Source organism: Corynebacterium glyciniphilum AJ 3170 (assembly GCF_007673095.1).
In the GTDB taxonomy this organism is placed as follows: domain Bacteria; phylum Actinomycetota; class Actinomycetes; order Mycobacteriales; family Mycobacteriaceae; genus Corynebacterium.
This window is the reverse complement of the sequence record NZ_VDYZ01000005.1, coordinates 115199-172146: the sequence shown is the minus strand read 5'-3', so window position 1 is coordinate 172146 and position 56948 is coordinate 115199. Positions and strand designations below refer to the sequence as shown.

Here is a 56948-nt window from a genome sequence, read left to right as displayed (position 1 = left end):
GTCGAGCCGGAGGCAACTTCCGCGGTGACGCCGCACGTGAAGATCTAGGCGGCGTGTGATGTACTGACGTGCTGTGAGCACTCGGAACAACAGACTGGCCGGTGGAGCAGCCGGCGCGGCGATCATCCTCGTCGCAGGGTACTTCGGGTTCGATGCCGTCACCGGTGACGACGACCCCGGCACTACCGGGGACACCTGCTCCGTCGCGTCGCTCCCGGGGCAGGCGGACGACGTCATCGACTCCATTCTCGGTGACGGTGACTTCGACCATCCTGACCATGACGGTAAGCACTTCGGTAACTACGAAGGACGGCTTCCTGAAGAGCCCGGCAGCTACTACCGGGAATACACCGTCTCGACACCGGGGCTGGACCACCGTGGAGCGCGCCGGATCGTCGTCGGTGGCGGAACCGACACCGATCCGGATGTCTGGTACTACACCGCGGACCACTACGAATCCTTCTGCTCCATCCCCGACGCCGAGGACTGAGCGGTCGACACAGTCAGCCCCAGGCCGCGCTGATGGCCGAGGCCGAACGGTCCAGTCGTTCGAGACGTGCCTCCGTCAGGGACGCCACCTGGTCAATCACCACCCGCATCCTCCCGGAGTCCGTCGTGGCCGCCTCCCACCACGGTCGGAACAGCAGGTCGAGGCTGCCCGGTGCACCCTGGGCAAGATAGTTCGTGACGCGGAAGATCCGGTCCCGCTGACGTTCCTGGCCCGCGAGGTGGCGGTGCTCGTCCATCACGTAGAGCACGGCCAGTGACTTCAGCAGTACCACCTCTGCCTTCACCTCTGCGGGAATGACCAGGTCAGCGGCATAACGTCCCAGGGGGACCCGTCGGTCGCCCTCACTGGACGGGTTGAGATGCGATTCGCGGGTGGCGGTGACTGACGCGGTGACGAAACGACTGACCAGTTCGCTGGTCAACCCTTTCAGCGCGGCAAGGTCCTGGAGAGTGCCGTGGAAGTCTGCTGCGCGGGCGACCGGAGGCATCCGTCGGAGCCGGTCCGCGGCGTCGAGCAGTTCCTCCGGGTCGCCGCCGAAAGCGCGGGCGCCCTTCTCCGCCAGTGTCGCGAGCTCCACGAGGTCCCACAGCACGTTCATGCTGATCCGCCCGGAGACGATGCCGTCCTCGACGTCGTGGACCGAGTAGGCGACGTCATCCGACCAGTCCATGATCTGCGCCTCGAGGCATTTACGCCCGTCCGGTGCACCGTCCCGTATCCACGAGAGGATGTCCAGGTCGTCGGCGTAACAGGAGTACTTCGTACGGGCCGTACCGTCGGGTGCCGTCGGCCCCCACGGGTACTTGCAGGCCGCGTCGAGGGATGCCCGGGTCAGGTTGAGTCCGTAACTCTGGCCGTCCGGGCCGACAGTCTTCGGTTCGAGCCGCACCAGGATCCGAAGCGTCTGCGCATTCCCTTCGAAACCTCCGCACGACGCTGCTGCTTCGTTCAAGGCGCGCTCGCCGTTGTGCCCGTACGGCGGGTGCCCGATGTCGTGGGTCAGACCGGCGAGATCGGCCAGGTCCGGGTCCACGCCGAGCGTCTTGCCGATGCCTCGGGAGATCTGTCCGACCTCGAGGGAGTGGGTCAGGCGGGTACGTGGGGTGTCGCCCGAACCAGGTCCGACAACCTGGGTCTTGTCGGCGAGACGGCGCAGTGCCGCACTGTGGAGCACCCGGGCGCGGTCCCGGTCGAAGTCGTCGCGGGCGTCGGGCACCGCACCGTCGACGCCGAGTGCTTTCCCGGGCACGCCGACGACGCGCTCCAGGTCGTGGGCGGTGTAGCCGTACCGTTGCACCGTGATCTGTCTCCTCTAGCTCTCGTCGACGGTGTAGTCACCGCCGCCTTCCTCGGTCGCACGGTAGTACAGCAGGCCGCCGGTTTCATGGATGATGGCGTCCAGTTGTTCCTTCCGGCTCGACACCGCCGGCCCCTGTCTCGTCGGCGAGGCGTGTGCATCCACGCCCTGGTCACCGACCATATTCGTCGCACGTAGAGAATGGTTGGGATCCGTGACGACGAGAACCCGGTCCCAACCGTTGTCTTGAGCCACCGGCGCAAACGCCTCAGCCGAGCCGAGCGTGTCCATCCCCTCGTTGACCTCGGTGATCGCCTCATCGGGAACCCCTTTGTCCCGCAGGTAGGTCGCACCTGCCTCGGCCTCGGTGTAGGTGTCCCCCTCGAGTTTTCCGCCGATGGTGGTGATGTGTGAGGACACACCCTCTTCGTAGAGCTCCGCCGCATGATCAAGGCGCGCGGCGAACCACTGTGACGGCGTGCCGTTGTACTGGGCAGCGCCCAGCACCAGGATGGTGTCTGCGCCGGCGCGGTCGTCCTGGCGGGCGTAGGCCCAGACGTGCGCTGCGGTGGCGAGAGTGATGACGAGGCCGATGACGACGGTGCCGATGATCATGTAGATCAGTCCACGAATACCCGCACCGACCGTTCGTCCCGCGGTGCTGCCGATGGTTCTGCCGTTCATGCGACTAAGACTACGCACCCGAGTTCGGGGATTTCGTTATTGTGGGATGCATGTATGCTGCGAATCACCCCAGGCCCGCCTCCAGTATCCGACTCCGACGGTTCGCCGCCTCCGTCGCCGTCGCCGGGGTGGCTGGTCTCGGCGTCGGGGCCGGCGCCGCTCTGGGGTTCGGGACGGCAGCCGCGGATCCCTCACCCGCTGCCGCTGATGCCACCGTCCTCGCACAGGGGGCGGCGACAGACACCGGTTCCGCCACCGACATCACCCTGGATTCCCAGGTTGTCGACCAGGCAGGCGTGCTGTCGGACTCCGAGCGCAGCTCCATCGAGGAGACGCTGGCCGAGGGGCCGTCGGAGACAGGGGTGAAGGCGTACCTGGTGTATACGGACAATGCTCCGACAGAGCTAGACGCGTATGCGGCAGAACTGCGTGAACAACAACCAGCCAATGACACGCTCGTTGTCGTTATCGACACGGCTGAAAGCAGCTTCGCTACGTCACCGGGGAACAGAGTCCCCGATAACATCACCGAAGATGTCAACACAGCAATCCGCGACAATATGGGGGACGGATGGGCACCAGGCGGTCAGGCGATCGCCGATGTCGTAGCCGACGTCACCCCGGCTTCCACATATGCCTGGGGTGGTGCCGCAGCAATCGTCGTCGTCGGCGGCGCAGGTGGCGCGATCTGGTACACACGGAAGAAGAAGCGGGAGAACGAGGCAGAGCAGCTCGAGTCCGCCCGCACCATTACACCGGAAAACACTGAGGACCTCTCCCAACAGCCCACCCATGTGCTGCGCACACTGGCTAGCGAGGAGCTGCACAGCACGGACGAATCGATTCGCAAGGGCCACCAGGAACTCGATACCGCCGAGGCAGAATTCGGGGAAGAACGGACCCGGGACCTCCGCAAGGCCCTTGACGTGTCAAAGAAGGCGTTGGCGAAGGCTTATGACACCCACCAGCGTCTGCAGAATGGTCTGGTCAGCGGCGAGCACGAGGAACGCGCACAGTTGATCGACATGATCTCCTCCTGCGGGACGGCGGAACAGAATCTGCGGGATCAGGCCGAACGGTTCGCCACTCTGCGCGAAAAGCTGATCGACGCTCCTGAAATCGTCGACAAGTTCTTCCAGCAGACGGTGGAGCTGCGCTCCCGTATCCCGCGGTCCCGCGAGATCCTGGAGAATCTGGCCAGCAAGGTGGAACCCGAGCTCCTGGAATCCGTCTCTGACAACCCGGACATTGCTGAAGCCGAAATCACTGAAGCAGAGCAGGCTATCTCCCGCGCCCGTGAACTGCTGAACCTGCCTGCTGGCCAGCAAGGTGAACTCATTGACGCCGCCAGTGCCGCGCACCTGGCCATCAGTCAGGCCGACAGCCAGTTGTCAGCGGTCGAACATGCTGAATCACAGCTCCAGGAAGCACAGAAGAACCTCGATTCGCTGATCCAGGAGGTCGACGAGGAGATCACGGAAGCCACCCACCTCGCCGCCAGCAATGCTGACATCGACCGTGATGAACTCGGTAAGGCAGTGGAACGGGCCAAGAACGCACTCGACGCGGCCAGGGAGAATGGTGACCGGGACCCCCTGGGAACCTACTCGGAGCTCCTTGACGCCGACGGTGAGCTCGATATCCAACTGGATGAAGCCCGCGGCGCCGAGAACAACTACCAACGTACGTTGGGAATGGTGGACCGCACCATTGCAGAAGCGACGAACCACCTGCGGGCGGTCGAGGACACGATCCACACCCGCGGCCGCATGATCGGAGTTGAGGCCAGGTCCTCCGCCCAATCCGCGGCTCAGGCCCTCGACGCAGCACACAAGCAACGGGACACTAAACCGCGTGCGGCATTCACGGCTGCACAGCAGGCCAACGCTCTCGCGCGCCAGGCATCGCAGATGGCTCGCCGGGACATCGACGACTACAACCGGCGCAACAACTACTACGGCGGAGGCGGAGGCGGCGGAAACCTCGTCGCCGGCATGCTCCTCGGTTCGCTTCTCAGCGGAAACGGCGGTTTCGGTGGAGGCGGATTCGGCGGAGGCTTCGGCGGCGGTGGCGGAGGCGGGGGTGGCTTCGGTGGTGGAGGCGACTTCGGCAGCTTCTAGGCTCCCGATTCCTGTCACGGATTACGCCGTCCCTCTCCGGCGACCTGGGGTTATTCTGGACCACCACCGCACTTGGGCGTAATCGGCGCCATGAGGTGATGCAGGAGCAACCTGGCTAGCGCCCCGCCGGGGTAAAAACCGCTAGCCTAACCCCATGACGACCCACTACTTCACCGCGTCCAGTCTCGACGGGTTCATCGCCACGGCCGACCACTCGCTCGGCTGGTTGACCTCCCAGGACTTCGACTGGGACGGGCCGATGTCCCCTACCAGCTTCGTCGAGGGCGTCGGTGCCATCGCGATGGGCGCCACCACCTATGAATGGATCCTGGCGAATGATGACGGGTGGAGCTACAACGTTCCCGCCTGGGTATTCACTCACCGTGACCTCCCCGCCGTCGATGGTGCAGACGTCCGCTTCACATCGGCCTCCGTCGCCGATGTGCACGCTCAGATGACGGACGTCGCCGGAGACAGAGACCTCTGGATCGTCGGCGGAGGGGATCTGGCGGGTCAGTTCGCTGACGCCGGGCTTCTCGACGAAGTTTGGGTCCAGTACGCGCCCGTCACCCTCGGGGACGGCGCACCGCTGCTCCCCCGTCCCCTCAGCATGGAGCTTCTGGAGACAGTGAGAAACCGGGCGCTGGTATGCACCCGGTTTGCGGTCATCAAGTGACCGTATCGCGTCGTACTCCCCCGGCGGGGTAACTTCCTCTCAGAGGAAACCGAGGAAGTACAGCACCAGGAACGGCACGAGGATGATCAGGAAGATCGACAGGCGCCAGGTGGCGGACAGTACCCGTGTCTCCATGGCATGACGGGCCACCCATGACAGGAACACCTGGACATCCAACGGCAGCTTCTCGCCAGCGCCTTCAAAGGAGACGTGGACGTTCTTGAGACCGCCGTTCTCTGAACTGAACTGACCGATCTTCTCCGCTTTCCTGAGATCCAACGGCTCATCCTGCTCGGAAGGGGCCTTGAAGAGGACAAAGTCCTTCTTGCTCTCCGCGTGTATCAGGACACGGTGCCGGTCGGCGGTGCAGCTGACGTTCTTGGAGGCGCCGAAAGTCTTCGCATCTCCGACGGCGGTGAACACCTGTGACCCGGTGGCTTCACCGGTGGTCGCCGTCATGGCCGGACCTTTGTCCGCGTCGAGCTTCCAGGTGTCTCCGCCGAAACGGATCGTGGCGACGTCCCGTTCCACGGAGTACTCCCCCACCCTGTCCATGTCGCTGGGAAGGCCTGCATAGATCGGGAAGGTGTGCCCGTCGGAGGGGACGGTCCACCGGATGTCAGGGTTCGGCATGTCTCAGTTCCGTTCCGGCTAGCAGCCTGCGAGCCGCTCGGCCAGGTAGCCCTGCAGCTTATCCAGGCTGACCCGCTCCTGGGACATGGTGTCGCGCTCGCGCACGGTCACCGCATTGTCCTCGAGGGTGTCGAAGTCGACGGTGACGCAGAACGGCGTACCGATCTCATCCTGACGGCGGTACCGGCGGCCGATGGCACCGGACACGTCGTAGTCGACGTTCCAGAGACCGCGGAGCTCCTCTGCCACCTTCTCCGCCGTGGGCGTGAGAGTCTCCTTCTTCGACAGCGGCAGGACGGCGACCTTCACCGGCGCGAGACGGCGGTCCAGGCGCAGGACGGTGCGCTTGTCGACCCCGCCCTTGGTGTTGGGTGCCTCGTCTTCGAAGTACGCGTCAACCAGGAAGGCCATCATCGCGCGGCCGAGACCGGCGGCCGGCTCGATGCAGTACGGGATCCACCGCTCGCCGGTCTCCTGGTCGAAGAAGCTGAGATCTTCACCGGAGTGCTCGGCGTGGGTCTTCAGGTCGTAGTCCGTACGGTTGGCGACGCCCTCAAGCTCACCCCACTTCGAACCGGCGAAGTTGAAGGCGTACTCCACGTCCACGGTGCGCTTGGAGTAGTGGGAGAGCTTCTCCTGGGGGTGCTCGTACAGCCGCAGGTTCTCCGGGTCGATCCCGAGGTTGACGTACCAGTTGAACCGGTCGTCGATCCACCTCTGGTGCCATTCCTCGTCCTCGCCCGGCTTGACGAAGAACTCCATCTCCATCTGCTCGAACTCCCGGGTGCGGAAGATGAAGTTACCCGGGGTGATCTCGTTGCGGAAGGACTTTCCCGTGTTGGCGATGCCGAAGGGCGGCTTCTGACGGGCAGAGCCCATCACGTTCTTGAAGTTGATGAAGATGCCCTGGGCAGTCTCCGGACGCAGGTAGTGCAGGCCCTCCTTGTCGTCGACAGGGCCGAGGTAGGTCTTCAGGAGACCGGAGAACTCACGCGGCTCGGTCCACTTTCCGGGCTGGCCGGTGACCGGGTCATTGATGTCGGCGAGACCGTTCGGCGCCTCGTGACCGTGCTTCTCCTCGTAAGCCTCCAGAAGGTGGTCGGCACGGTACCGCTTGTGGGTGTACAGCGACTCCACCAGCGGGTCCGTGAACACCTCGACGTGACCCGACGCCTCCCAGACCTGCGTCGGCTGGATGATCGAGGTGTCCACGCCCACGACGTCCTTGCGGGAGGTCACCATGTGACGCCACCACTGGCGTTTGATGTTCTCCTTGAGCTCGACGCCCAACGGACCGTAGTCCCAGGCGGAGCGCGTGCCGCCGTAAATCTCACCTGCAGGGAACACCAGTCCCCTGCGCTTGCAGAGGTTGACGACGGTCTCGATGTTACTTGCGGCCATGGGCTCGGGGCACTCCTCGTTGACGGTGGGGTTGACGGTCGTTCAGACAATCACGCCCATGATACCGGGACGACCAGAGCCAGGCACCCCCGGGTCACGCACTCCGACCCGGCTCCCCTGAGAGCATAAAAAAGGACCCGCGAAAGGGGGGGGGGTTATCGCGGGTCCCGGCCACGCTGTCCTCCGAAGAGGATGGGGCCTTGTTCCCCGTTTGATGGGATGGACTTAGGGGGGGACAAGCCATCCCTGGGGAACTGGCACTAATTTACGGCGGCTCCGCCACCCCTGTCAAGTCCGCCGATCCTACCTCGAATAAGCCACTCTCACCTGCGCATTCCGAGACCTGGGGCGGGCCCCGGAAAACACCTCCCCTGCGGACCCCAGAATGCTGTTCCGTTCCCTCCTTTCACATGAACGGTTAGGGTGGAGGGCACGATGAACACTCCCCGGATCGGTCAACGAAACACCCGCCAACGCGCGGCGGTGGTCGACACACTCGAAGGGATGACCACCTTCGCCAGTGCGCAGGACATCCACGCCACCCTCAGCGAGCGCGGCCACAAGGTCGGTCTGACGACGGTGTACCGCACCCTCCAACAGCTGAACACCCAGGGCATGATCGACACTCTGCAGGACGACAGCGGCGAGATGCTCTACAGGAGCTGCAGCTCCGTGCACCACCACCATCACCTGGTGTGCACGTCATGCAGAAAAGCGGTGGAGATCGACGGCGGTCCGGTCGAACGGTGGGCCACGGATGTCGCCCGGCAGCACGGCTTCGTGATGACCGGCCACACCGCCGACGTCTTCGGGCTCTGCGCCGACTGTGCCCGCACGCAACGCCACAGCTGAGCAGCGCCTGCTGCTCCTTTAGCGCCTACGTCGCGGCGACATCGAACAGGCTTCCCAGGGTGAATGTCACGGCTGCCGCGCCGAATCCGATGGCCAACTGTCGCAACGCCCGCTTCCAGGGGGACATCCCCGACAACAGTCCCACCATGGCACCGGTGACAAGGAGAGCCACTCCCACGAGCACACAGGACAGGACGATCGCCGGCAGGCCCACCAGCCCGAGGATCAACGGGATCACCGGAACAAGCGCGCCAACACCGAAGCACAGGAAGCTCGAGACGGCCGCGGACATGCCGGACCCGCCGTTCTCGGTGGCCTCGGTGCCCTCCTCACCAAGCTCAGCGATCTCATCCTCTGCGCCGGAGTCCAACCCACCGGCGAACTCCGGATCAGCGTCCGTGGCGTCCGTGGCGTCCTTGATCTCCTTGAGCCTGGACAACTCGGCGAACACGCGCCGCGCCTTCCGTCCGGCAGCCTCCGGGTCCATTCCCCTCGCCCGGTAGACCAGCTCGAGTTCGTTCCGGTCCACGTCCAGCTTGGGTACCGCCGTGCTGGTATTCGGGTCCGGGGTCGACGCTTCCAGCAGTTCCTTCTGGCTCGTCACCGACACATATTCGCCGGCAGCCATGGACAGGGCGCCCGACAGCAGGCCGGCGATCCCCGCCGTCAGCATCGTCGCCTGCCCGGCGCCGGCACCGTACATCCCCAACAGGAGGGCCAGATTCGACACCAGTCCGTCGTTGGCGCCGAAGATCGCGGCACGGAAATCCCCCGACATCTTCGCTCTACCCCGGGCAGCCAGCCCACGGACGACCTCAGCGTGGATCGCCTCATCCGCCGCCATCTGTTCGGTGGCGTCCTTGTCTGACAGGTAGTGGTTGCGCGACTCCGCGGACTGGAGCAGTGCCAGGACGAACACCGACCCGAACCTACGTGCCATCCAGGCCATCAACCTGGTGTTCAGTCCTGCCTTCCGAGGCAGTCCGACGTCATCTCCCAGACGGGCCCGCCAGTACTCCTCGTGGCGGGACTCTGCCTCGGCGATCCCCAGCAGGATCTCGCGTTCCTCACCGGTGCGTTTCCGTGCGAGCTCCCGGTAGACTGTCCCCTCCGCCCGTTCGTCGGCCAGGTAGCGTCGCCACCGGTTGAGTTGTCGGCGGGTCGGTTCGTCGTTCATTTCACACCGCCGAACCGCCGGTCCCGTTTCGCGTACTCCAACACCGCTTCCCGCAGATGCTCCGGGGTGAATTCAGGGAACAGGACGTCCTGGTACACCATCTCGGCGTACACCGACTGCCACGGCAGGAAGTTCGACGTCCGCTGTTCGCCGGACGGGCGCAGGAACAGGTCCACGTCGGGCATGCCGGGATCGTTCATGAAGGCTGAGACCGTCTTCTCGGTGATTTCGCGGGGCTTCAACCTCCCTGCAGCGACCTCGGCGGCGATCGCACGCGTGGCGTCGGTAATCTCCGCCCGCCCGCCGTAGTTCACACACATGACCAGGGTCATCCTGGTGTTGTCGCGGGTCTGGTCCTCGGCCTTCTTCAGTTCCGAGATCACCGACCGCCACAGCCGCGGGCGTCGTCCCGCCCAGATGACCCGGACCCCTTTCGCATCGAGTTCGTCGCGGCGCCGACGCAGCACGTCCCGGTTGAACCCCATGAGGAAGCGCACCTCCTCGGCGCTCCTGCGCCAGTTCTCAGTGGAGAAAGCGTACGCGGAGAGATAGTCGACCCCGAGTTCCAGACATTCGTCGATGATGTCCATGAGGACGCCTTCGCCGCGTTTGTGCCCTTCCGTGCGGGGGAGCCCCCGGTCCTGTGCCCAACGGCCGTTGCCGTCCATCACGATCGCGACGTGACGGGGAATGAACTCAGCGGGGATCTCGGGTCTACTCACGCCCAATATTGTGCCAGACGGCGGGTCACAGAGAAGAGAATGCCCGACACGGGGATTCCGTCTGGTTCTTCACATGGGCGAGAAGAAGCTCATGGGCGATACTCAGCACGCGGGCGCCGTCAGCCCCGTCGGCGACAACGTCCACCGCGGCAAGGTCGCCCGGTCGGCCCCGGGACAGCAGCCAGAGGACCCGGACGGACTGCGCCGGCGGAGTGAACGCCCCCGGCGGGCGGCAGGACGTACACACCGCGCCGCCGGCCAACGGGTGGAAGGCGGAGTGTGGGCCCGCCCGTCCGCACTGGGCACAGTCCACCAGGCTCGGCGCCCAGCCCGCCATCCCCAGGAACTGCAGGACGAACCGGTCCGCCTGGGTGCGGGGGGGAAGCCCGGACCCGGGTAGTCCGGTTCCCGTTGTCGCTGGCGAGGCCAGTACCGCGAGAGCACGGTCGAGCCCGTCAAAAACGTGGGCGGCCTCTTCTCCGGTTCCTTGGACGGTGAGTTCGGCGATCTCCAGCATCGCCACGCCGGCGTAGTACCGGTCGACGTCGGTGCTGATCTGGGGTGCGAATGTGTGAACGGTGACAGCGTCGGTGACATTGGCCAGACCACCATCCGGCTTCGAGCGGTTCCGTCCCGGGTAGATCTGGACGTTCACGCGGCAGAACCGGTCGAGACGGGCACCGAAGCGTGACTTGGACCGGCGGATCCCCTTCGCGACGGCGCGGACCAGTCCGTGTTCCCGGGTGAGCAGTACGACAATGAGGTCGGCCTCGCCGAGTTTGTGGGTACGGACGACAAAAGCCTCGTCCCGGTACTGGGGACGAGGGCTTCTGGACATGGTGACCAGTGTACGACCGGAGGCCGCGCACTGGTCGGACAAGGTGTCAGTACCGTCCGGGCTGGCCACCCTGGCGCTCAAGCAGCCGCTGGTCAATCGACTGTGCGGACTGTGCGATACGGATGTTGGAGAGGTAGAACTCCAGCATCATCCGCAGGGACATCAGCATGAAGAGCATGCCGACGGTGAGAATGATGACGCCGAACAGCCCGAGGACGAAACCACCGACGCCGAATTCACTGGTCGGCGCGATGAGGGCGAAGAGGACGTAGCCGACCCACAGCAGAGCGATGAAGGCGAAGCCCAGCGCGTAGGCGAACTTGATGATCGACGGGGTCGCGTAGCGGGTGAAGCTGAAGTCGAACAGTGCGGAGAAGAACGAGTCCTGGTTCGTTCCTCCACCGGGCGCGCCGGTGTAGGCGCCGGGCCCGGGCTGCGGTTGGGCACTGAAGGACGGGTAGCCCGACCCCGGGTTCGGAGCGCCACCGGAGGCGTTACTCCACCGGTTGGCGCGGTACTCGCCGTTGTCTCCGTTGCCGCTGTTGTCGCTGTTGTCGCCGGGGGTGGTCATGAAAGCCTCCTGGGAGCGTCTGGTTAGGTCACACCGACGTTATCACCGTGATCACCGTGGACTCAGAACCCCAGGCGCCCCAACTGCTTGGGGTCGGACTGCCAGTTCTTCGCGACCTTCATCCGCAGATCCACGTACACGTTCTGTCCCAGCAGGTCCATGAGGCTCTGCCTGGAATTGTGGATGATCCGGCCCCAGCGGCGGTTGTCCTTGCCCCGCAGGATACGCTTCTGGCCTTCACGTTCCAGGAAGATCACCGCATGGACCTCCAGGACCCCCTCCCGATCCTCTGAGGGCAGCACCTCGTCGATCTGCACGGCGACCGAGTGCGGAAGCTCGTCGTGCAGACCGGACAGGGCCGCTTCCCTGATCAGCTCCGACATCCGGGTGTCCCGGTCGTCATCGGTGACGTGGTCGTCCGGGTAGAACTTCGGCCCCTCCGGCAGCAGACCGGTGACGATGTCGAGCAGGACGTCCAGCTGCACCTCGCCGGTCGCGGAGACCGGGACGACCTCTCCTCCGTCCAGCAGGTCGTGCAGGGCCATGAGCTGTGCACCGACCTGGTCCTTGGACGCCTTGTCGAGCTTGGTGACGATGCCGACCACCGGGGTCTTCGGCGCTGCCTTACGGACCGCCTCCAGAATCCACCGGTCACCGGGGCCGATCTTCTCGTCCGCCGGGATGCACAAACCGATGACGTCCACATCCGCATAGGTCTCTTTCACGACCTCGTTGAGGCGCTCCCCCAGCAGGGTGCGCGGCCGGTGCAGTCCGGGGGTGTCGACGACGATGATCTGGGAGTCGGGACGGTGCACGATCCCGCGGATCGGATGTCTCGTGGTCTCCGGCTGGTCGGCGGTGATCGCGATCTTCTCGCCGACCAGGGCGTTGGTCAACGTCGACTTACCGGTGTTCGGTCGACCGACGAAGCTGATGAACCCGCTGCGGAAACCCTCGGGCGCGCTGAAGTCGACCGCGGGTGCGGCGACAGCGTCGGACGGCAGATCCGTCTCGTCGGGGAAGTCGGGGAAGTCCGGGGTGTCACTCATGGTCGGTCCTGTCTCTGGTGTTGTCCGGCACATCGGTGTCCGGGGTGGGTTCCGATCCTGTGTCGGGATCGTCGTGCAGTTCATCGTGCAGGTCGTCATGTCTGCGGGTAGGCCGCGTCGGTCCGGAGACCACCACGGTGCGCACCTTGATCCGACCGCGTCTGTCGCGACCGCCTTCGCAGGTCAGGTGCAGGCCCGCGACATCGAGTTCGGCGCCCGGCAACGGGACCTTACCGAGTTCGAATGCAGCCAGTCCGGCGACGGTGTCGACCTCGTCCTGGATCTCATCAGAAAACTCCAGGTCGACGTCCTCGTAGAGTTCGGCGAGGTCGTTGAGGCTCATCCACGCCTCCACGCGGTAGACCCCGTCGGTGATCTTCTCCACCGCTACGTCGTCGCCGTCGTCGTACTCGTCGCTGATCTCACCGACGATCTCCTCCAGGATGTCCTCGATACTCACGAGCCCTGCTGTTCCTCCGTACTCGTCGACCAGCACGGCGATGTGCACCTGGTCGCGTTGCATGTCTTCGAGGAGGTCATCAAGGTTGCGGGAGTCCGGGACGAAGACGGGTTCCCGCATCATGTCGCGGACGGGCACCGCCCGGTCGGCGGTGGAGGCGTCGTAGGTGGCGGAGACGAGGTCCTTGAGGTAGACCACCCCGACGATGTCGTCGACACTTTCGCCGACCACCGGTACGCGGGACAACCCGGACCGGACGCACAACCGCACCGCCTGTGCGGCGGTCTTGTCGTCCTCGATCCACAGGATCTCCGGTCGCGGCACCATGATCTCCCGGGCGGTGGTGTCCGCCAGGTCGAAGACCGACTGGATCATCCGACGCTCATCGATCTCGACCACGCCCCGCTCCTGGGCGATGTCGACCATCTCCCGTAGCTCGATCTCCGTGGCGAACGGACCTGCCCGCAGCCCACGTCCGGGGGTGACCACGCCACCGAGCCAGACAAGGACCCTGGACAACGGTCCGAGGATCTTACGCACCACCACGAGCAGCGTCGCCGAGCGCAACGAGACACTGTACGGGTTGCGGCGTCCCATGGTCCGGGAGACCACGCCGACGATGACGTAGATCAGCAGGGTGACCACGATGATCGACACGGCGATCGACCAGCTGCGCTCCCCCACCATGTCCAGTGCGACCACCGTGACCAGCACAGCCGCAGAGGCTTCACAGACAGTCCGGAGCAGGACCAGGAGGTTGATGTAGTCCGGCCTGTCACGCACCACCTGCAGCAACCGGGATGCCCCGGCCTTGTCATCCTTGACCAGGGATTCCACCCGTGCCAGCGACAGCGAACTCAACGCCGTCTCCGTCGAGGACAGCACCCCCGCCAGCGGCAGGATGACCAGCAACGCCACGACCGCGGAGAGAATGACGGAGAGATCAGGCATCGGTGGGGGGCTCACTGAACGGCGGAGGCACCGGATTCACCCAGCGGTCGGTGCCCGCGTCCGAGGCACTGGGGAAAGCCGCCGCACCGCTGGGCTTCGGCCCGTACGAGATACCCCGCTCCGCCTGGGAGTCGTACCAGTTGACCAGGATCTCATTCTGCAACGCGAACATACGCTGCTCCTCCTCCGGCACGACGTGGTCGAACCCGAGCAGGTGGAGCACGCCGTGGACGGTGAGCAGGTCAAGCTCGTGGGCCAGCCCGTGACCGGCGCGTTCTGCCTGTCCCCGCGCGAACTCCGGGCACAGCATGATGTCGCCGAGGACGCCCGGCCCCGGCGGAGGACCGTCCTTACGACCCCAACCCGGTGTCAGCTCGTCCATCGGGAAGCTCATCACGTCCGTGGGGCCGGGCAGGTCCAGCCACCGCACGTGCAGGTCGGCGATGGTCTCCAGGTCCACGATATGGATGGACAACTCGGCCGAGGAGTGCACGTCCAGGCTCCACAGGGCGAAGCGCGCGACGTCGATCAGCTCCTCCTCGTTGACCTCTCCGAAACCCGACTCGTTGAATACCTCGATACTCACCGACTCCTCCTCTCCTTGCGGTCCTGGCGCGCCAGCTCCGCTTCCGCGGCCTGCTCGGACTCGTAACGTTCGTAGGCCTGGATGATCCGTCCGACAAGGTGGTGGCGGACCACGTCGGTGGTGTCGAATTCGGTCACCGTCACCCCGTCCACACCGGAGAGGATCCGGTGCGCCACGCTGAGACCGCTGGCCTGGTGGTTCGGCAGGTCGACCTGGGTGAGGTCGCCGGTCACCACGATCTTCGTCCCGAACCCCAGTCGGGTCAGGAACATCTTCATCTGGGCGGGGGTGGTGTTCTGTGCCTCGTCGAGGATCACGAAAGCCCCGTTGAGAGTACGGCCGCGCATGTAGGCCAGCGGGGCGACCTCGATGACGCCGGACTCGATGAGCCGCGGGATGGTCTCAGGCTCCAGCATGTCCCGGAGTGCGTCGTAGAGGGGACGCAGATAGGGGTCGATCTTCTCGCCGAGTGTTCCGGGGAGGAAACCGAGCTTCTCCCCCGCCTCCACGGCGGGACGTGTCAGGATGATCCTGTTGACCTCACGCTTCTGCAGCGCCTGCACCGCCTTGGCGACGGCGAGGTAGGTCTTGCCGGTGCCGGCCGGCCCGGTGCCCACCACCACGGTCGAGGCGTCGATGGCGTCGACGTAGCTGCGTTGCCCGACCGTCTTGGGTCGGATGGTCTTGCCCCGGTGCTCGACGATGACCTCGCCGGTCACCGACGCCATGCCGGCAGAACCCGTGGCCCCGTCCGCCGGCAGCGATTCCCGCGCCTCTGCATCGGCACGACGGTCCGTCTCGTCGACGAGGTCGATGGTGCGGCGGGTGAGGTCCGGGGTCACCTCGGAACCACGGACCGCCATGGCCTCGAGTTCACGCAGCACTCGACGGGCGCGGGCAACCTGGGACGCCTCGCCACGCAGGGTGACATGGTTCCCCCTGCTGAGCAGGTCAGCGTCGATATGGTCCTCGATGATGCGGAAGTTCTCGTCGGCGAGACCCGAGACCGTCTGTGCGGTCTCCGGATCAAGTTCGACAGAGGTGGAGGCGATACGCCTTGGTGGTTGCTTCAAAATGCTTCCGGGTTCTCCTGTGAATATGTGGAACACGTGGCCACGTGCTGATACATGAAGCTTAGCGTGACCACCGTGTGGTGAGCACCCCAATGGCACCCAGTGCGACAGCGGCGGCCGTCGCGGTACGCAACACCTCCGGGCCGAGCACGACCGACTGGCCGGCTTCCCGTCCGTCGGAGGCTGACTCAGGGGCTGACGTGACAGCGGCGATCTCACGGTCGCTGACACCACCTTCCGGGCCGATGACGAGGACGACCTCGTCAACGTCGAGATCGACCCCCGCCAGCGGCGTGGTCGCGTCCTCATGGAGGACCAGGACCCGGACCGTCGGAGTGCGGTCGTCCTCCGGTGCCGCCCACGGCCGTGAGGCGAGACGCTCCCGGAGATCGTCGATGTCGGTAAGCAGCTCTCCGACATGGGCACCGGACAGCCGCCGTGACTGCTTCATGGCTGCGACCGCCGTCGAGGCCCACCGTGCGTGGGCCTTGGCTGACTTGTCTGACTTCCCGCCCCTGCCCCCGGTCCAGCGGGACACGCACCTGTCAGCCTGCCACGGGATGATCCTGTCCGCCCCGGCCTGCACCGCGAGGTCGACGGCGAGTTCCGCCCGGTCGGACTTCGGTATCGCCTGCACGACGGTGACACGCGGGCGGGGCTCGTGCCCGCCGATCCGGTGTCCACCGACGACGGTGCCGTCGCCGGCCCAGTATCCTGCCACCCCGAGACCCGAACCGTCGGTCAGCACCACGGATTCGTCCTGGCGCATCCGTTTCACCGAGGCATGCCGGGCCTCGGCGTCGGGGAGGGTGAACACGCCGGTCTCCCCCACACGCACCAGCTGACCCGCAAGGTCGGGGACGACGAAGACAGGATCGCTCACTGCGCCGCCACCGCTTACCGGCCGAACTTCTGGCGCAGTCGGGAGAACAGCCCACCGGAGTGCTCGTCCTCACTGGACTGCACCCCTGCGACGTGCTTGGAGGTACCACGGAACTGCTCGAGCAGATCCCGCTGTTTCTTGTCGAGGTCGGACGGGACGGTGACGTCGACATGGGCGATGAGGCTGCCGTACCCCTCGCGGCGCAGATGCGGCATCCCCTTGCCCTTCACCCGCACAATCGCTTCCGGCTGGGTGCCCGGCTCGACGGCGACGGTGGCCACCGAATCATCGAGCAACGGGACCTCCACGGAGGTTCCCAGGGCGGCGTCAACCATCGGCACGTTCACGGTGACGTGCAGGTCGTCAGCATCACGGAGGAAGTAGGGGTGCTCCTTGACCTGCACCTCCACATAAAGGTCACCGGCGGGGCCGCCACCGGGGCCGACCTCACCCTCACCGGACATGCGGATCCGCATGCCGTCGCGGATACCGGCCGGGATCTTCACCTCGATGTCACGGCGGGCGCGCACGCGTCCGTCGCCGGCGCATTCCTGGCACGGGTCCTCGATGATCTCACCGACACCCTGGCACCGGGGGCAGGCACGGGCCACCTGGACGCGCCCCAGGATCGACTGCTGGATCTCCATGACCTGGCCCTGACCGTGGCACGTCGGGCAGGTGACGGGATCCGACTTGGACTCGGAGCCACTCCCGTCGCACACCTCGCACACGACGGCGGTGTCCACGGTGACATCCTTGGTGACACCGGCGAAGCACTCGTCGAGGGTCATCTGAAGTCGCAGGAGGGCATCGTTGCCCGGGCGTACACGGGAGACACGGGGCCCCCCGCCTGCACCGCCTGCGCCACCGCCGAAGAACGCGTCGAAGATGTCGCCGAACCCGCCGCCGCCGAATCCCCCGGGACCCCCGCCACCGCCGGGCCCCTGCTCCTCAGGGTCCCCGCCGGCGTCGACGATCCGACGCTTCTGCGGGTCGGTCAACACTTCCTGTGCCAGGGACGCTTCACGGAACTTCTCCGCGGCCTCGTCGGACGGATTGACGTCCGGGTGGTACTTGCGGGCCAGGCGTCGGTAGGCCTTCTTGATCTCGGCGTCAGACGCATCACTGCTGACGCCGAGAATTCCGTAGTAGTCACGTGCCAAGGTGGCTGATTCCTTCTCACCGTAATTGGGGTCTGTCCTGGGGCTCAGGCGAGCCCCCTAAAATCACCCCGACAAGTGTAGTACGTCCTACTCGCCGGCGAGAATGCGGGAGACGTAGTGGCCCACCGCCTGCACCGAACTGATCGTCCCCGGGTAGTCCAGATACGTCGGGCCGAGCACCCCCATGCCACCCATCACGCCCTCGCGGGTACCGTAACCGGTCGAGACCACGGCGGCGGACTGCAGCTCAGCGGTGCCGTTCTCCTCCCCGATCGTCACGCTGACCCCGTGGTCCCGGGCTGCGGAGAGCAACCGGAGAACCACGACCTGCTCCTCCAGTGCCTCCAGCACACTCTCCAGCTCGCCCGCCCGGACCAGGTTCGGGGTGCCTGCCAGAATCAGCCGGTCCGTCGGACGCTCCAGCATGGTCTCCACCAGGACCGTCGCACAGGTCAGGGCCGGGCCACGGAGTTGCGGCGACACTCTGTCGTCGTCCCCCGCCGCCATCTCCGCGATGGCAGCGGACGCGTCGTCGAGTGTGTGCCCGACCAGCGTCTCATTGATCAACTGACGCAGCTTCGGAAGATCCTCCGCAGCCAACGGCTCGCTGAGGTCCACATTGCGCTGCTCCACCTGGCCGGCGTCCGTGATCAGCACGAGCAGTAGCCTGGCCTCCGCGAGCTGCACGATCTCGCAGTGTTTCACCCGCCCACGCCGCAGGTCGGGGATCTGCACCACGGCGACCTGGCGGGTCAGTTGGGCAAGCAGCTGCACACTGCGGCGCAGAACGTCCTCCATGTCGACCCCGTCCTCGAGGAAACCGAGGATCGCACGACGCTCGGGACGGCTCAGCGGCTTGATCTGCGCGATCCCGTCGACGAACGTCCGGTAGGCCTTCTCCGTGGGGATCCGTCCTGAACTGGTGTGCTGCTGGATGATGTAGCCCTCGGACTCCAGCACCGCCATGTCATTGCGGATCGTCGCCGATGAGACGCCCAGACTGTGGCGCTCCACCAGAGCCTTCGAACCGACCGGCTCATGGGTGGAGATGAAATCGGCGACGATGGCGCGCAGTACCTCGGAACGTCGCTGTTCCGTACCCGTCATCGCCTTGGCCGCCATCAGGTTCACTCCCTTTCCTCTGACCTCAGTATGCCACCTGACCCCGATTGTCCCACGTCCGCCGCCTCGCGTCAGGCCTCCTCCGCCAGAAGGATGTCGGTGATGATCCCGTCGGCGAGCAGACGTCCCCGGTCGGTCAACCGGGTCCGCCCGTTGACCCGCTCCAGAAGTCCCAGCCCGACATGATGGTCCACGGCGTTTCCCGCTGAGGTGAGCACCTCGTCCGGCAGCCCCTCACGAAGCCGCAGTCCCAGCATGACGCGCTCGGTGTGCAGGTCACCGGTCCCCAGGGGTTCGACGGTCGTCACCGGACTCCCACCCCCGCCGATCGCTTCCGCGTACCGCCGCGGCAGCTTGGCATTCACCAGACGTGTCACACCGCTGCCGGCCCCGACCCCGGTGTCGCCGACCGGGGTCACGCCCCGTCCGCTGACCGGATCGTCCACCAGCCGCACACACCCGTGGGCCCCGGGGCCTGCGCCCCACCACTGGCCCGAACGCCAGTAGACCATGTTGTGACGGCACTCTCCCCCGGGCCGAGACCAGTTGGACACCTCGTACCACTGCATCCCCGCTGCCCGGAGTGCCGAGTCGATCATCTCGTAGCGGTCGGCGTAGACGTCCTCGTCCGGCTGGGGCAGCAGCCCCTTCCGTACCTTCCGGGCCATGGCGGTCCCGTCCTCGACGATCAACGAGTAGGCGGAAACGTGGTCCACGCCCGTGGACAGCACCTGGTCCAGGGTGAGCCGGAGATCATCGTCGGTCTCGGTGGGGGTGCCGTAGATCAGGTCCAGGTTCACATGGTTGAATCCTGCCGCCAGCGCCTCCCGGGCTGCCTCGGTGGCGCGACCCGGCGTGTGCGTGCGGTCGAGGACCTTCAGCACGTGGCCGGCAGCCGACTGCATACCCAGGGATATCCGCGTGTAACCGGCGTCGAGAAGGGTGTCGAAGAACTCCGGTGAGGTCGACTCGGGGTTCGACTCGGTGGTGACCTCCGCCCCCGGTGCCAGGCCGAGGCTCCGCTTCACCGCGGCCAGAACCCTGGCCAGTCCGTCGGCACCCAGCAGTGACGGGGTCCCTCCCCCGAGAAAGACGGTGGACGGCGGTCCTGTCCGGTCCCAGTCCGCCGCCGCCAGGTCCAGTTCAGCCTCCAGTGAGCTCAGATAGGTCGACATCGACGACGAACCCGACTCACCCGGCGTATAGGTGTTGAAGTCACAGTAACCGCACCTGGTGCTGCAGAACGGCACATGGATGTACAGGCCGTACCGGTCTTCAGGAATAGGGGTCATTGGGTCCATGCTATCGGTCCGGTTCCACACCACCGAACCGGTCCGCGGCGGAGCTTCTACGGGGACTCAGCCTGCGGCGACGCGGCGTGACCGGATCTTGGAGAGCACCTGTTCCACCCTCGCGCGTTCCGCGAGGAAGCGTGGCGGCGCCTCCCCGCGCAGTTCCGCCACCAGTGCGGGGTGTTCGCCGATGACCGCCGTCTTCCACCGCGCGACGACCTCACGGGCGTGTTTCTCCGCACGCGCCAGGGCCTGCGGCAACAGGACGCTCTGCTCCTCCACCGCCAGTCGGGTCTGCTCGACCGTCCACTCGGCCAGGTCTTCGAGCATGTCCGTGAGTTCGGCGTTACGCCGTCGCAGGTTCACCCGCAGCGTCGCGGTACTGACCATCGGTGACGGCGCGTCCTCCACCGGTATGACTGCATGGTCACGCAGGAAAGACAGCGTGCGGCCCGGGTGATTGTCGACGACGGTCGTGGCCGACAGTGACCCGGACCGGATTCCCGAGACGAATGCCTGGCGGAGGCCGTTGAGTTCAGCCAGCGCGGCACGCACCTCGGCCCGCCCCTCGGCGACGGACTCAGCGAGTTCCAGGAGACAGTCGTCCACCAGTTCCTGGTCCCAGTCAGCCAGGGACTCGGCGAGATTCTCGATGAGTTCGGCGACCTCGTCGCCGATGTCGTAGACACCCTGGGTGAGCTCGCGCAGTCGCAGGCGGGCGGCGTCGTGCACGGATGGCTCCTCTCAGCAAGGTCAGAAGTCGTCGGCGGATCGTCAGGGGGTCGCGACTGAAGGACAGTGTAGGACATGGAGAACCCCGGCCCAGGGAGGCTGGGCCGGGGTGACGGGGTTAATTGGGAGGGTGCCGGGCACTCCCTGGTCGAGGCCTACTTCGAGGTGTAGATCCAGGCGATGTCGTCGGCGAAGTTCTTCGACACGGCGTGCCGCTTCACCTTCATCGACGGGGTGACTTCGCCGTCATCCTCGGTGAAGTCCCGGGCACAGATCCGGAACTTCTTGATGCCCTCGGAGTGCGAGACGGTGTCATTGGCCTCGTTGATCGCGTCCTGGATCTCCGTGCGCAGCACGGGGTTCTTGGCCAGCTCCTTGACCGGGGTGTCGGCGTTGATCCCGTTGCGTTTACGCCAGCCGACGAGGGCCTCCTCGTCGAGGGTGATCAGCGTGCCGATGAACTTCTCGTTGTCGCCGACCACCATGGCCTGGGAAATCAGGGGTGCTGAGCGCAGAATGTCCTCCAGCGGGCCGGGAGACACATTCTTGCCGCCGGCGGTGACGATGATCTCCTTCTTCCGTCCGGTGATCTTCAGGTGCCCGGTGGGCAGGAGTTCGCCCAGGTCACCGGAGATCACGAAGCCGTCCTCGGTGAACGACTCCTTGGTCGCCGTCTCGTTCCTCCAGTACCCGTCGAAGACGACGGTGCCCTTCATGAGGATCTCACCGTCCCCGGCGATCCTGATGGTGTTGCCGCCGACCGGCTTTCCCACGGTGCCGATGATGTTGTCCGGCTCGAAGTTCACCGCGATCGCCGCAGTCGTCTCGGTCATCCCGTAGCCCTCGTAGATGCGCACACCGATGCCCCGGAAGAAGTGCATCAGCTCCGGGTTCAGCGCGGAACCGCCCGAGATACAGTACTGCAGTTCCCCGCCCATCGCAGCCTTGACCTTGCCGTAGACCAGCTTGTCGAAGACCGCGCGCTTGATCTTCTGGCCCACGGTCGGGCCCGACGCCGTGTCGAGGGCCTTGGAGTACTCCACCGCGGTCTTCTCAGCCAGAGGGAAGATCTTGGCCCCGAGGCCACCGCCTTCGGTGGCTTTGGTCTTGACACCGGCGTGAACCTTCTCGAAGACGCGCGGCACCCCCAGGATCAGCTGCGGCTGCGAGCGCTGGAACTCCGGGACGAGGGTGGACATGTCCGCCCAGTGGGACTGGGTGGCCCCGCCGAGTGTCGCCGCCAGTGACACTGCACGGGAGAGGACGTGCGCCAACGGCAGGAATGTCAGCGTCCGGTTACCTTCCACGGCGATGCCACCGATCGGGTGGGTCAGGATGGCACGGGCCTCCCCCAGCCAGTTCGAGTGCAGCAGCCTGCAGCCCTTGGGCCGCCCGGTCGTCCCCGAGGTGTACACCAGGGACGCCAGGTCAGAGGACTTCGTGTTCGCGATGCGTTCCTCGACGGCGTCATCTGAAACGTCCTTACCCTCAGCGACCAGGGTACCGACGGCATCCTCGTTGAAGGAGAGCACGCGGTTGAGGTGGGCGGTGCCTTCGACAGGCTCGCCGTCCTTGACGAAGGTCCGGAGGCGGGTCGCGTGCCCGGACTTCTCGGCGATCCCCAACTTCGCACCGGAGTCCTGGACGATCCATTCACACTGTGACGTCGACGATGAGGGGTAGATCGGCACGGAGACCGCCCCCGCCGCCATGATCGCGAAGTCCAGCAACGACCACTCGTAGCGCGTGTCCGACATCAGTGCGACCCGGTCGCCAGGCTCCACACCGTTGGCGATCAGACCCTTGGCGACGTCGTAGACCTCCCGGAGAAACTCGTCCGCCCGCACGTCGACCCACTCGAACTTCCGGGGACGGCTGTACAGGATCGTCTGCGGACGCTTCAGGGTGTTCTCCCTGAGCACGGTCAGACAGGTCTCGTTCTCGCCGATGGTGTACAGCGCCTCCGAGGAGTACTCCTGCATGTCTCTCCAATCACAGTCTTGTCAAGGGGTAGCCCGGCTCACACCAGGGAACCCGGTGTGTTCCGGTGCATGATCCTAGCCGATTCCTGTATCGGCATAAGCAGAAACGGAATTCCAAGGGAAAACGGGGAACAGTCCACGCTGCAGTACAGATAAGGTTCAGGAAGCACTCAGAAGAGGGAGGTGATCAACCACACCACGACGAGCAGAACGATCAGCAGAATGAGCGCCTGCCTGACCCTGGAATGGTGTTTCACCTGTTCTCTCCTTCTCCACGGGACGGATCACCCACGGGTGCCAACGCCCGTTCCTCGTCCTCGGTCACGGGTAGCGCGCCGAACGCCACCTTGATCATGACCACAGCCGCCAGCGAGGCCAGCAGCACCAGAACGACCAGCGTCAACGGGGTCTGCAGCCAGAGAGGCAGGTCGAGGACCCATTGTTCAATGCCGTCAGTCACAACAGACAAGTTTACCTTCCGTGTGAGCTACAGGCCTAGTCCATTGACCCGGCCAGCCCCCGACGGCGCAGCAACGGTTCCACGCTGCGCTGTTTCCCCCGGAACATCCAGAAGGCGTCGTCGTAGTCGATGGTCGCACCCCGGGACAGGATCATCCGCCGGAACCGGTCACCGGCAAAGCGGACGTCGTCCGGGTCAATCTCGGCGACAGTGCCGGGACGGTCTGCAGCTCCATCGCCCCGGGCGGCGTCGGTGTCGACGAATCCCTCGAAACCGTCGGCGTCGAGAACCTCCGCCCAGAGGTAACTCCAGTAGTCTGCAGAATATCCCCCGGCGAAAATATGGTTGAAGTAAGCCGAGGAATACCGCGGTGCCAGAGCCTGCAGCAGGTCTGCGCCGAATCCTGCGGCCTCCAGGGCCTCTTTCTCGAAGGCTGCGACATCGGTGACCGCCGCCGCCTCCCGTGTGCTGAGACGGTGCCACGCCAGATCCAGCCAGCAGGCCGCCAGGTACTCGGACGTGGCGAACCCCTGGCCCCAGGCGGCCTGCGCCCGCACCGCATCCACCATCTGCTGCGGCAACTGTTCACCGGTGTCCACATGCCGGGCGTAGTTGCTGAGGATCTCCGGTTCCAGGGCCCAGTTCTCGTTGATCTGGCTGGGGAACTCGACGAAGTCCCGCGGCACGTTGGTGCCGGACAGGCTCGGGTACCGGACGTCAGAGAGCAGCCCATGGAGCGCATGCCCGAACTCATGGAAGACGGTGGCGACCTCATCGGGCGTGAGCAGGGCCTGTTCACCCTCGGCGGGTTTCGCGATATTGAGGACGTTCACCACGACGGGCGTCTGCCCCAGCAGGTTGTTCTGTTCGACGAAGCTGCTCATCCACGCCCCGCCGCGCTTGGTCGGACGGGCGTACATGTCGGTGAGGAGAAGACCGACCGGCACACCCGGACGCACAGGGTCGTCCTCGGCCTCTCTGACCTCCCAGACCTGCACATCGGGATGATAAGCCTTGAGGTCGTCACGTCGCTCGACCGTGATGCCGTACAGACGTTGGGCGGCGAAGAAGGCACCGTCGCGCAGTACGCGCTCCAGGGGGAAGTACTTCTTCAGTTCCGCTTCGTCGACGTCGAGTTCCTCGGCCCGGAGTCTGGCGGCCCAGTACGGCCAGTCCGGTCCGCCCACTTTACCGTCCGCACCGGCCGTACCTGCCTTGTCCACGGCTTTCTTGTATTCCCCCTCAGCGTTCGCCACGGCGGCAGGAGTCAGCTTCCCCAGCAGGTCGTCGACCACGGCGAGCGAACCGGCGGTCTCCGCCTCAGCGATGAACTCCGCATGGTTCGCGTATCCCAGCAGCTCGGCGCGGCGTGCCCGTAACCGTACGATCTCGAGCAGAACCCCGGTGTTGTCGGTCTCACCCCCGGACCCACGACGCAGGGACGCGTCGTGGACACGGGCACGGGCCGCGGGGTCATCGAGTTCCTCAAGCACCGGTTGCACGCTCGGCAACCCCAGCCGCACGAGCCAGCCGTCCTTCCCTGCCGCCGCCGCGTCCTCCGCCAGGCGGGACTTGTGTGTCTCGCTCAGCCCGGCAAGCTCGTCCTCGTCGGTGAACGGGACGGCGCCCGCGTCGGACGCGGCGACAAGGTTGCGGCCGAACCGGGTCGAGAGTTCCGCGAGCCGCGCGTCGATCGAACCCAGTTCGGTCCGTCCTGCGTCATCGAGTGCCGCACCACCGCGCCGGAACCGCCGCAGCCAGTAGGTCAGCAGCGCCTCGTTCTCGCTGCCCTCCGGCTGTGCCGGAAGCGAGTTCACGCGGGCGAACAGACCCGGGTCGAGATTGACACTGCTGACGTGCTCGGCGAGTTCGGGGGCCACCGTCTCTTCGACGGCGACAATGTCGTCACTGGCGTCCGTTCCCGAGTAGTTGAAGACGATGGCGAGGACACGGTCGAGCAGCTGTCCGCTGGCTTCGAGCGCCTCCATCGTGTTCTCCCAGGTGGGCTCCTCAGGGTTGGCGACGATGGCCGCTATCTCCGCCTCATGGTCGACGACCCCGGTCCTGAACGTCGGGACGAGATCGCCGACGGAGATCGCGGCGAAGTCCGGAAGTTCATGGTCGAGTTCAGAGGGGGCGAGCAGCGGGTTCTGCTGGGTGTCGTAACCGGTCATGCCCGCCAGCTTAACGCCGTGCAGTCGGCGGGACCGGGGGCGGATACGCCACAGGTAGTTATTTTCAGTAGGATATTCACCATGTCAGCCCCGGTAGAACTCAGCACGACCACTGTTCCGCACAACGACGCCCAGGACGCCCAGGACGAGGCGACGGGCAAACCCGCCCCGAAGCGTCGAGCCCGGAATCGGCGCGCCGACGGCGAGCGTTCCCGCCAACGCATCCTCGACGCCGCCACGAGCATCGCCACCGAACGCGGGTACGACGGGACCAGCATCGCGGAGATCTGCCGGGAATGCGGGTTACCGGCCAGCTCCCTCTACTGGCACTTCGAGGACAAGGATGACCTGATGTCCCAGGTCATCAGCAAGAGCTTCGATGCCTGGAACGCCGCCTGGAACATCCCTGAAGACGAGGACATCCTCCAGCACCTGCCGCAGATCGCCGAGCAGCTCCTGGATGCGCTGGAAAACCATCCGGAGTTCATCCGGTTGTGCCTGCCGCTGGCGCTACAGAAGCGGAGCGACGACCCCGGTCCCCGACGGATGTACCTGGAGATGCGCGCCGACGTGATTCGACGACTCTCGGACATCGGCGGGACGCACTTCGGCTATGTGCCGGAGTCCCGCCGTACCGCCATCGTGACCTACATGGTGTCCGGTGTGGAGGGGCTTTTCGTCGACCACGAGATGAACCCGTCCTCCGACCTGCGCGAACAACTGGATCTGCACGCGATGGGCGTGATCGCCATCATCCTGCAGGAAGCCAGCCAGCACCCGTCCTGATCCCGTGAGAACCGATCCTGCCACCGGTGTTCCTCTGCTCCGGACGCCCTCCGGCGACGTGTCCGGGTCATGGCGGAACCTCCCTGACGGGGAGAGGGTCGCGGTCTTCCGTGCCGTGCCCGTCGCGGCACCTCATGCCGAAGGGCCCGCAGCCTTCGCCCCACCGCGCCCTGCGCCAGCCTGGTCTGGGACGGTGCCGTGCGGAGACACGGCGGAACGTCGCGGTATGCGGGCCACACACACCGTCACCGTGACGTGCCCGGCGGGGGTCACGGACCGCACTCACCCGGTCATGGTGTGGGTCCACGGCGGACGGTTCGAGACCGGTCACGCCGATGAACCGTGGTACGACGGCGCGGCGCTCGCACGGGAGGGCTGTGTGGTGGTGTCACTGAACTACCGCAGACGTTTCGAGGGCTTCCTCCCGCTCGGCAGTCCCCCCGACCGTCCTGACTTTCGTGGCGTCGACGATCTCCTGCTCGGTCTGCGCTGGGTCCGTGAGTGCATCGCCGAGGTCGGTGGGGACCCGGGCCAGGTCACGTTGGCCGGGCAGTCCGCGGGCGGGGCACTTGTGGCATGGCTGCTCACCGATCCCCGGGCGGAGGGGCTCTTCCACCGGGCCGTGATGATGTCGCCCGGCGCGCCGCGCAGGGGGTGGACCCGCCGCCGTCTCACCACACGTCTGGCGCTGCGGTCACGGCACCGCCCCACCGTTGAACGGATGGGCGCACTGTCGGCCGGGGAACTCACGTCCGCGTACCGACGTTTCGCCCGGCTGCACGCCACGGACTGTGCGGTGGGGGTGTATCCGTTCTCTCTGACACAGATGCGGCCGGTGCCCGCCATCGTCGGGACGATGCACGACGAGTTCGTGCGTTTCCCCGGGGTCCGCCAGGTTGACGCCGTGCTGCGTCGGACGGTGGGACGTCTCGGGCTTCCACGGGTGCTGGAGGCCTGGCTTGTCGCTCCGGCGATGGCTGCCCTCGGAGTCCCCCTGCGTCATCTCCCGGCGTGGTGTCGCTCCGTCGCCACCACGCGGCCCGTCCGGCCGTTGGGTCGTACAGTCGGCGACCGTACTATTCGACGCTGGGCCTCAGCGTTCGCGGAGGCTCTCGCCGAGGCGGGGGCGCCGGTCTGGGCCTATGAGTTCCGGGGCGGCGTCCATCCCGCCCAGCACTGTGCCGAGCTTCCGCTGCTGTTCGACACGCTGACGGTCGGACGTGCCGAGGTCGAGGAGACGTGCGGTCCGGAGGCGGAACGCCGCCTCGGCGGCCCTGACGGCGTCGGTGCACAGTTCCGTTCAGCCGTCGTCGCATTCATCCACGGACGTCAACCGGACTGGGGCCGTTTTCGGAGACCCACCCGGCGGGCGCGGATATTCGACATGCCCGGTGTTCCGGCACCCCCGACTCATCCCCGTCTGTCAGAGGACCCGTGGCGGGCGGTCAGGACTCTGCTCGGCCCGCTCTACACCGGTCGGTCATAGACGCCTGCGCACACCCGGGTCGTGGCAGGGGGTTAGAGTTGTCGTCATGGCTCTCACCTTTCCCGATCTTGATACCCTGCGTGCCCGCCGCACGATGAAATGGACGGCCTATGAGTCCGATGTCCTTCCTCTGTGGGTGGCTGAGACCGACTTCGACACCTGCCCTCCGGTAGCGACCGCCATTCGCGACGCGGTCGACCGGGAGTACTTCGGCTATCCGGAGCTGGGCGCGGGCTCGCATCATCTTGCCGAGGCACTGGCCTCGTTCTCCGCTGCACGGCACGGTTGGACGATCGACCCGGCGAACGTGACGGTGGTACCCGACGTGGTCAAGGGGATCGTCGTGGCCGTCGACAACCTCACCGCTCCCGGGTCGTCGATCGTCATCCCCCTCCCCGCCTACCCCCCGTTCCAGAAGGTGCCCGCGGCGACCCGGCGGCCGGCGACGTACGTGCCTATGGGCTCAGGCACGGACGGCGGGGCCGTGTTCGATCTCGATGCGCTGGAACGCGCGTTCACCTCGACGGACAACCCGAACGGGGTGGGCAGCATGATCCTGTGCAACCCGTTCAACCCGCTCGGACGTGCCTTCACCGCCGACGAGTTGCGCGACGTCACTGACCTGGCCGCGAAGCACAATGTCCGGGTGATCTCCGACGAGATCCACGCGCCCCTGGTGTACTCGGGTAATCACGTCCCGACGGCCACGGTGTCTGACACCGCGGCGTCGGTCTCGGTCACGGTGACCGCCACCTCGAAGGGGTGGAACACCGCCGGACTGAAGTGTGCCCAGATCATCAGCACCAACAAGGAGGACTCCCGCGAGATCGGCCGGCTGTCGAACCTCGTCACCGGGGAGGCGTCCACTATCGGGCTGGCCGCTGCCACCGCCGCCTACACCGACGGACGGGAATGGTTGGCCGAGGAGGTCGACTACCTCGCCGAGAACTGGAGGTACCTTGCCGACCGCCTGCCCGGGGTTCTCCCCGGGATCAGGCTCCCGAAGGAAGAGGCGACGTTCCTGGCCTGGCTGGACGTGTCCGGGGTCGACCGTCTTCGTGGACCGGACGGGTCAGTCACCGCCCCTGCCGCGCGGTTGCGCACCCTCGCCCGCGTCGGACTGAATGAAGGAACGGATTTCGGCCCGACGGGTGCCGGGCACGTTCGACTGAACTTCGGCACGTCCCGCGAGATCCTGGACGAGGCCCTCGACCGTATCGCCGAGGCCGACCTGCGGAGTGGAGACGCGTGCGAAGCCTGACCCGCATCGTCAGCTCCATGAAGGAGCTGTGGCCGTACTACACGATGGTCATCGTGGCAGCACTGGCGACAGTGCTGCTCTCACTCGCGTCGCCGTTCCTGATCAGCCATGCCACCGACACCATCGTGTCGTCGGTGAACGGGTCGACCCCGATGGAGACCGCGACCCGCACCGTCATCGCGGTCGCCCTCGGCCTGCTCGCCGCCGAACTGGCGCACACGGTGATCCACAACATCGGCGGCTGGTTCGGCGATGTCATGGGGATGCGGATGCGGCAGATCCTGTCCAACCGCTACTTCGCGAAACTGCTGTCCCTGCCGCAGAGCTACTTCGACCGGCAGATCACGGGCACGGTCATCTCCCGGCTGGACCGGTCGATCATGGGGCTGACCCAGTTCCTCCAGGCCTTCGCCAACAACTTCTTCTCGATGATCCTCACCGTCATCGTGGTGCTGGGGATCTCCGCCTGGTACTACTGGCCGCTGGCCCTGCTGCTGGTGGTCATCTTCCCGATGTACCTGTGGCTCACGGCGCTGACCAGTAGGCGTTGGATGCGCTGGGAGAAGACCAAGAACGAGCACATCGACACCGCCCAGGGACGTTTCGCCGAGGTCGTCGGTCAGGTCAAGGTGGTGAAGTCCTTCGTCTCCGAGCTCCGCGAGCTGCGGCTGTTCCAGACGCATTTCGCCGAGACCGTCGACGTGACGAAACGGCAGTCGCGATGGTGGCACATGATGGACATCTTCCGGATGGCCGGCATGAACCTCGTCTTCTTCGCGATCTACCTGGTCCTGTTCCTCCGTACGCTCAACGGGTCGTTCACCATCGGTGAACTGGTCCTCCTGGTCCAGCTGGTGGCGATGGCCAAGCAGCCCGCGACGATGATGAGCTGGATGGTCGACTCCGCGCAGCGGGCAGCTGCCGGGTCCCGGGAGTACTTCGAGGCCATGGACGAACTCGAGGAACCCACGACGTCCCCGGTGCTGCTCGCAGCATCACGTGAGTACGGTCCGTCCGTGGTGGACGAGCGGGAGGTGCGGGACGCGGTGCCCTCGCCGCCGGCCACCGCCCGGGAGGACGGCCGCCCCGGGAAGACCCCGGTGTTCGAGTTCGACGACGTGACCTTCGGCTACGATCCCGGCGATCCCGTCATCCACCACGTCAGTTTCGCCGCCGGGAACAACGAGAAGGTCGCCCTGGTCGGCGAGTCCGGTGGCGGTAAATCCACGCTGGTCAACCTTCTGCTCGGCCTGTACCGCCCCACCGGAGGCACACTGAAGGTCTGCGGACACGACATCCGTGAACTCTCCGCAGCGCAGTTGCGGGGCATGGTGGGCGTCGTATTCCAGGACGCCTCCCTGTTCTCGGGGACCATCCGGGAGAACATCGCCTACGGACGCCCCGACGCCACCGACGAGGAGATCCTCCGGGTGGCTGAGCGTGCCAACGCCGACGCCTTCATCCGGAACTTCACCGACGGCTACGACACCCTGATCGGCGAGCGTGGCCTGCGTCTGTCCGGTGGACAGAAGCAGCGTATCGCCGTGGCACGTGCGATGCTGAAGGACGCTCCGATCCTGGTGTTGGACGAAGCCACGTCCGCACTGGACACCCGTGCGGAACGGGCGGTCCAGGCCGGTCTGGAGGAACTCATGGTCGGGCGGACCACGCTGGTGATCGCCCACCGCCTCTCCACGATCGCAACGGTGGACACCATCGTGACCCTGGACTCCGGACGCGTCGACGAGATCGGTTCCCCGGCTGAACTGGCGACCAGTGGCGGCATCTACGGTGAACTCCTGCGCCTCACAGCCAGTTCCTCCGAGGAGGACCGTGCCCGTCTGCGCAGGTTCGGTTTCCACGGCGACGGCGGCACCGAGGAGGACGACATCGACGCCGGCTCCGAGGCATAGCGCCTGGGTTCGCTGTCCGGTTGGTATCACCGTGCCAACGGGTGCCGCTCACCCCGCTGCGGGGGCGTGTCCGGTGTGACTCAGGTGCCAGGATCGGTCGAGCCAGAGGCTCTGCAGCGACCGATACTGGCAGCTGACTCACACAACCGGTCACTGTGTGCGCCTCGCTCCCCCACCGAGGCGACCGAGAAGACCGTACTGACACGATGAGAACCCCACCGCCCGGAACCGGGGGTGGGGTTCTTCATCTCAGCTGGAGACTGCGGTCAGTTGTCCTTGAACTTGCCGATGACCTCGTTGGCCTTGTCGGTGGCCTTTTCCTTGGCGTCCTCGAACTTCTGCTTCGCGTCCGACTTGACCTGGTCGGCCTTGCCTTCGTTCTTCAGATCGTCATTGCCAGCGGCGTCTCCCGCGGCTTCCTTGGCCTGACCGGCGGCGTCCTCCGCCTTGTTCTTGATGTCGTCGAACCCTGACATTAAAGCTCTCCTTCGCTGTTGACGTAAAAAGGCTTGCACCGACGACTGTAGTGAAATGTCGACCGGTGTGCAGGGATCTATGCGTAGTCGTAGAAACCCTTGCCGGACTTACGTCCGAGGTGCCCCGCCTGGACCATGCGACGAAGCAGCGGCGGGCAGGCGTAGGCCGGGTCGCCGAACTCTTCGAGCATGACGTCCGCGATGAACGCGCAGGTGTCGAGACCGACCATGTCCGCCAAGGTCAGCGGGCCCATCGGGTGGCTGGCACCGAGCTTCATGCCGGTGTCGATGTCTTCCTTGGTGGCGACGCCCTGCTCGACCATGCGCACTGCCGACAGCAGGTACGGCACCAGAAGGAAGTTCACGATGAAACCGGACCTGTCCTTGGCCTGGATGGCGGTCTTGCCCAGGACCTCGGTGGCGTAGGTGCGGGCGGTGTCCACGGTCGCCTCATCCGTGGTCAGCGCGGGAATGACTTCGACCAGGGGAAGCACCGGCACCGGGTTGAAGAAGTGCAGACCGATCACTCGGCCGGGGTTCTCGGTGGCCGAGGCGATCGCCTGGATGGGCAGCGAGGAGGTGTTCGAGCACAGCGGTGCGGTCTTGTCCTCGACAATGGCGTCCAGCTGCGCGAAAACGTCCTTCTTGATCTTCTCGTTCTCGATGATCGCCTCCATGACCAGTTCACGGTCGGCGAAATCCTCGAGCGAGGTGGTGAACGTCAGACGCGCCAGCGCCGCGTCGCGGTCCTCGTCACTGAGCTTGCCCCGATCCACCGCCTTGGCCAGGGACTTCTCGATCTTGGACCTACCGAAGTCCAGGGCATCCTGCGTGGCTTCCCACACCAGGACATCACTGCCGGACTTGGCGGCCACCTCGGCGATGCCGCCGCCCATCTGGCCTGCTCCGATGACGCCTACCCGCTGAACCATCGTGTTCTCCTTCGTTTTCCGTAATGTGCCCGGGCATGCTCAGTCATGCCCGGGCGACCAGCTTTCCTGCGTCCCCAGCCTATCCCCGCGGTCCTACTCAGACCGGTTTTCGTCCGAATCGGGGGCACCAGTCTCCTCGGAGTCACCGAAGTGTGCAGGGTCGGCTTTTCCGACGCTGCCGACGACTCCGAGGTCGCCCGCCACATATGTGTTGCTCGGGACGATGAAGTTACCTTCCTCGTCGTACGTCGCGACGGGAAGCTCGTCACCGGACTCGTCGTAGCCGGGGGCGGGCCTGCGTTCATTCTCTTCCAGCGCTTCGGGGCTGTCCGTCTTCTCCCACTGCCTGGTCCTGGGTTCCGGCCTGGCGTGGTAGTCGTTGTTCATCCCCTTGAGGATCGAGTACATCATCACGAAGAACATGAGGAAGAACGGAAGCCCGATGATGATCGCCACCTCCTGCAGCGCTTCGATGCCTGCATCAGGGGACATCACCAGGATCGCCGCGGCGACGGCTCCGATCGATATCGCCCACAGTACCCGCTGCCACGTCGGTGTGACGTTCTCCTCCCCGACGGCGAACATGTCGGTCACCAGGGCCGATGAATCGATGGACGTCACGAAGAAGATGGCGACCACGACAAGGGCGAAGCCGCTGACCACGGTGCTCCACGGCATGGTGTCGAGAAGGATGAACAGCGACGACGCAGCATCCCCGTCCTCCACGACAGGGCCGGACACACTCCCCGGGTTCTGGCGTTCGGCATTCAGCCCCGCATAACCGAAGACGGCGAACCACACCAGGATGAACAGCGCCGGTAGTGCCAGCACGCCGCCGACGAATTCACGGACAGTGCGCCCCTTGGAGATGCGCGCCACGAACATGCCGATGAACGGCGACCAGCAGATCGTCCAGGCCCAGTAGAAGACCGTCCACGTGCCCTGCCAGCCCTCCGCTGTGATCTCGTCGGCATCGGACCAGAACATCAGCCTCGGCAACCATTCCGCATACAGGGACGCGGTGTCCATCGTGCCCCGCAACAACATCAGCGTCGGCCCGGCGAACAGGACGAACAGCATCAGCACGACCGCGAAGATGATGTTGATGTTCGAGAGGTTCTTGATGCCCTTGTCGAGGCCGGCGGCGACCGACCAGCACGCGGCCGCGACAATGACGACGATGATGCCGACGAGCAGCAGTGTCGAGCCGTCGATTCCGAACACCGTACCCAGCCCGGACTCGATCTGCAGCGTCCCGAGGCCGAGGGAGACGGCGATACCGAAGACGGTGCCGATGATCGACAGCGCGTCAATGAGCTTTCCGGGCCAGGAGTAGATGGCCCCGCCCAGGATCGGAGCGAAGATCGAGGACACCCGCGGTGGCAGGTTGCGTTTGTAGATGAAGTACCCGAGTGCCAGTCCGGGCAGGGCGAAGATGACCCACATGTGGATACCGAAGTGGTACATCGTGAAGCCCATGGCCTGGTTGACAGCCTCATGGGACATGGGTTCCTCATTCTGCATGGGAACGTTCACCGCGTGGTTGATCGGCTCCGCGACGCCCCAGAACATCAGCACGCTACCCAGGCCACCGGCGAACAGCATGGCGAACCAGCTCTTCAAGGAGTATTCAGGTTTCTCGCCGTCCGGGCCCAGCCGCATCCGACCGAAATGGCTGAACGCCAGGGCGATGAGAAACAGCAGCGCTATGGTCACCCCACCGACGTAGAGCCAGTTGAGGTTCGTCATCAACCAACCGGAGACCGTCGAGAATGAGTCCCGCGCACCATCGCCGAAGATCACACAGACTGCAACGAACAGAACGATGAATCCGGCGGACACCCAGAGGACGAGCCGGTCCGGGCCGCGCTTCGTCACCTCCTCCCCTGTGTCGCTGCGGGCTGCCGTTTCGCGGGAGGCAGGTGAACTTTCAGGAGAAGAAGTCACATCATATCCGGTTCCTCCGGACTGCGACCGAGCATGGTGTCGCACCCGGATGGTTGAGGTCAAGTGGACAACTGTTCCCCGAGTCTACAGAGAAGTCTCAGGCTCGCCATAAGACGAGGAGAGCCCTGCAGACACAGGTGACCCCCGGCTCCTGACGAACCGGGGGTCACCTGCTGACGTTTCAAGAGGAGAATGCTCAGCTGCCGTATACGGGGTCCTTTCGCGACGACCGTCCTGGATATCACCTCACCACCCGAGATGGCCCCGAGGCGGCCCGGGGTGGCCCGGGGTGGCGATGTCTCCGACAGTACGACGACGATGTTGGAGAACCCTGACAGGCCGCTGGAATGTCTGTCCGAGCTGTCTCAGACCCGGATACGTCAGATGCTGTCGAGGTGTTCGCGCGTCCCGTCGAATGTGTTGAACAGGACCGGGGTGCCGTTGGACAACGTCCCCACGATGTGGCGCTTCCCGTCCTTACCGGCCACGTGGAGCGGACTGCCCGAATCCCCTCCGATCGCCGGGATGAGCGCCGTGATCTCCTCCGTCTCGGCGTTCACGGCAAGCACCGGGCCACAGGTGCGACCCGACATCGTGCCGTCCTTGCAGACGATGCTGCCCACCAGGTTCTGGCTCACCGGCACCGGGTCACCCAGCGGCTGGCTCGCGCCACGCAGGAAGTCGTCGAGCACCGGGATTCCGGTGTCGGCGGTGCTGGACACCTGGCCCGGATCCGGAGTCACCGAGTCGTCGAGGCGGAACCAGGAGAAGTCGTCGAGCCCGGCGAACGGTTCGAAAGGATTCGCGGTGCCTCCCCGGATCACCCCACCGGCGTCGATGTCCTCGTTGTCAGCGAGTAGACGTCCGTCCTTGGTGGATATCTCCACGACCGGTGAGCCGATCTCCTCCGGGTTGAGGCAGTGTCCGGCCGTGACACCGTAGAAAGTGCCGTCCCGCTCAGCGACCGAATTCAAGGTGCAGATCGACTCCCGACCGTCGGCTGTGGTGATGACGATGCCGTCACCTGCATGCGTCGACGTCTCGGCTGCTGCGGTGGCCGGCAGCGCCATGGCAGATCCACCGGTCACGAGTGCGACCGCCATCGCCCCGGCGGACAGGATTCTGCCGATCGAGCGTCGAGGACGACTGCCTGAGGATTCGGCCGTCACGGTTGTTCTACGCATAATGGTGTTCCTTCGCTGAGCCGGGGGCGGTACGTAGGGGATTGTAGCGTGTCACAGACACATATGCTCTCAGGGCAGAAAGTAATCGGGCACACTGTCCGGAGGTACCGGTAGCCTTGCCCCCATGCCGCTTCGCCGTCCGTCCTCCCCGCCGAAACCGCCGGACCGCCGGCAGACCGAACGCGATCTGACGTATGCGCAGGACATGGCCGGGCTGTCCGCGTCGATCCACGACATCGACGACCATCCCGTGATCGCTGAACGACTCCGCAGCGGAGGGTTCCACCACCTCAGCCACAGTCGTGTCATCGGACACGGGGCCGCCGACCGCGACAGGGCGCTGACGAACCTTTTTTCGGGACGGGCGCACCGTGTCGCCGGCGCGCCCCTGTACCGCAGTGGCACTCCTCTGTCTGCGGACGCCCCGCTCGCCCCGGGCGACGTCGTCACCGTCACCCCGGGCCGGGGCCTGCTCACCCCACTGGACTCCCCCTGCCTGGTCCTGACGGCGGGGCCGTCCTCGATGATCTACGGGACACTGCCGGGCCACGTCGAGTGCGGCGAGGAGTTTTTCGGGGTGTCGCTCAACGAGGACGGAACGGTCACCGCGACAGTCAGCGCCTTCTCCCGCCCGGGCCGCCTGATCACCCGGGTCGGTGGTGCGCTCGGTCGCCGGATCCAGGCCAGGATGGCGTCCGCCTACATCAACGGCATGGAGGCTGCGTGACCAGCCCGGAGACGATTCGTCAGTAGCCTTTGGCTGGGTCCAGTTCCGTCGGCATGCGGTCGCCTGCGATGAATGCCCTGTAATTCTCCGCGACCGGCCCTGCCAGCTGAGTGTCCATCGACGCCCGGGTATTCGCCGAATGAGTGGTGATGGTGACATTGTCCATGTTCCACAACGGATGGCCGTCCGGCAGGGGCTCCGGGTCAGTCACGTCAAGGCCTGCCCCGCCGAGCTGACCTGAGTCCAGCGCCGCGACAAGATCGTCGGTCACCACCACGGGACCGCGGGCGACGTTGATCACCGTGGCCCCGGGCCGGAACTCCGAGAAGAGATCCGCGTCGAACAGGCCCCGGGTCTCGTCCGTCAGAGGAACGGCGATCACGGTGTGGTCGGCCGCGGCGACGGCATCCCTGAGGTTGTCGATCGAGACGGTCCGCGCGGCACCTTCCACCGGATGCCCGGTGCGGTTGACTGCGATGACGTCGGCCCCGAACGGAGAGAGCATCTCGATGAGGTGACGCCCGATCCCTCCCGCACCGACTACCGCGACGGTCGCGCCGTGCAGCCACCGGGTGTTCTCGTCGACATCACGCCACACGGACCAGCTGGCCGCGCGCGCGATCTTCTTGTGCATGTGGGTGACGGACAGCAGCAGTGCGACCGCGCTCTCCGCGACCTGACGTCCGTAGACCCCGGACGCATTGGACCATCGGCGGTCCCCTTCCTGGCCGGCGGTGATGACTCCTTCGGCGAAGAAACCCTCGATACCCGCCTGACACAGCTGGACCCATTTCACCCGGACGGGGAGATCAGGGAAGTCTGCCGGAGCGACCCCGTGGCAGATGAACGCGTCCGCCTCCGCGAGATCGTCGACGAGCACGGCTCCGGCGTTCTCCAACGCGGCCCGCGTCTCGGGCAGGGGGAACCTGGCGGTGAAGATGTTCAGGGATGTTGTCTGTCGGGTCATGCACCCAGTCATACCTTCTGTGACCGAACTACCGCCCCGGCACCCCCGAACGTACCCCTGACCCTCCGCTACGGTCAGCCGAGTCGCTCACGGAGTTGATCGAGGGTGTCGTTGAGCTGGTCTTCAAGACCCGGGTCGAGAGTCGGAAGATCAGGGAGATTACTGGGCAGATCCTCCAGTTCGGAGGGGATCTCGATGTCACTGGGGAGTTCGAAGGGAGGAGCGGCCGGGTCGTCCCCGGTCGTCTCCTGAGGAGCCTGCTCCTGGGTGGTCTGAGGGGCCGACGGCGTCGTCGGAGCGGGTGCGGGACCACCCTCGTCGTCATCACCGAACACGAAGACAACCAGAATCAGCGCGACAGCAACCAGAGCCGCGAGGACCAGCAGGATCACAGCCAGAACACCCCGCCGCTTCTTCCCGCCCCGGGGGCCGTCCTGCGCGGCTCCGAACTCCGGCTGACCGTACTGCTGTCGTGCATACTGCTCCTGCACGTACGGGTCGCCGTACGGCTGCCGGTAGTCCGGCTGGGCAGGCGGGATCACCTGTGTTTCATCGGCGTCGCCGTGACGGTACCGCGGGGGCTCCGGTGACGGCGGTCGAGTACCGCCGGACCACACCGTCGTCGGGTTCTCGTCGGGCGGGACATCGCCTGGCCCCGGTGCCGAACCCGAACGGTCCCACGCCGTTGTCGGAGTCTCGTCCTCCGGGCGCTCACCGTCACCCTGCGTACCCCACCGACCGTTCGGGCTCATCGCCACGTCCTTTCCGTCTGGGCACGGTCATCGCCACCGTGCCCGGTCCACGAAAAGACTACCTCACCGGCGCACTGGTCAGCGTGACAACGGCACGTCCCACGGACCCGACGGCACCGTGGGCAGATACGCCATGACATCACCGGTCTGCTCGCCTGCCGTGCCGTAGGTGACTGCGGCGACGCTGAACAATGACCCGCCCACGGATGCGCTGGCGACGACAGAGGGTCCCTCGTCGGACCAGCCCCATTTGGTTCCGGTCACGAACGGGAGGTTGTCGGTCCCCCAGTTCTGGCGTGTACCGTCCGCAGCCACCGGTTCGGCCGTCTCCATCCAGTGCAGGATCGGTGAGGACGGGTCACGGAGCTGCTTCGCACGCAGGAACGAGGCGGCATCGGCCGCCGACGTCGTCGAGTACCCCCAGTCGGCGTGACCGTCGGTCAAGGTCAACCCGTACTCGCGGGCGGTCGCGTCGATGCTGTCGGGGTACTTGGCGTAGAGCTGCGCAGCCGCGGCGTCGTCGCTGGCACGCACCGCACGCTCCGACAAGGCCCGGTCCGAGTCCGAACCGTCGCCGTGGCGTAAGGCGTGATCGACGATGTACAGCTTCACGATCGACAGCCCCGGCCGTGTTTCCCCGGCATTGGCGGTCCCGCCGTTGTAGATCGGTGAGTTGACGGCGATGGAGGTCCTGGGGTTGATCGTGGGGAGGACCGGATCCGCTGCTGCCGGCACAGCCGCGGCCACGGCACCGCCCCCGACAACCAGCATGCCGACGGCAGCGAGCCGACAGGCCCCGGACACCTTCCGCGACTTACCCCGGCGGCTGATACTCATCGTCTCTCCCTGTCTCCTGCTGACTCGTCGGTCCACGCCCCGGCAGCCCCCGTCCGACAATCGGTCCGGGGCACGTCAGATACTGTCCGGGACGCCCAGGCACCCCATGTTATCCGCATCCGGGGTTGCCCGTGTACCAACCCGCAGGTCTGACCCACTATGCTCAATGGCGAGTACATACGGGAGGACGTGACTACCTCCTGCTGATCCACTGCTGACTCACTCAGGAGAGATGAGATGACCCGCACCCGCCGGACCACTGCCCTACTCGCTGCCGCTGTTCTGGCACTGGGGGCGACCGCCTGCCAGCCGCCCAGCGAGAACGACAGCGAACGAACCGCTCCGTCGACCGAGGTCACCCCGGACAGCGGTTACGAAGGGGCAGGTGTTCCGACGAGTTCATCTGCGAGCGGGTCCGCTGAGCCGTCCGAGACCGGCACCATCTCAGGTGCAGACGGGGAACCGGACACTGTCGGCGACACCGAACCCTATGCACCTGGGGCTCAGACCTCGCCCCTCTCCTAGGCGCACAGGCCGTGACATTCTCCCCGGAGGACGATCTCGGCCCCGCCCGTCTCGCCGATGCTTCTGACATCCCCCTGATCCAGGAGCTGGAACGACGCGCCGGCGAACCTTTCCGGTCGGTCGGGCTCGATGCCGTGGCAGATGACGAACCACCGGGTACCGCCGAACTCACTGCTGCTGTCGCCGACGGGTGTGTCCTGGTCATCGACGGTGCCGGGAGATACGCCTCCGGACATCTCGCCGCGTGGCTGTGGGTGGGGACTGCGGACGGCGACTGTCTGATTGAACAGGTGTCGGTGGACCCGGCATGCCGCGGACAGAGGCTCGGGACCCGGCTGATCAACGTCACACTGGAATACGCTCGTCGCCGGGGTTTTCCTGCGGTATGTCTGACGACCTTCGTCGACGTTCCGTGGAACGGCCCCCTGTATCGCCGGCTCGGTTTCCTTCCACTCGCCGACGACGAACTGGGACCGGACCTCACTGCGATCCGGGAGGCCGAACAGGCGGCGGGACTGGACGTCGCCCGGCGCCTGGCCTACCGTCGGTCAGTCTGACTGAGCATCGGTCTGCCCGTCCCGGACGCCGACGACGGGCAGCTCGTGGTCGAGCGCCCACCTGGACCAGTAGCCCACGGAGTGTTCGCCGAAGAAGTCCCTCAACTGGTCGGCAGTCACCTCCAGCGGAGAACCCAGCCCCATCGCTTCGGCGAGTGCCACGGCGAAGTGCGGTTCGATGGCGGCGACCGCGACGAACCCGTCCTGCGCCGGGTACATGCCGTAGAGGGGGAATCCTCCTCCGAGAACTGCGCCGGGGCCTGCGAGCCCGAACCGCGTCGATGCAGCGAAGTCATCCACCACCTGCGCCAGGCCGACCTCGCGGAACTGCCCCTCCCCCGACATCCTCGCGCGGAACACGGCCGCGAGACCGTCAGCGACGGCGCGCTCGGCACCTCCCAGGTCGGCCACCGGCAGGGACGGCATCACCGGCCCGTCCCCGGACATCGCGATCGTCCCCGCCTGCGCCTGATAGGTCAGATCGTGGCCCGGGGTGTCAGCGTCGTCGCCCTCACTGCCGACGATCGCCACCTGTGACAGCTGCGGGTACCGACCGTGCAGGGTTTCCCAGCCGAGGCCGAGCCTGACCAAGGCGCGCGGACGGTGCGAGGTGATCAACAGGTCGGCCGCTCCGAGGTACCCGTGGAGTTCCCCCTGCCCTGCCTCGTCCTTGAGGTCCAGCGTCACGGTCTGTTGGCCCTCGGTGAAGTGGGCGTAGTATCCGGGTGCCGCGAGTGCCAACGGGTCGCCGGTCGGTGGCTCCACTTTCGTCACCGAAGCCCCCAAGCGGTGAAACCGGTGGGCCGCAGCCGGTCCCGGCAGGTTCACCGCCAGCGAGACGACATTCACACCAGTCAGAGGTCGATCCATGGTCATGATGCTACGCGGGTCGGGCTCACGCCACCGTGGTTTCCGGAAGAAGCATGGACCCGGCCATCGCCACGAAGAAGGCGGCGATGATGACCACCGCAACCGTCTTCCAGCGCCGCAGGGGCAGGACGGGGAGCGCCTCGGGTGGGGCGAACATCGCCTGCTCGTCGCGGGCGAGTAGGTCCCAGTTCGCCTGGTACGCCTGGTGGGACACCATCCATTCAGACAGTGTCTTCGAGTCCCTCCGGTTGCACACCAGCCAGTAGGCGCCGGGGACGAACATCATCGCGCCGAACCCGATGCTCAGCAGTGCGTCCGCCACCAGATTCTCCGCGTCCGACGACAACAACGTCAGGACCATGAGCACGCCCAGGACCGCACCGGCCCAGGCGAAACATTTCTTGACCATGGTCGGCCGGTACTTCCGCAACCGTTCCCGCGGATCCAAGGCAGTGGCGCTCACGTAGGAGGCCACGTCCTCCGGGATGCCCTGCCCCGGTTGGCCATAGGGGTTCTGCGCTGAATAGCGATGCTCTTGATCCACTGGTTTTCCTCCTCGAACGGTGCTGTCCCTCCGAGACTACGACACACCACGGACATGGCCCGAGGCTCTCCCCTGCTCCTGTTCGAGGCCGATAGTATGTGCCTCATGAGCACCCTCACATCACTCCTGTCCGAGAACCGGATCGCCCTGGATGTCGATGCCGCCGACTGGAGAGCCGCCGTCAGCTGCTCCGGGAAACTCCTGGAGGACACCGGGGCCATCGACCACGCCTACACCCGGGCAATGATCGATTCCGTGGTGGACAACGGCCCGTACATCGTCGTGGCCCCCGGCTTCGCGTTCGCACACGCCCGTCCCAGCGACGCCGTCCACCAGACCGCCCTGAGCTGGGTACGTCTGGCCGAACCCGTCGCTTTCGGGCACGAGAAGAACGACCCGGTCAATCTGGTCGTCGCACTGGCGGCGACCGACGCGTCCACGCACACCAGCGCCATGGCGCAACTGGCCCGGGTCGTCGGACGGACCGCGACCCGCACGAAGCTGGATGCGGCGCAGAGCCCGGCAGAGATCATCGCCGTCCTCGACGGACGGGACGGGCAGGACGAGAAACCCGCGACGTCCTCCTCCGTCGCAGAGGGGGGACGTTATCCCGGAGGCGACTCACGCAACCACATCCTCACCGTCTGCGGGAACGGGCTGGGCACCAGCCTGTTCCTGAAGAACACCACCGAGGACGTCCTCAAGCGGTGGGGATGGGATGCGCTGGTTTCCGTGGAAGCCACCGACACCATTTCCGCGAAAGGTAAGGCCAAGGATGCCGACCTGATCCTCACCTCCGGTGAAATCGCCAAGACGCTGGGTGACCCCGGCATACCGGTCCGGGTCGTGGAGAACTTCACCAGCGCCCGCGACGTCGATGCAGCGCTGCGTGCGCTCTACGCCCTGTAAAGGAGAACCACCATGGACTGGTTGCTCGCCGTCCCACAGTTCCTCGTCAACGAGATCCTCGCTGTCCCCGCATTCCTCATCGGTATCTTCACCGCCATCGGACTGATCGCCATGCGGCGCAGTGCCGGACAGGTCGCCGGCGGCGCCATCAAGGCGGTGCTGGGATTCCTGCTCATCGGTGCCGGGGCCACCCTGGTCACCGCCTCACTCGACCCGCTCGGCGTGATGATCGAGGGGGCCACCGGCATGCACGGTGTGGTCCCCACCAACGAAGCCATCGCCGGTATCGCACAGGAGGAGTTCGGTTCCCAGGTCGCCTGGCTGATGATCCTCGGCTACGTGGTCAGTCTGCTGTTCGCGCGGTTCACCCCGTTGCGGTACGTCTTCCTCACCGGTCATCATGTGCTGTTCATGGCGACGATGATCACCATCATCCTGGTCACCGCAGACTACGCGGACTGGATCGTGGTCGGTCTGGGCGCGGTCCTGCTGGGTGTCCTCATGGTCTCTCTCCCCGCCCTGGCCCACCCCTGGACCCGGAAAGTCACCGGAGACGACTCGGTCGCGATCGGGCACTTCGGCACCGCCGGTTACATCGCCGCCGGCGCGGTCGGCAAGGCCGTCAGCGGAAAGGGAACCAAAGCGTCCCCGTCCGCCGAGGACCTCAAGGTCCCGGAGGGGCTCCGGTTCCTGCGGGACTCCATGGTCGCCACCGCCCTGTCCATGGTGCTGATGTACCTCGTCCTTGCAGTCCTGTATGTGCTCCGCGCCGGTCAGGACGAGGCGTTCACTGCCTTCGGTGACGACTCTGTCGCCACCGACATGGGGAACTACCTGATGCAGGCCGTCACCCAGGGCCTGCAGTTCGGCGTGGCTGTGGCCGTCATCCTCTTCGGTGTCCGCACGATCCTCGGCGAGCTGGTCCCTGCGTTTCAGGGCATCGCCGCCAAGGTCGTCCCCGGCGCCATCCCTGCCCTGGACGCCCCGATCGTGTTCCCCTACGCCCAGAACGCCGTGCTGATCGGTTTCATCTCCAGCTTCTCCGGTGGCCTGGTGGCACTCGTCATCCTGTCGACGTGGCTGAACCCGGCGTTCGGCGCGGCTCTGATCCTCCCCGGCCTGGTGCCTCACTTCTTCACCGGCGGCGCTGCGGGTGTCTACGGCAATGCGACGGGTGGCCGCCGGGGAGCGGTCGCCGGCGCCTTCGTCAACGGCGTGGTCATCACGATCCTACCAGCGTTCCTGATCAACGTACTCGGCGACCTCTCGGGCGAGAACACCACGTTCGGCGACGCCGACTTCGGATGGTTCGGTCTGCTCATCGGCAATGCCCCCGCAGGTGTGTGGGGTCTCGTCGTCATCGTCATCGTGGCTGCCGCGGTCTTTGCCGCCGCACTACTCGTCCAGAGGAAGCTCGTGGACGGTCACTGGGACGCCGCGCCCGGACGGGACGGCGGGAGCTGGGTCGGTGAGGACGCAGAATTCTCAGAATCCGCCGTCGAGACCACGCCGGCCGGACCTGCTGACGGAACCTCGTACCCGAAGATCGCGCCTCCCAAGGGTGCCCCGGTTCCCCCGCCACCGCCAGAGTCATGACGGGCGTACCTTGGCGGACATGAGTGAAAATAACACTAACGGGAACAGTCACCTCACCGAAGTCACCGTCCTGGGAACCGGCGTCCTCGGCTCCCAGATCGTGATGCAGGCCGCTTACGCGGGAAAGAACGTGGTCGCCTACGACATCAGCCAGGAGCTCCTCGACAAGCTCCCGGACCGCTGGGAGTGGATGCGCGGGTACTACTCGACCGACGTCACCGGCTACACGCCCGAACTCTTCGACGAAGCGATCGCCCGGATCCGTCCGTCCACGGACCTCGCCGACGCTGTCAGCGGTGCCGACGTCGTCATTGAGGCGATCCCCGAGAACCTCGAGCTGAAGAAGCAGGTCTGGTCCCAGGTCGGGGAAGCCGTTCCCGGCCACACCATCCTGCTGACCAACTCCTCGTCACTGCGTCCCTCCGACTTCGCCGACGCCACCGGGCATCCGGACCGTTTCCTGGCGCTGCACTTCGCCAACCTCGTCTGGAAGTTCAACACCGGCGAGGTGATGGCGACCCCGAAGACCGACCGGACCGTGTTCGACCGCACCGTGGCATTCGCCGAGGAGATCAACCTCGAGGCCATTCCGATACGCAAGGAGATCCCCGGCTACCTGCTCAACAGTCTGTTGATCCCGTGGCTGGACGCCGCAGCGGGGCTCTATGTCGCTGACGCCGCGAACCCCGTGGACATCGACCGTGACTGGAAGATCGCCACCGGAGCGCCGTCCGGCCCCTTCGAGGTCTTCGACACCGTCGGCTTCAACGTCTCGGTGAACATCACCCGCGGGAATGCGGACGCCACAGAGAACCAGAAGAAGTTCGCCGACCTCCTCCAGGAACGCGGGATCGACAAGGGCCGGGCGGGTCTCGGGGACGGTGTCGGATTCTACGAGTACGACGCCTACGGAGAGATCGTCCGCCCGAACCCCGACTGGGAGATCTACTGACCCGACTGCCGTGACACCATCTCGGCGATCCACACCGGAGCGTACGGGGACGTGCAGTTCTTCGGCGTCGGATAGTCCTTGAGCACGCCGAGCCGCTCGCCGACCGACACGGCTCGGTCCCGGAACCCCGGGTAGTGGATGCCGATCTGGGCGAGACACTCGTTCTGGGCCCACTGCAGTCGTTCCCCACTGCCAGCCATGGTGCTCTCAATGGTGTCGAGCAGACCACAGATCTCGGTTGAGGACACCTCGTCCCCGCGCTTGACCAGCCTCTGCGTCGTCAATGCCCATCCGGCGGAGGCAACGGTCGGATCCGGGTCGTCGAACCACCGTGGCCGAAGTTCATCGGCACGTCCGCTCTTCATCACCACGTAGTTCAACAGCCAGTTGTGGACCTTCGGGGTCCGGGCGTCGCGCAGCATCTCGTCCAGTTCGTCGGTGTCCATCGCTTTCGGACGTAGCAGAAGGGTCGCGGCAAGTCGGCAGGCGGAATCTCCGGTCTGCCACAACGCCGTGCCGATCTCGTGTTTCACCGCGGCCGTGCGGCCGGTGCCCGTCTCTTTCGCCACCGCGCGGAGCTTCGTCAGGTTGACTGCGTGGTCGTCGCCGTGACGGTGGTTGACGTGCAGGATGTCCGGGTCAGCCAGCCGGGACAGGGCGTCCCGGACGTCGGCGACAGCGGCGTCTACCACTGTGGGGGAGGCGGGGCGGGTCTCAGTCATGCCGCCATCCTAATCACGCTGGGGCGTAGACGGTCCGGGACCGGTCGAGCTCTCCTCCGGCAGGACGGACACCGGGGTCCCCGGCGAACGTCTGCAGGCCCGTCGTGTAGGTGACGGGGTCAGACGGGCCCAGGACATCCCCGTGATACCAGTCCACCTGGGTCCGTGACGGGTCCACGTCGACCACCATCATCCCGTGTCGGCTCAGGTCCACGTACTTGTACCAGTGGTCCACATCCGTGAGCAGCCCTTCACCCAGCCGCAGGGCCTCGCGGACAGCGGGTGCGGCGGCACTGGTCGGCACAATCGAATCGAAGGCGCTCGCAGCGGTCACCGACGGCACGATGAACTCGGCCGCCGCGACGGTCGTGTCCCTGCCCAGCCGGTACTCCCCCGCCCTGGCCGGGATATCTGCGGCCCACGAGGAGTGGATGTCACCGGTGAGGAAGACGACGTTCATTCCTGGACCGTCCGGCCCGGATTCCCCGGTCATGATGAGGTCGATGATGCGCCGACGTTCCGCCATGTACCCGTCCCACTGGTCCGTGTTCAGCGCGACGCCCTCCGGTGGCAGGCCGATCTTGTCGACCAGCCAGTCGTGCAACCGCGGATCCAGTGAGTGCGGCAGGGTCATCGGAGCGAACATCACGGAGTTCCCGACCAGTTGCCACGTGGTCGTCGATGTCGCCAGGACGCCCGCGAACCAGTCGAACTGATTCTGTCCCATCATCGTGCGACCGTCCGCAGCTGCGGTGATCGGGGAACCCTGCAGGTCACGGTACGTTCGGAGATCGGGAAGGATCAGTTCGGCGAGCGTGCCGTAGCGAAGGTGCCGGTAGAGGTGGCGGTTACCGTCCGTGCCGAATCCCTGTCCCGCGCGTACAGGCATCCATTCGTAGTAGGCCTGGGTCGCCGCCTGCCTCACCGCCGCATACTCCTGTGGCCCGCCGTAGTCGGAATCGCCGGTGGCGCCGTCGCGCCACGCGTTGTCGAAGAACTCGTGATCGTCCCAGATGCAGACCATGGGCTTAGCGGCATGCAGGTCGGCAAGGTCCGGGTCCCGGTGGTAGTGCCCCTGACGGACCCGGTAGCCGTCAAGGGTGCGGGTACGTTCGCGTGGTTCCACGGTCCGCACGATCGTGCCGTAGGCTGCGCCGTACTCACCGGAGTCGTATTCGTAGGTGTAGTCACCGAGATGCAGGACGAACTCGACGTCGTCACGGTCAGCGAGTTCCCGGTAGGCACGGAAGTACCCTGCCTCGTAGTTCGAACACGAACACACCCCGAAGCGCAGGTGGTCCGGTGCGACGTCGTCCGCGGGCGTGGTGCGGGTTCGCCCGGTACGGGAGACGTCCCCCGCCGACGGGCCGTCCAGCACCGTGAACCGGTAGTAGTAGGTGGTGGCCGGGGCAAGGCCTGTGACATTGACCTTCACGGTGTGGTCGCGGTCCGGTCCGGTGGTCGTCTCCCCGGCTGCCGCGACGACGTCGAAACGGGAGTCCGTGGACACCTCCCAGTGCACACGGGTCGGGTCTCCCGCACCGGAGCCCGGCGTTGCCTGGGAAACGGGCGTGACCCGGGTCCAGATGACGACGCTGTCGGGCCACGGATCCCCGGAAGCGACGGAATGCAGGAAAGCTCCGTGACCGGGCGCCCCACTGCCGGCGGTGGCGGTAGCCCCGGACCACCGGGGCGTCATACCACCGACAGCGACCCCGGCGGCGACGGCACCAGCGAGGAACCGTCGCCTCGTCACCCCCGTCCCGGCAGGTGCAGGTGGTCTCGTTGTCATCGGCCTCATCGGCACAGCGTGGTTCTCCGTCTCTTATCGGGTCGCCGGACGGGTTCCGGCCACCTTGACGGAGGCTCACAGTAATGCCCTGTCGACTTTTTCGCTGTTCAGAACAGTATTCTTTTGCCGACTGTTGCCCAGATGTTCATCCGTGATTCAGTTATGCCGCCAGACACACTTCTCGCTATATGAGATTCTTTCGTTCATATTTTGGGAAACTGCATGATCTACCGTTAGATTCGGACACCATGACGAATCACGACTCCCGCCCCGCCCCGGAGGACCGCTCGGCTGCCGTCGCAGTCACGGCCTTCCCCCTGTTCATCCTCGCCGGCACCGTCGTCGCGTTTTTCGCGCCGGATCCCTTCATCCCGCTGACGGACTACATCAACCTCTTCCTCATGGTGATCATGTTCGCCATGGGACTGACGTTGACGGTGCCGGACTTCAAGATCATCGCCAAACGCCCCACCCCGGTGATCATCGGCGTGGTCGCCCAGTTCGTCATCATGCCGCTTCTGGCGATCGCCGTCGCCAAAATCCTGGGGCTCAACCCCGCCCTCGCCGTCGGGCTGTTGATGCTGGGGTCCGTTCCAGGCGGGACCGCCTCCAACGTGATCGCCTACCTCGCCAAGGGGGATGTGGCTGTCTCAGTCGCCATGACCAGTATCTCCACGATCGTCTCCCCCGTGATGACGCCGGCGTTGATGCTCCTGCTCGCCGACACACGCACAGAGGTCGACGGTGCCGGCATGGCGCTGACTCTCGTGCAGACCGTGCTCCTACCGGTCATCGGCGGCTTGTTGATCCGCACCTTCCTCAACCGGTGGGTCGACAAGATCTCCCCCGTCCTGCCGTGGCTGTCGATCGTCGGCATCGGTGGCGTGGTCTTCCCCGCCGTGGCCACCAACGCCGACCGTCTGGCCCAGATCGGCCTGATCGTCTTCGCTGCCGTCCTGCTGCACAACCTCTGCGGCTACACCTTGGGCTACCTGACCGGTCGACTCTTCCGGCTGCCCGAGCCGGTCAACCGCACCATGGCGATCGAGATCGGCACACAGTCCGCCGGACTCGCCTCCGGTATGGCCGGACGGTTCTTCTCACCTGAAGCGGCACTTCCCGGCGCCGTCGCCGCTGTGATGCACAACATCACCGGTGCCGTCTACGCGGCCTTGGTCCGACGTCGCCCCATCCCCGAGCAAACCGCGGCACCTGCCCCCGGCGACGCGGCGCAGGATGCCACGGCAGATCAACCGACGATGTCGTAGCTGTCAGCGGTCACCCGGGTGGTGACTCCGTCGGCCGTGATCAAGGCAGTGTCCGGCTGAGTCAGGTCAACCACGAACCGGTCCCCGACACTGGTGACACTGCCGTCGTCGAGACCACCCGCGTTATTGACGCCCGCTACATTGCCCAGCAGGGCATACAGTTCGGGATCCCCACCGGCACGGTAGGCGACCCCGTTGGCGTCACCACCGCGCGTAGCGTCCCAGCCGGCATGGAAGTTCTCCGCCTGGCACCCCCAGTCAAAGCCGTCAGCTTCCTGACTCTCCCGGAACATGCAGATCATCGTGTCCTGGGCGTTCAGCGGGACGGTGTAGTCAGCAAGTTCAACACGGTTCTGCTGTGGTGCCTGCCCCTCCGACGGCGCTTGCGGTTCGGGGGCCGGTTCGGGGGCCGGACCTCCCTCATCGGCGGGTGCGTCCCCCGGGGTCGGCTGCGGGGCAGATTCCTTCTCTCCGGCCCCGTCGGGCTGCTGTTCGCTGGACATGTCGCCGGAGAGCGCAGCGTCGTCCGGGTCTGCCGTGACAGCTCCCCCACTGTCCTGCGCCTCGTCCACACCTGCCCCGTCAGTGTCACAGGCGGCGAGAAAAAGCCCGGCGGCTGTCACTGCAGCGAGCCCTGCCGCGGGCAGGAGCTTGGCTCGTCGAGTTCCGGTCACATCACGCACAGGGCTCATCTCCAGTATCTGTAGTTCACAGCAGTGTCACCACCACCGTGCCACACCAGCCCGGTACCGCGCTACAGAACGCTTTTCGTCGGCACCTTCCCCGCCTTCCCCACCTTCCCCTCCGACCCTCCGCGTTTCGCTACGATGGAACAAATGGCGATGTCAGTCTTCCGGGACCGCCGCGGCCCCATCCTCATAGCGATCATGCTGTCCTCGGCCCTCATGGCCGTGGATTCCACCGTGCTGGCGACCGCAGTCCCCAGTATCGTCGCGGACCTCGGCGAATTCTCCCGTTACCCCTGGCTGTTCTCGGGGTACCTGCTCGCCCAGGCCGTCACCGTGCCGGTGTTCTCCAAGCTCGCGGACACATACGGGCGCAAGCCGGTGATCCTGACCGGCATCGCGATCTTCATCCTCGGATCCACCCTCGCCGTCTTCGCACCCACGATGACCGTCCTGATCCTCTGCCGGATCGTCCAGGGAATGGGCGCGGGAGCCGTTCAGCCGATGGGACAGACGATCGCCGGCGACATATACACCGTGCGCGAGCGGGCGAAGGTCCAGGGATACCTGGCCAGTGTCTGGGCGATTTCGTCGATGTTCGGGCCATTGATCGGCGGACTGTTCTCCCAGTACGTGTCATGGCGCTGGATTTTCGCGATCAACATTCCGCTGGGGCTGCTCGCCGCTGTGATGGTGTGGCGCAATTTCAGCGAGCACGTCGAGAGGACACGGCACCGCATCGACATCGAAGGAGCCCTCGTCCTCACTCTCGGCCTGACCCTGCTGCTGCTCGGCCTGCTGGAAGGCGGAGAAGCGTGGGCCTGGACCTCGACTGCATCGCTGGTGTGTTTCGCCGGTGGAGTTGCCGCCCTGGCTTTGTTCGTGTTCGTCGAACGCCATGCTGCGGAACCGGTGGTCAACCTGCGGCTGCTCTCCCGGCGACTCATCGTCCATGCCGTGCTGATCTCAGCCGCGATCGGCGGGATCGTGTTGGGGCTGACAAGTTTCGTGCCCACCTACCTCGAACGGGCTGCCGGAGCCACACCCGTGGCCGCCGGCATCGCCGTCGCGGCCCTGACCATTGCCTGGCCCCTGGCCAGCGCGAATGCCGGCCGAATCTACGTCCCGCACGGATTCCGCGCCTCGATCACGCTGGGGTCCTCGATCGTGATGGTCGGCACGCTCCTGCTGCTCCTGGTGGTGGGCCAGCAGAACATCTGGCTCATCGTCGCAGTCGCGATCGTCCTGGGGTCCGGGCTCGGTTTCACCGCAGCACCGAACGTGGTGGCTGCGCAGTCGTCAGTCGGCTGGTCGGAACGGGCCGAAGTCACCGGACTGACGATGTTCGCCCGCTCAGCGGGTAGTGCTGTCGCGGTCGCGGTGTACGGCACGATCTCCAACGCCATCATCTCCGGTGGCGGAGGGGACTCCGACCCCGCCACCGTTGTGGACGCCACCCGGGGCGTCTTCTACGGTGTTGTCGGTGCCGCGCTGCTCCTACTCGTGGCGGCATGGACATTGCCGAAAGTGCGGGGAGCCCAAGAAAGAAACACGTAGCCGCACCGAGAAGTCTCGGGCATGCTCGTGTGCTCGGCGGTCAAGGTCATGACCGTCGAGTAACCGTCCGTGATCCCCGCCTGCGGGGCGGGCATGTCACAGCGGATGTCTTGCCGGGGACAGTGGGCCGGCGGCGACCGTGGTGACCCTGCTGCCGCCGGGTCCGTGCCAGCGCAGCGTGACCGCATCATCCGGGGTGGTGGGCTCCCACACCCCGGCGGTCTTGAGGGTGTGGTGGGTCCGGCACAGACAGATCCCGTTGGTCACACTCGTCGGCCCGTCACTGTCGGGGTCGGTGTGCGGGGAGTTGACCAGGTGGTCATGCTCACACGCATCGGCGGGGATCTCGCAGCCGGGGAACCGGCAGTGCCCGTCACGTCCCTCAATCTGAACCCGCTGCAGGGTCGTGAACCGGTAGGCCTCGGTGTCCGGAACCTGCTCGAGCGGCGGGAGTTCGCGGATGTGCCGGGCGATAGCTGTCAGTTCCGCGCCCGTGGCAGGGGACACCCACCCGGAACCGAGGATGTAGGACGCGGCGTCGTCACGCACGCGGTAGGTGTTCACCGTGACGTTGAGCTGATCACGCCGCCCACCGAGTACACCGAGAGCGACCTCACCACGGCACCGGGACATCGACGGAGGCGACGGAAGTGCGGTCTCTGTGGCCTGGTCGGTCTGGTCGGCCTGGTCGGCAAGGACCTCCCGGCGCACCTCCAGCGCGGCAGCACTGATCGACGACCACAGTGCATCAGCGACGAACTCGCTGCCGCAGTCCAGAGTGAAGCGGCTCCCGCGACGTGTCAGGGACACCACCTCCGCCTCATCCTTCTCGGTCGCCTCCACAATCAGGGGAGCCACGGTGCACAGCACCTCATCGGCGACATCCGCCAGTGCAGTCAACACGGTGATGCCGGTGGTGGCGATCCAGTCGGCGATGCCGAGGGCGACGGCGGCGTCGAGACACCGCGGCACCTCTGCCCCGGCCGCGTGGAGTGCGCCAGCGTGCCGGTTGATGCGGCTCCAGATCGCGTCGAGATGGTCGACGGAGTAACGACCGTCGTCCCGGAAGTGGTCGAACAGGCCCGGCATGCGCTCGGCGATGTCGGCGGCATGGGCGTAACGGTAGGCCTCGCGGGTGGTCCGGCGTCGGACGGCCTGGGCGGTGGCCAGGCGGCTGTCCTCCGGGATGCCGACAAGGAAAGCGACGAGTTCGAGCTCGGCGGTGTTGATCTGGACGGAATACTGCGTGGCGAGAGAGGTGTAGCTCTGGCCGGTGGTGGGTTCGGTGGTGTAGGTGCTGGTCATGGTCCCCTCCTTGTAGATACGAACACTGTATCGCACAGGACGGACACGAAAACCAGGATATATACATTGAATCGAACGTGTGTTCGATGAATTGCCAGAAACGACAGAATTCTTGCTCCGCTACCTCAGAGACTAACTGCACCTAGAATCGGACACATGAGCCTTCTCCGCATCGTCCTCAACATCCTCTGGCTTGTCACCGGTGGTATCTGGCTGTTCATCGGCTACGTCGTCTTCGGTCTCATCGCCTGCATCTTCATCATCACCATCCCCGCAGGCGTCGCATCATTCAGAATGGCCAGCTACGCCCTGTGGCCGTTCGGTCGCACCGTCGTCCGGAGGAACGGTGCCGGGGTCGGTTCGGGCCTGATGAACCTCGTGTGGTTCCTCGTGGCGGGCCTGTGGCTCGCACTCGGCCATATCGCCACGGCCGCGCTTCAGGCGATCACCATCATCGGACTCCCCCTCGCCTGGGCGAACCTCAAGATGATCCCCGTGACGTGCTTCCCGTTCGGTAAGGCCATCATCGCGGACTCCTCGACCAAGGTCATCCCGGCCCCGGGGTCCTGACTGCAGGGTAGAGTTCACCACCCTGCACCGCTTGAGCGGGCGTACAGGTGTTCCGGGCGTCCGGAACTGCCGTAGCGCAGCCTCACGGTCACCACACCCCGGCCCGCCAGGGCCGACAGCCGCCGCTGGGCCGTGGCCCTGGACACACCGGCGACCTCAGCGACCTCAGCGGCGGACCGCTCCTCCGTCCCCAGCGCGTCGAGGACGAGGCTCTCAGTGGTACTGCCCGCCGCAGTCACAGGCTGGGATGTCCCGTGCATCACGGACAACGCCCGGTCAATCTCCTCCTGCTTCAGCGGATGAGGCGTCATCATCGTCTTCCGGAACCTGCCGAACCGTTCCAACCGATCAACCAGCGACTGGCGGGTGAACGGTTTGACGAGGTACGCATGGACACCAGCTGTCAGGGCGCGGCGGACGGTGGCCGACTCCACCGCTGCGGACAGGACGAATGCATCCGTCCCGCTGCTACGCACCAGTTCGATGCCGTCGCCGTCAGGCAGGTAGACGTCCGCGAGGATGAGGTCCGGCGACTGCGCGGCCATCGCCGCCCGCGCCTCGGCACAGGTACCTGCTGTCGCCTGCACCTGGAATCCCGGTACTCCTGAGACGATGTCCGCATGGATTGACGCGACTCGGAAGTCATCGTCAACGACGAGAACACACATGTCGCGCATGCCACGCGCGCCTTGTCGGGGCTCCCGCAGTTCCGGCGGTGTCGAGTTCGACGTCATTGCTGTTCCTCGCCTTCGGTATCGTCGGGTCTCTCATCTGCCATGTCATCCGGCACCGTCGTGAACACACCGGGAAGTCGTACACCGAACACCGCGCCCTGTCCCGGGGATCCACCGCCCGGGTCGATGATCCAGAGAGCACCACCCCGACGTGCCACCAGGTCCCGGGTCAGGGTGAGCCCGATCCCGTGGCCGTGGACGGCGTCAACGTCAGGTCCGGCTTCTGTCCCCCGGCTACCGGACAGTCCGTCTCCGGAGTCGGACACCACCAGGGTGAGCGCGTCCCCGTCCTGCATCGCCGTCACCTCGACCCACGGGTGGTTTCCCTGCGCTGACAATGCCGCGGTGACCGCATTGTCCACCAGGTTACCCAGCACCGTGGCGACGTCCTCCGCCGCTCCCGGCCCACCGATGACATCGATGACCAGTGTCGCCTCCCCCACCTGCAGGCTGACACCACGTTCGCTGGCCTCCATCGCCTTCCCACCCAGGAATGACTGGAGGAACGGCTCGCCGAGAAGCTCGGCACCCTGCAGCGGGAAATCCACGGGCCCACGGTCGGCCATGTCGCGGAGGAAGGAACGGGCGTCGTCCAGCCGTCCCGCGTCGAGAAGCCCCGACGCCGCGTGGATCCGGTTGGCGAACTCATGTCGCTGGACCCGCAGCGTCGAGCTCAGTGCCTGGACCGTACCGAGTCTGCGTGTCAGCGCGGCGAGGTCCGTCCGGTCCCGGACAACGACCACCGTTCCCAGGTGCCGACCGGCCCGGACAACCGGGCGGGCATCCAGGTAGAGCACTCGCCCGCCGACAACCACGTTGTCGAAGGAGACCGTCCGCACGGTTGACGGATCGTGGCGTCCGAGCACGCCGAGTTCCCCGGCAACCCGGGGTGGCAGGCCGAGGTCCTCCACGCACGTGTCACGGACCCCGTCGACACCGACCGGGTCGATACCGAGCAGTCGTGAGGCCACTTCATTGAACACCTCGAGACGGCCGTCCGGATTCAGTGACAGCACGCCGTCCTCCACACCGTCCAGGACCGCGGACTGGTGACGGACGAGATCCACGAGCTCCTCCGGCTGCAATCCCAGCGTGAGCCGCTCCCAACGCCGTTGCATCAGGACACTGGCGACGACGCCGATGAGAAGTGCGGTGACCCCGGCCGTACCTACCCCGACCAGGACCAGAGGCAGGTCGTCGAAGACACTGGCCCGCCGGAAACCGACGCTCACCTCCCCCACCGGCGCACTGTCGGAGACGTCCCGTACCGAATCATCGAGGGCATACACCGGCACCTTCGCTCGAGCGGAATGACCGAGTGTGCCGGTTTCCCAGGCCGTCACCTCCTCGCCCCGTAACGCCGCCTCATGGTCGGTACTGACTCGCTGACCGATCCGTTCCGGCTCAGGGTGCGCCAACCGTATTCCGTCGGCATCGGTGACGACGACGAAGAGAGCGCCTGTACGGCTCTCCACGCCAGCGGCGAGATCGGCCAGCCCCCGTCCTGCGTCCCCCGCCGTCACACCGGAACGGACCTGCGGGTCCTCCGCCACGGAGCGGGCGATCGACACCGCAGACGTCATCGCCTCCTGCTTCAGCCGCTCGACCGACATCCAGGCGAAGATGCCGGAGCACACGGCAACGACGGCGAAAACCGTCAGCAGCTGCAGGAGCAGAACTTTCGTCGAAAAACGCACGTCAGGAAGTCTACGGCACGGCATTCCGTCACCGTGAGCACAATGCACACAAGTCATTGATTGCACACAAGATGATCTAACGCACACAACCGTCGTCTTGTGTCCCCGGTCACTTTAGGCTCACTCTGTCCGGTCAGACACACCTGAAGGAGATGCGATGACCACCGCAGACAGTCTGCTGCTGGCGGCAGACTACAACCTGAGCCACACACCGTCCGACGGGATCCTCGTCGCGCTCGGGTTCCTCATGATCCTCACGTTCATGGCACTGATCATGACCAGCCGCATGACCCCGATGCTGGCCCTGATCCTCGTGCCCACCATCTTCGGCCTGGTCGGTGGCGCCGGTTTCGGCATCGGAGACATGGTCATGGACGCCGTCAAGGACATGGCGCCGACAGCGGCCCTGCTCATGTTCGCCATCATGTACTTCGGCATCATGATCAACGTCGGACTGTTCGACCCGCTGATCACGTGGATCACCCGGATCCTGGGCAACGACCCGGCCAAGATCGTCTTCGGCACCGCCGTCCTCGCCGGTGTCGTCTCGCTCGACGGTGACGGGTCCACGACCTACATCATCACCACCTCGGCGATGCTCCCCCTCTATCTCCGCCTCGGGATGAGCCCGGTCATCCTGACCTGTGTCGCCGGCCTCGTCAACGGCACCATGAACATCGTCCCGTGGGGCGGCCCCACCGTCCGCGCCGCGGCCGCCCTCGGGGTCGAACCGTCCGAGGTCTTCGTCCCGATGCTGCCGTCGCTGGCCGCAGGTCTCGTCATCTGCTTCGTCTTCGCGTGGCTCATGGGACAGGCGGAACGCAGACGGCTCGGACGCCTCGAAACGTCCCACCTGACCGGGATGACGGACCGTTCCGGCACGGAGACCGCCGGCGCGTCCATGCACACGTCGATGGCCGACACCATGCTCGACCCGAACCGTGCCACACTGCGACCGAAACTGCTGTGGTTCAACCTCGTGCTCACCGTCGCCGTGATGGTGCTGCTGGTGGCCGACCTCTTCCCGCTGGCCTACGTCTTCATGGTGGGTGCCGCGATCGCCCTGACGGTGAACTTCCCCCAGCTGAAGGACCAGGCCAACGAGATTGTCTCGCACTCCAGTTCCATCGTCGCGGTCGTCGGCATGGTGCTCGCCGCCGGCGTCCTGGTCGGTGTGCTGGACGGCACCGGCATGGTCACCGCCATGGCGGAGTGGATCACCTCGGTCATCCCCGATTCCCTCGGCGGGTACCTGGCACCGATCACCGGCCTGCTGTCCATGCCGATGACCTTCTTCATGTCGAACGACGCCTTCTACTTCGGCATTCTCCCCGTCCTCTCCGAAAGTGCCGCACACTTCGGGATCGAGCCGGTGCAGATGGCCCAGGCGTCGATCACCGGACAGCCCGTCCACATGCAGTCCCCCCTGGTTCCCGCGATCCTTCTCCTGGTCTCCCTGGCCAACGTCGAGCTGGGTGCCCACCACCGCAAGGTGCTGTGGCGGGCGGTCGTGGTCTCCCTGGTCATGCTGGCCATCGGCGTCCTCGTCGGGCCGATCCCGTTCCACGTCGGCTAGACGCTATACAGGAGACGACCGTCTGCCTTCCCACCGCGTCGGCGACCTCGGGGTTTCATCACCATCGTCGCCGTAGATCGGGACGGCCCGCTGACCACTTCCTTGTAGATGCAGCAAGCGGGATGCTTGCCGCCTCCGTCGCCGAACCCGCTGACTTCCTGGCCCCACAGTCACCGCTGGGTGAAACTGACCTCTGACATTGTGGCGGCGATATTCACGGTCACCGAGTACTCCTCGTCTCCACGCCCGTCGACCAGAGTGTTGTCGAAGGTATTGCAGTCGACATTGCTCATCGTGGTCGAGTCACAGGTCACGCGCACCCGGTAGGACGGACCGTCCGTGTTTCTCGGGAAGACCATCTCCACCGAGCTCATGGTGGTGGTGAGATCGATCTCACTGTCCTGGTTCACC

At 65.8% G+C, this 56948-nt stretch carries 55 protein-coding genes (2 of these 55 running past the window's edge); 19 read left to right on the top strand and 36 right to left on the bottom strand.

The genetic code is table 11. From position 1 onward, the window contains the following. Both FS507_RS06615 and FS507_RS06610 read left to right on the top strand, forming a co-directional pair. Positions 1–48, top strand: partial view of an FAD-dependent oxidoreductase gene (locus FS507_RS06615; RefSeq protein WP_145942055.1) — the end only. The gene continues 1767 nt to the left of window position 1, outside the view; the window shows 48 of its 1815 coding nt (coding positions 1768–1815); its start codon lies off the left edge, out of view; the stop codon is at positions 46–48. A gap of 25 nt (positions 49–73) precedes the next feature. Beyond that, on the top strand, positions 74–490 hold the full coding sequence (locus FS507_RS06610) for a ribonuclease domain-containing protein (RefSeq protein ID WP_145942000.1): 417 nt from the start codon (positions 74–76) through the stop codon (positions 488–490). 13 nt (positions 491–503) lie between these two features. Here FS507_RS06610 and FS507_RS06605 read toward each other — a convergent pair whose 3' ends face one another. Both FS507_RS06605 and FS507_RS06600 read right to left on the bottom strand, forming a co-directional pair. Continuing rightward, positions 504–1808 carry a deoxyguanosinetriphosphate triphosphohydrolase gene (locus tag FS507_RS06605; RefSeq protein WP_145941999.1) on the bottom strand — a complete coding sequence of 435 codons (1305 nt, stop codon included), beginning with the start codon at positions 1806–1808 and terminating at the stop codon, positions 504–506. Between the two features lie 15 nt (positions 1809–1823). Further along, positions 1824–2492 (bottom strand): YdcF family protein, encoded by a 669-nt coding sequence (locus FS507_RS06600; protein ID WP_145941998.1) that lies wholly within the window; start codon positions 2490–2492, stop codon positions 1824–1826. Positions 2493–2542: 50 nt separating this feature from the next. On the opposite strand from FS507_RS06600, the gene FS507_RS06595 reads away from it, so the two are divergent. Together FS507_RS06595 and FS507_RS06590 are read left to right on the top strand one after the other, a co-directional pair. Then, complete coding sequence (locus FS507_RS06595) at positions 2543–4612, top strand: TPM domain-containing protein (RefSeq protein ID WP_145941997.1); 2070 nt, start codon at positions 2543–2545, stop codon at positions 4610–4612. A 154-nt stretch (positions 4613–4766) separates the two neighbouring features. Continuing rightward, the gene (locus FS507_RS06590) at positions 4767–5288 is read left to right on the top strand and encodes a dihydrofolate reductase family protein (protein WP_145941996.1); all 522 of its coding nucleotides are present in this window, start codon (positions 4767–4769) and stop codon (positions 5286–5288) included. A gap of 39 nt (positions 5289–5327) precedes the next feature. Here the strand turns inward: FS507_RS06590 and FS507_RS06585 are convergent, their stop codons facing one another. Together FS507_RS06585 and FS507_RS06580 are read right to left on the bottom strand one after the other, a co-directional pair. After that, positions 5328–5921 carry a hypothetical protein gene (locus tag FS507_RS06585; RefSeq protein ID WP_075815650.1) on the bottom strand — a complete coding sequence of 198 codons (594 nt, stop codon included), beginning with the start codon at positions 5919–5921 and terminating at the stop codon, positions 5328–5330. 18 nt (positions 5922–5939) lie between these two features. Then, positions 5940–7322 (bottom strand): glycine--tRNA ligase, encoded by a 1383-nt coding sequence (locus FS507_RS06580; protein ID WP_145941995.1) that lies wholly within the window; start codon positions 7320–7322, stop codon positions 5940–5942. Positions 7323–7757: 435 nt separating this feature from the next. Here FS507_RS06580 and FS507_RS06575 point away from each other — a divergent pair, with 435 nt between their 5' ends. Then, positions 7758–8174, top strand: a complete 417-nt coding sequence (locus FS507_RS06575; protein ID WP_145941994.1) for a Fur family transcriptional regulator — start codon at positions 7758–7760, stop codon at positions 8172–8174. A 25-nt stretch (positions 8175–8199) separates the two neighbouring features. Here the strand turns inward: FS507_RS06575 and FS507_RS06570 are convergent, their stop codons facing one another. The 16 genes from FS507_RS06570 to FS507_RS06495 form a co-directional block, all read right to left on the bottom strand. After that, positions 8200–9351 (bottom strand): VIT1/CCC1 transporter family protein, encoded by a 1152-nt coding sequence (locus tag FS507_RS06570; RefSeq protein WP_145941993.1) that lies wholly within the window; start codon positions 9349–9351, stop codon positions 8200–8202. Beyond that, positions 9348–10019: an isoprenyl transferase gene (locus FS507_RS06565; protein WP_260853203.1), complete on the bottom strand. Its 672-nt coding sequence runs from the start codon at positions 10017–10019 to the stop codon at positions 9348–9350. Before FS507_RS06565 ends, FS507_RS06570 begins: the two co-directional genes overlap by 4 nt. A 79-nt stretch (positions 10020–10098) precedes the next feature. Further along, positions 10099–10911 (bottom strand): DNA repair protein RecO, encoded by an 813-nt coding sequence (gene recO / locus FS507_RS06560; protein ID WP_145941991.1) that lies wholly within the window; start codon positions 10909–10911, stop codon positions 10099–10101. Positions 10912–10957: 46 nt separating this feature from the next. Next, positions 10958–11482 (bottom strand): DUF4282 domain-containing protein, encoded by a 525-nt coding sequence (locus FS507_RS06555; protein WP_145941990.1) that lies wholly within the window; start codon positions 11480–11482, stop codon positions 10958–10960. A 62-nt stretch (positions 11483–11544) separates the two neighbouring features. Further along, the gene (gene era / locus FS507_RS06550) at positions 11545–12531 is read right to left on the bottom strand and encodes a GTPase Era (RefSeq protein WP_260853196.1); all 987 of its coding nucleotides are present in this window, start codon (positions 12529–12531) and stop codon (positions 11545–11547) included. Continuing rightward, on the bottom strand, positions 12524–13942 hold the full coding sequence (locus FS507_RS06545) for a hemolysin family protein (RefSeq protein WP_145941989.1): 1419 nt from the start codon (positions 13940–13942) through the stop codon (positions 12524–12526). The genes era and FS507_RS06545 overlap by 8 nt, the downstream gene beginning before the upstream one ends. Then, a complete protein-coding gene (ybeY, locus tag FS507_RS06540) occupies positions 13935–14528 on the bottom strand; it encodes an rRNA maturation RNase YbeY (protein ID WP_075815658.1) in 594 nt (197 codons plus the stop codon). Before ybeY ends, FS507_RS06545 begins: the two co-directional genes overlap by 8 nt. Continuing rightward, a complete protein-coding gene (locus FS507_RS06535) occupies positions 14525–15601 on the bottom strand; it encodes a PhoH family protein (RefSeq protein ID WP_145941988.1) in 1077 nt (358 codons plus the stop codon). Before FS507_RS06535 ends, ybeY begins: the two co-directional genes overlap by 4 nt. Before the next feature lie 61 nt (positions 15602–15662). Further along, positions 15663–16484, bottom strand: a complete 822-nt coding sequence (locus tag FS507_RS06530; RefSeq protein WP_145941987.1) for an RsmE family RNA methyltransferase — start codon at positions 16482–16484, stop codon at positions 15663–15665. A gap of 14 nt (positions 16485–16498) precedes the next feature. Continuing rightward, positions 16499–17647 (bottom strand): molecular chaperone DnaJ, encoded by a 1149-nt coding sequence (dnaJ, locus tag FS507_RS06525; protein ID WP_145941986.1) that lies wholly within the window; start codon positions 17645–17647, stop codon positions 16499–16501. An 87-nt stretch (positions 17648–17734) separates the two neighbouring features. Then, positions 17735–18769, bottom strand: coding sequence for a heat-inducible transcriptional repressor HrcA (gene hrcA, locus FS507_RS06520; protein ID WP_440130342.1), 1035 nt, complete (start codon positions 18767–18769; stop codon positions 17735–17737). A 71-nt stretch (positions 18770–18840) separates the two neighbouring features. After that, entirely contained in the window at positions 18841–20061 is a 1221-nt protein-coding gene (gene hemW / locus FS507_RS06515) for a radical SAM family heme chaperone HemW (protein WP_440130339.1), read from the bottom strand. A gap of 66 nt (positions 20062–20127) precedes the next feature. Next, positions 20128–20793, bottom strand: a complete 666-nt coding sequence (locus FS507_RS06510) for a hypothetical protein (RefSeq protein ID WP_145941984.1) — start codon at positions 20791–20793, stop codon at positions 20128–20130. 155 nt (positions 20794–20948) lie between these two features. Next, positions 20949–22775, bottom strand: coding sequence for an AMP-dependent synthetase/ligase (locus FS507_RS06505; protein WP_145941983.1), 1827 nt, complete (start codon positions 22773–22775; stop codon positions 20949–20951). A gap of 253 nt (positions 22776–23028) precedes the next feature. Next, positions 23029–23235: a hypothetical protein gene (locus tag FS507_RS06500; protein WP_145941982.1), complete on the bottom strand. Its 207-nt coding sequence runs from the start codon at positions 23233–23235 to the stop codon at positions 23029–23031. Positions 23236–23270: 35 nt separating this feature from the next. Then, complete coding sequence (locus tag FS507_RS06495; protein WP_145941981.1) at positions 23271–25409, bottom strand: M3 family metallopeptidase; 2139 nt, start codon at positions 25407–25409, stop codon at positions 23271–23273. Positions 25410–25490: 81 nt separating this feature from the next. Between FS507_RS06495 and FS507_RS06490 the strand changes: the two genes are divergently transcribed. Genes FS507_RS06490 through FS507_RS06475 form a run of 4 tightly spaced genes read left to right on the top strand, consistent with a single transcriptional unit; the run spans position 25491 to position 30855 of the window. Further along, positions 25491–26195, top strand: a complete 705-nt coding sequence (locus FS507_RS06490) for a TetR/AcrR family transcriptional regulator (protein ID WP_145941980.1) — start codon at positions 25491–25493, stop codon at positions 26193–26195. Between the two features lie 4 nt (positions 26196–26199). Further along, complete coding sequence (locus tag FS507_RS06485; protein ID WP_145941979.1) at positions 26200–27681, top strand: carboxylesterase family protein; 1482 nt, start codon at positions 26200–26202, stop codon at positions 27679–27681. 46 nt (positions 27682–27727) lie between these two features. After that, positions 27728–28942 carry a MalY/PatB family protein gene (locus FS507_RS06480; protein WP_145941978.1) on the top strand — a complete coding sequence of 405 codons (1215 nt, stop codon included), beginning with the start codon at positions 27728–27730 and terminating at the stop codon, positions 28940–28942. Continuing rightward, positions 28930–30855 (top strand): ABC transporter ATP-binding protein, encoded by a 1926-nt coding sequence (locus FS507_RS06475; RefSeq protein ID WP_260853195.1) that lies wholly within the window; start codon positions 28930–28932, stop codon positions 30853–30855. The genes FS507_RS06480 and FS507_RS06475 overlap by 13 nt, the downstream gene beginning before the upstream one ends. Before the next feature lie 266 nt (positions 30856–31121). Here the strand turns inward: FS507_RS06475 and FS507_RS06470 are convergent, their stop codons facing one another. The 4 genes from FS507_RS06470 to FS507_RS06455 form a co-directional block, all read right to left on the bottom strand. Then, a complete protein-coding gene (locus FS507_RS06470; RefSeq protein WP_145941977.1) occupies positions 31122–31331 on the bottom strand; it encodes a CsbD family protein in 210 nt (69 codons plus the stop codon). 77 nt (positions 31332–31408) lie between these two features. Continuing rightward, positions 31409–32263 (bottom strand): 3-hydroxybutyryl-CoA dehydrogenase, encoded by an 855-nt coding sequence (locus FS507_RS06465; RefSeq protein ID WP_145941976.1) that lies wholly within the window; start codon positions 32261–32263, stop codon positions 31409–31411. Between the two features lie 93 nt (positions 32264–32356). Continuing rightward, the gene (locus tag FS507_RS06460) at positions 32357–34141 is read right to left on the bottom strand and encodes a BCCT family transporter (protein WP_145942051.1); all 1785 of its coding nucleotides are present in this window, start codon (positions 34139–34141) and stop codon (positions 32357–32359) included. A gap of 449 nt (positions 34142–34590) precedes the next feature. Beyond that, the gene (locus tag FS507_RS06455; RefSeq protein ID WP_260853194.1) at positions 34591–35394 is read right to left on the bottom strand and encodes a S1 family peptidase; all 804 of its coding nucleotides are present in this window, start codon (positions 35392–35394) and stop codon (positions 34591–34593) included. Positions 35395–35518: 124 nt separating this feature from the next. Here FS507_RS06455 and FS507_RS06450 point away from each other — a divergent pair, with 124 nt between their 5' ends. Beyond that, on the top strand, positions 35519–36121 hold the full coding sequence (locus FS507_RS06450; protein ID WP_145941975.1) for a DUF1990 family protein: 603 nt from the start codon (positions 35519–35521) through the stop codon (positions 36119–36121). A gap of 19 nt (positions 36122–36140) precedes the next feature. Here FS507_RS06450 and FS507_RS06445 read toward each other — a convergent pair whose 3' ends face one another. The 3 genes from FS507_RS06445 to FS507_RS06435 all read right to left on the bottom strand — a co-directional run bounded on the left by FS507_RS06445 (position 36141) and on the right by FS507_RS06435 (position 38677). Beyond that, entirely contained in the window at positions 36141–37088 is a 948-nt protein-coding gene (locus tag FS507_RS06445; RefSeq protein ID WP_145941974.1) for a D-isomer specific 2-hydroxyacid dehydrogenase family protein, read from the bottom strand. A gap of 74 nt (positions 37089–37162) precedes the next feature. Continuing rightward, positions 37163–37840, bottom strand: a complete 678-nt coding sequence (locus tag FS507_RS06440) for a hypothetical protein (protein WP_145941973.1) — start codon at positions 37838–37840, stop codon at positions 37163–37165. A gap of 78 nt (positions 37841–37918) precedes the next feature. Beyond that, the gene (locus tag FS507_RS06435; protein WP_145941972.1) at positions 37919–38677 is read right to left on the bottom strand and encodes a hypothetical protein; all 759 of its coding nucleotides are present in this window, start codon (positions 38675–38677) and stop codon (positions 37919–37921) included. 237 nt (positions 38678–38914) lie between these two features. On the opposite strand from FS507_RS06435, the gene FS507_RS06430 reads away from it, so the two are divergent. Next, positions 38915–39202, top strand: a complete 288-nt coding sequence (locus FS507_RS06430) for a hypothetical protein (RefSeq protein WP_145941971.1) — start codon at positions 38915–38917, stop codon at positions 39200–39202. 11 nt (positions 39203–39213) lie between these two features. Then, positions 39214–39759, top strand: a complete 546-nt coding sequence (locus tag FS507_RS06425; protein WP_145941970.1) for a GNAT family N-acetyltransferase — start codon at positions 39214–39216, stop codon at positions 39757–39759. Here the strand turns inward: FS507_RS06425 and FS507_RS06420 are convergent. Then, complete coding sequence (locus tag FS507_RS06420) at positions 39751–40629, bottom strand: CoA transferase (RefSeq protein ID WP_260853193.1); 879 nt, start codon at positions 40627–40629, stop codon at positions 39751–39753. The genes FS507_RS06425 and FS507_RS06420 overlap by 9 nt on opposite strands. A gap of 25 nt (positions 40630–40654) precedes the next feature. Then, positions 40655–41173: a hypothetical protein gene (locus tag FS507_RS06415; RefSeq protein ID WP_145941968.1), complete on the bottom strand. Its 519-nt coding sequence runs from the start codon at positions 41171–41173 to the stop codon at positions 40655–40657. Positions 41174–41278: 105 nt separating this feature from the next. Between FS507_RS06415 and FS507_RS06410 the strand changes: the two genes are divergently transcribed. The 3 genes from FS507_RS06410 to FS507_RS06400 are packed head-to-tail and all read left to right on the top strand — an operon-like array spanning position 41279 to position 44630. Continuing rightward, positions 41279–42082 carry a PTS sugar transporter subunit IIA gene (locus FS507_RS06410; protein WP_145941967.1) on the top strand — a complete coding sequence of 268 codons (804 nt, stop codon included), beginning with the start codon at positions 41279–41281 and terminating at the stop codon, positions 42080–42082. Between the two features lie 12 nt (positions 42083–42094). Next, positions 42095–43678: a PTS ascorbate transporter subunit IIC gene (locus tag FS507_RS06405; RefSeq protein WP_145941966.1), complete on the top strand. Its 1584-nt coding sequence runs from the start codon at positions 42095–42097 to the stop codon at positions 43676–43678. 19 nt (positions 43679–43697) lie between these two features. Then, positions 43698–44630, top strand: coding sequence for a 3-hydroxyacyl-CoA dehydrogenase (locus FS507_RS06400; protein ID WP_145941965.1), 933 nt, complete (start codon positions 43698–43700; stop codon positions 44628–44630). Here FS507_RS06400 and FS507_RS06395 read toward each other — a convergent pair. Both FS507_RS06395 and FS507_RS06390 read right to left on the bottom strand, forming a co-directional pair. Next, positions 44624–45352, bottom strand: a complete 729-nt coding sequence (locus tag FS507_RS06395; RefSeq protein ID WP_145941964.1) for a DNA alkylation repair protein — start codon at positions 45350–45352, stop codon at positions 44624–44626. The genes FS507_RS06400 and FS507_RS06395 overlap by 7 nt on opposite strands. Positions 45353–45365: 13 nt before the next feature. Continuing rightward, positions 45366–47144 (bottom strand): alkaline phosphatase D family protein, encoded by a 1779-nt coding sequence (locus tag FS507_RS06390; protein WP_145941963.1) that lies wholly within the window; start codon positions 47142–47144, stop codon positions 45366–45368. A 248-nt stretch (positions 47145–47392) separates the two neighbouring features. Between FS507_RS06390 and FS507_RS06385 the strand changes: the two genes are divergently transcribed. Beyond that, positions 47393–48412 carry a bile acid:sodium symporter family protein gene (locus tag FS507_RS06385; protein WP_145941962.1) on the top strand — a complete coding sequence of 340 codons (1020 nt, stop codon included), beginning with the start codon at positions 47393–47395 and terminating at the stop codon, positions 48410–48412. Here FS507_RS06385 and FS507_RS06380 read toward each other — a convergent pair. Then, positions 48394–49104 (bottom strand): hypothetical protein, encoded by a 711-nt coding sequence (locus FS507_RS06380; RefSeq protein ID WP_145941961.1) that lies wholly within the window; start codon positions 49102–49104, stop codon positions 48394–48396. The genes FS507_RS06385 and FS507_RS06380 overlap by 19 nt on opposite strands. A gap of 144 nt (positions 49105–49248) precedes the next feature. Here FS507_RS06380 and FS507_RS06375 point away from each other — a divergent pair, with 144 nt between their 5' ends. After that, positions 49249–50655 (top strand): MFS transporter, encoded by a 1407-nt coding sequence (locus FS507_RS06375; RefSeq protein WP_260853192.1) that lies wholly within the window; start codon positions 49249–49251, stop codon positions 50653–50655. Positions 50656–50751: 96 nt separating this feature from the next. Here the strand turns inward: FS507_RS06375 and FS507_RS18060 are convergent, their stop codons facing one another. Further along, entirely contained in the window at positions 50752–51960 is a 1209-nt protein-coding gene (locus FS507_RS18060; protein ID WP_222121394.1) for an HNH endonuclease signature motif containing protein, read from the bottom strand. 156 nt (positions 51961–52116) lie between these two features. Between FS507_RS18060 and FS507_RS06365 the strand changes: the two genes are divergently transcribed. Then, entirely contained in the window at positions 52117–52530 is a 414-nt protein-coding gene (locus FS507_RS06365) for a YccF domain-containing protein (RefSeq protein WP_145941959.1), read from the top strand. Positions 52531–52544: 14 nt separating this feature from the next. On the opposite strand, the gene FS507_RS06360 is transcribed toward FS507_RS06365, so the two are convergent. Both FS507_RS06360 and FS507_RS06355 read right to left on the bottom strand, forming a co-directional pair. After that, positions 52545–53207 carry a response regulator gene (locus FS507_RS06360; RefSeq protein WP_145942048.1) on the bottom strand — a complete coding sequence of 221 codons (663 nt, stop codon included), beginning with the start codon at positions 53205–53207 and terminating at the stop codon, positions 52545–52547. 53 nt (positions 53208–53260) lie between these two features. After that, on the bottom strand, positions 53261–54985 hold the full coding sequence (locus FS507_RS06355) for a sensor histidine kinase (RefSeq protein ID WP_145941958.1): 1725 nt from the start codon (positions 54983–54985) through the stop codon (positions 53261–53263). Positions 54986–55118: 133 nt separating this feature from the next. Between FS507_RS06355 and FS507_RS06350 the strand changes: the two genes are divergently transcribed. Continuing rightward, positions 55119–56537: a CitMHS family transporter gene (locus tag FS507_RS06350; protein ID WP_145941957.1), complete on the top strand. Its 1419-nt coding sequence runs from the start codon at positions 55119–55121 to the stop codon at positions 56535–56537. Positions 56538–56707: 170 nt separating this feature from the next. Here FS507_RS06350 and FS507_RS06345 read toward each other — a convergent pair whose 3' ends face one another. Then, positions 56708–56948, bottom strand: partial view of a PspC domain-containing protein gene (locus FS507_RS06345; protein ID WP_186314583.1) — the 3' end only. The gene runs 1016 nt beyond the window's last position; the window shows 241 of its 1257 coding nt (coding positions 1017–1257); its start codon lies off the right edge, out of view — the gene reads right to left on this strand; it ends in the stop codon at positions 56708–56710.

Excerpts from the sequence above, each read along its gene's own strand:
- FS507_RS06430 (WP_145941971.1), top strand. The coding sequence starts at position 38,915 with ATGACCCGCACCCGCCGGACCACTGCCCTACTCGCTGCCGCTGTTCTG.
- FS507_RS06380 (WP_145941961.1), bottom strand. The coding sequence starts at position 49,104 with ATGAGCCCTGTGCGTGATGTGACCGGAACTCGACGAGCCAAGCTCCTG.
- era (WP_260853196.1), bottom strand. The coding sequence starts at position 12,531 with ATGAGTGACACCCCGGACTTCCCCGACTTCCCCGACGAGACGGATCTG.
- FS507_RS06365 (WP_145941959.1), top strand. The coding sequence starts at position 52,117 with ATGAGCCTTCTCCGCATCGTCCTCAACATCCTCTGGCTTGTCACCGGT.
- FS507_RS06385 (WP_145941962.1), top strand. The coding sequence starts at position 47,393 with ATGACGAATCACGACTCCCGCCCCGCCCCGGAGGACCGCTCGGCTGCC.
- FS507_RS06555 (WP_145941990.1), bottom strand. The coding sequence starts at position 11,482 with ATGACCACCCCCGGCGACAACAGCGACAACAGCGGCAACGGAGACAAC.
- FS507_RS06580 (WP_145941995.1), bottom strand. The coding sequence starts at position 7,322 with ATGGCCGCAAGTAACATCGAGACCGTCGTCAACCTCTGCAAGCGCAGG.
- FS507_RS06360 (WP_145942048.1), bottom strand. The coding sequence starts at position 53,207 with ATGCGCGACATGTGTGTTCTCGTCGTTGACGATGACTTCCGAGTCGCG.
- hemW (WP_440130339.1), bottom strand. The coding sequence starts at position 20,061 with ATGACCCCTATTCCTGAAGACCGGTACGGCCTGTACATCCATGTGCCG.
- FS507_RS06405 (WP_145941966.1), top strand. The coding sequence starts at position 42,095 with ATGGACTGGTTGCTCGCCGTCCCACAGTTCCTCGTCAACGAGATCCTC.
- FS507_RS06375 (WP_260853192.1), top strand. The coding sequence starts at position 49,249 with ATGGCGATGTCAGTCTTCCGGGACCGCCGCGGCCCCATCCTCATAGCG.
- FS507_RS06490 (WP_145941980.1), top strand. The coding sequence starts at position 25,491 with ATGTCAGCCCCGGTAGAACTCAGCACGACCACTGTTCCGCACAACGAC.
- FS507_RS06470 (WP_145941977.1), bottom strand. The coding sequence starts at position 31,331 with ATGTCAGGGTTCGACGACATCAAGAACAAGGCGGAGGACGCCGCCGGT.
- FS507_RS06465 (WP_145941976.1), bottom strand. The coding sequence starts at position 32,263 with ATGGTTCAGCGGGTAGGCGTCATCGGAGCAGGCCAGATGGGCGGCGGC.
- recO (WP_145941991.1), bottom strand. The coding sequence starts at position 10,911 with ATGTCCAGAAGCCCTCGTCCCCAGTACCGGGACGAGGCTTTTGTCGTC.
- FS507_RS06435 (WP_145941972.1), bottom strand. The coding sequence starts at position 38,677 with ATGAGTATCAGCCGCCGGGGTAAGTCGCGGAAGGTGTCCGGGGCCTGT.
- FS507_RS18060 (WP_222121394.1), bottom strand. The coding sequence starts at position 51,960 with ATGACCAGCACCTACACCACCGAACCCACCACCGGCCAGAGCTACACC.
- FS507_RS06440 (WP_145941973.1), bottom strand. The coding sequence starts at position 37,840 with ATGAGCCCGAACGGTCGGTGGGGTACGCAGGGTGACGGTGAGCGCCCG.
- FS507_RS06395 (WP_145941964.1), bottom strand. The coding sequence starts at position 45,352 with ATGACTGAGACCCGCCCCGCCTCCCCCACAGTGGTAGACGCCGCTGTC.
- FS507_RS06565 (WP_260853203.1), bottom strand. The coding sequence starts at position 10,019 with ATGGACGGCAACGGCCGTTGGGCACAGGACCGGGGGCTCCCCCGCACG.
- FS507_RS06590 (WP_145941996.1), top strand. The coding sequence starts at position 4,767 with ATGACGACCCACTACTTCACCGCGTCCAGTCTCGACGGGTTCATCGCC.
- FS507_RS06420 (WP_260853193.1), bottom strand. The coding sequence starts at position 40,629 with ATGGATCGACCTCTGACTGGTGTGAATGTCGTCTCGCTGGCGGTGAAC.
- FS507_RS06505 (WP_145941983.1), bottom strand. The coding sequence starts at position 22,775 with ATGCAGGAGTACTCCTCGGAGGCGCTGTACACCATCGGCGAGAACGAG.
- FS507_RS06445 (WP_145941974.1), bottom strand. The coding sequence starts at position 37,088 with ATGACCCGACAGACAACATCCCTGAACATCTTCACCGCCAGGTTCCCC.
- FS507_RS06410 (WP_145941967.1), top strand. The coding sequence starts at position 41,279 with ATGAGCACCCTCACATCACTCCTGTCCGAGAACCGGATCGCCCTGGAT.
- FS507_RS06570 (WP_145941993.1), bottom strand. The coding sequence starts at position 9,351 with ATGAACGACGAACCGACCCGCCGACAACTCAACCGGTGGCGACGCTAC.
- FS507_RS06355 (WP_145941958.1), bottom strand. The coding sequence starts at position 54,985 with ATGCCGTGCCGTAGACTTCCTGACGTGCGTTTTTCGACGAAAGTTCTG.
- FS507_RS06450 (WP_145941975.1), top strand. The coding sequence starts at position 35,519 with ATGCCGCTTCGCCGTCCGTCCTCCCCGCCGAAACCGCCGGACCGCCGG.
- FS507_RS06595 (WP_145941997.1), top strand. The coding sequence starts at position 2,543 with ATGTATGCTGCGAATCACCCCAGGCCCGCCTCCAGTATCCGACTCCGA.
- FS507_RS06350 (WP_145941957.1), top strand. The coding sequence starts at position 55,119 with ATGACCACCGCAGACAGTCTGCTGCTGGCGGCAGACTACAACCTGAGC.
- hrcA (WP_440130342.1), bottom strand. The coding sequence starts at position 18,769 with ATGGCGGCCAAGGCGATGACGGGTACGGAACAGCGACGTTCCGAGGTA.
- FS507_RS06585 (WP_075815650.1), bottom strand. The coding sequence starts at position 5,921 with ATGCCGAACCCTGACATCCGGTGGACCGTCCCCTCCGACGGGCACACC.
- FS507_RS06495 (WP_145941981.1), bottom strand. The coding sequence starts at position 25,409 with ATGACCGGTTACGACACCCAGCAGAACCCGCTGCTCGCCCCCTCTGAA.
- FS507_RS06400 (WP_145941965.1), top strand. The coding sequence starts at position 43,698 with ATGAGTGAAAATAACACTAACGGGAACAGTCACCTCACCGAAGTCACC.
- FS507_RS06545 (WP_145941989.1), bottom strand. The coding sequence starts at position 13,942 with ATGCCTGATCTCTCCGTCATTCTCTCCGCGGTCGTGGCGTTGCTGGTC.
- FS507_RS06575 (WP_145941994.1), top strand. The coding sequence starts at position 7,758 with ATGAACACTCCCCGGATCGGTCAACGAAACACCCGCCAACGCGCGGCG.
- FS507_RS06480 (WP_145941978.1), top strand. The coding sequence starts at position 27,728 with ATGGCTCTCACCTTTCCCGATCTTGATACCCTGCGTGCCCGCCGCACG.
- FS507_RS06390 (WP_145941963.1), bottom strand. The coding sequence starts at position 47,144 with ATGACAACGAGACCACCTGCACCTGCCGGGACGGGGGTGACGAGGCGA.
- FS507_RS06455 (WP_260853194.1), bottom strand. The coding sequence starts at position 35,394 with ATGCGTAGAACAACCGTGACGGCCGAATCCTCAGGCAGTCGTCCTCGA.
- FS507_RS06600 (WP_145941998.1), bottom strand. The coding sequence starts at position 2,492 with ATGAACGGCAGAACCATCGGCAGCACCGCGGGACGAACGGTCGGTGCG.